Origin of the sequence: Simiduia agarivorans SA1 = DSM 21679, from assembly GCF_000305785.2 — a bacterium.
GTDB lineage: Bacteria > Pseudomonadota > Gammaproteobacteria > Pseudomonadales > Cellvibrionaceae > Simiduia > Simiduia agarivorans.
The window spans coordinates 1847403-1904180 of record NC_018868.3; the positions used below are offsets into that span (position 1 = coordinate 1847403).

56 protein-coding genes and 1 pseudogene are annotated in these 56778 nt (G+C 56.4%); 26 read left to right on the plus strand and 31 right to left on the minus strand.

The features are described from left to right. The first annotated feature begins 72 nt into the window (after positions 1-72). Positions 73-435 (plus strand): HopJ type III effector protein, encoded by a 363-nt coding sequence (locus M5M_RS08155; RefSeq protein ID WP_015047017.1) that lies wholly within the window; start codon positions 73-75, stop codon positions 433-435. A gap of 38 nt (positions 436-473) precedes the next feature. Here M5M_RS08155 and M5M_RS08160 read toward each other — a convergent pair whose 3' ends face one another. Together M5M_RS08160 and dinB are read right to left on the minus strand one after the other, a co-directional pair. Beyond that, a complete protein-coding gene (locus M5M_RS08160) occupies positions 474-1277 on the minus strand; it encodes a hypothetical protein (RefSeq protein ID WP_015047018.1) in 804 nt (267 codons plus the stop codon). Positions 1278-1502: 225 nt separating this feature from the next. Next, positions 1503-2573 (minus strand): DNA polymerase IV, encoded by a 1071-nt coding sequence (gene dinB, locus M5M_RS08165; protein WP_016389303.1) that lies wholly within the window; start codon positions 2571-2573, stop codon positions 1503-1505. A 391-nt stretch (positions 2574-2964) separates the two neighbouring features. Here dinB and M5M_RS20140 point away from each other — a divergent pair, with 391 nt between their 5' ends. After that, entirely contained in the window at positions 2965-3579 is a 615-nt protein-coding gene (locus M5M_RS20140; RefSeq protein WP_016389305.1) for a hypothetical protein, read from the plus strand. A 254-nt stretch (positions 3580-3833) separates the two neighbouring features. Here the strand turns inward: M5M_RS20140 and M5M_RS08175 are convergent, their stop codons facing one another. Then, on the minus strand, positions 3834-4712 hold the full coding sequence (locus tag M5M_RS08175) for a LysR family transcriptional regulator (protein ID WP_015047021.1): 879 nt from the start codon (positions 4710-4712) through the stop codon (positions 3834-3836). Between the two features lie 148 nt (positions 4713-4860). Here M5M_RS08175 and M5M_RS08180 point away from each other — a divergent pair, with 148 nt between their 5' ends. Both M5M_RS08180 and M5M_RS08185 read left to right on the plus strand, forming a co-directional pair. Next, complete coding sequence (locus tag M5M_RS08180; protein ID WP_015047022.1) at positions 4861-6051, plus strand: acyl-CoA dehydrogenase; 1191 nt, start codon at positions 4861-4863, stop codon at positions 6049-6051. 15 nt (positions 6052-6066) lie between these two features. Further along, complete coding sequence (locus M5M_RS08185; protein WP_015047023.1) at positions 6067-7251, plus strand: CaiB/BaiF CoA transferase family protein; 1185 nt, start codon at positions 6067-6069, stop codon at positions 7249-7251. A 7-nt stretch (positions 7252-7258) separates the two neighbouring features. Here the strand turns inward: M5M_RS08185 and M5M_RS19465 are convergent, their stop codons facing one another. Genes M5M_RS19465 through M5M_RS08205 form a run of 4 tightly spaced genes read right to left on the minus strand, consistent with a single transcriptional unit; the run spans position 7259 to position 12907 of the window. Continuing rightward, positions 7259-7885: a hypothetical protein gene (locus M5M_RS19465; RefSeq protein WP_015047024.1), complete on the minus strand. Its 627-nt coding sequence runs from the start codon at positions 7883-7885 to the stop codon at positions 7259-7261. Between the two features lie 44 nt (positions 7886-7929). Further along, positions 7930-8613 carry a flagellar brake protein gene (locus M5M_RS08195; protein ID WP_015047025.1) on the minus strand — a complete coding sequence of 228 codons (684 nt, stop codon included), beginning with the start codon at positions 8611-8613 and terminating at the stop codon, positions 7930-7932. Further along, a complete protein-coding gene (locus M5M_RS08200; RefSeq protein WP_015047026.1) occupies positions 8610-11786 on the minus strand; it encodes an efflux RND transporter permease subunit in 3177 nt (1058 codons plus the stop codon). Before M5M_RS08200 ends, M5M_RS08195 begins: the two co-directional genes overlap by 4 nt. Next, positions 11783-12907: an efflux RND transporter periplasmic adaptor subunit gene (locus M5M_RS08205; RefSeq protein ID WP_015047027.1), complete on the minus strand. Its 1125-nt coding sequence runs from the start codon at positions 12905-12907 to the stop codon at positions 11783-11785. Before M5M_RS08205 ends, M5M_RS08200 begins: the two co-directional genes overlap by 4 nt. A 197-nt stretch (positions 12908-13104) precedes the next feature. Between M5M_RS08205 and glpE the strand changes: the two genes are divergently transcribed. Together glpE and M5M_RS08215 are read left to right on the plus strand one after the other, a co-directional pair. Continuing rightward, entirely contained in the window at positions 13105-13437 is a 333-nt protein-coding gene (gene glpE, locus M5M_RS08210) for a thiosulfate sulfurtransferase GlpE (protein ID WP_015047028.1), read from the plus strand. Next, positions 13434-13778 (plus strand): ComEA family DNA-binding protein, encoded by a 345-nt coding sequence (locus tag M5M_RS08215; protein ID WP_015047029.1) that lies wholly within the window; start codon positions 13434-13436, stop codon positions 13776-13778. Before glpE ends, M5M_RS08215 begins: the two co-directional genes overlap by 4 nt. 65 nt (positions 13779-13843) lie before the next feature. Here M5M_RS08215 and M5M_RS08220 read toward each other — a convergent pair whose 3' ends face one another. Further along, on the minus strand, positions 13844-14542 hold the full coding sequence (locus M5M_RS08220) for a cyclic nucleotide-binding domain-containing protein (RefSeq protein WP_015047030.1): 699 nt from the start codon (positions 14540-14542) through the stop codon (positions 13844-13846). Positions 14543-14704: 162 nt separating this feature from the next. On the opposite strand from M5M_RS08220, the gene M5M_RS08225 reads away from it, so the two are divergent. Together M5M_RS08225 and M5M_RS08230 are read left to right on the plus strand one after the other, a co-directional pair. Next, the gene (locus M5M_RS08225) at positions 14705-15220 is read left to right on the plus strand and encodes a hypothetical protein (RefSeq protein ID WP_015047031.1); all 516 of its coding nucleotides are present in this window, start codon (positions 14705-14707) and stop codon (positions 15218-15220) included. Between the two features lie 171 nt (positions 15221-15391). Next, positions 15392-16591, plus strand: coding sequence for a TonB family protein (locus M5M_RS08230; RefSeq protein WP_015047032.1), 1200 nt, complete (start codon positions 15392-15394; stop codon positions 16589-16591). Positions 16592-16637: 46 nt separating this feature from the next. Here M5M_RS08230 and M5M_RS08235 read toward each other — a convergent pair whose 3' ends face one another. Beyond that, positions 16638-17186 (minus strand): hypothetical protein, encoded by a 549-nt coding sequence (locus tag M5M_RS08235; RefSeq protein WP_015047033.1) that lies wholly within the window; start codon positions 17184-17186, stop codon positions 16638-16640. 98 nt (positions 17187-17284) lie between these two features. Between M5M_RS08235 and M5M_RS08240 the strand changes: the two genes are divergently transcribed. The 3 genes from M5M_RS08240 to sthA are packed head-to-tail and all read left to right on the plus strand — an operon-like array spanning position 17285 to position 21001. Then, entirely contained in the window at positions 17285-18700 is a 1416-nt protein-coding gene (locus tag M5M_RS08240; protein WP_015047034.1) for a protein adenylyltransferase SelO, read from the plus strand. Positions 18701-18743: 43 nt separating this feature from the next. Continuing rightward, complete coding sequence (locus M5M_RS08245; protein WP_015047035.1) at positions 18744-19604, plus strand: HDOD domain-containing protein; 861 nt, start codon at positions 18744-18746, stop codon at positions 19602-19604. Continuing rightward, positions 19601-21001, plus strand: coding sequence for a Si-specific NAD(P)(+) transhydrogenase (gene sthA / locus M5M_RS08250; RefSeq protein WP_015047036.1), 1401 nt, complete (start codon positions 19601-19603; stop codon positions 20999-21001). Before M5M_RS08245 ends, sthA begins: the two co-directional genes overlap by 4 nt. On the opposite strand, the gene M5M_RS08255 is transcribed toward sthA, so the two are convergent. Further along, complete coding sequence (locus tag M5M_RS08255) at positions 20967-21641, minus strand: 50S ribosomal protein L11 methyltransferase (RefSeq protein ID WP_015047037.1); 675 nt, start codon at positions 21639-21641, stop codon at positions 20967-20969. The two genes, sthA and M5M_RS08255, sit on opposite strands and share 35 nt — an antisense overlap. A gap of 196 nt (positions 21642-21837) precedes the next feature. On the opposite strand from M5M_RS08255, the gene M5M_RS08260 reads away from it, so the two are divergent. After that, positions 21838-22158, plus strand: a complete 321-nt coding sequence (locus M5M_RS08260) for a hypothetical protein (RefSeq protein WP_015047038.1) — start codon at positions 21838-21840, stop codon at positions 22156-22158. An 80-nt stretch (positions 22159-22238) separates the two neighbouring features. Here the strand turns inward: M5M_RS08260 and M5M_RS08265 are convergent, their stop codons facing one another. The 6 genes from M5M_RS08265 to M5M_RS08290 form a co-directional block, all read right to left on the minus strand. Beyond that, the gene (locus M5M_RS08265; RefSeq protein WP_015047039.1) at positions 22239-23315 is read right to left on the minus strand and encodes an AI-2E family transporter; all 1077 of its coding nucleotides are present in this window, start codon (positions 23313-23315) and stop codon (positions 22239-22241) included. A gap of 14 nt (positions 23316-23329) precedes the next feature. Next, entirely contained in the window at positions 23330-23674 is a 345-nt protein-coding gene (locus M5M_RS08270) for a hypothetical protein (RefSeq protein WP_015047040.1), read from the minus strand. After that, entirely contained in the window at positions 23665-24414 is a 750-nt protein-coding gene (locus tag M5M_RS08275) for a TSUP family transporter (protein WP_029879405.1), read from the minus strand. The genes M5M_RS08270 and M5M_RS08275 overlap by 10 nt, the downstream gene beginning before the upstream one ends. Before the next feature lie 8 nt (positions 24415-24422). After that, positions 24423-25022, minus strand: coding sequence for a lysophospholipid acyltransferase family protein (locus tag M5M_RS08280; protein ID WP_015047042.1), 600 nt, complete (start codon positions 25020-25022; stop codon positions 24423-24425). A gap of 8 nt (positions 25023-25030) precedes the next feature. Further along, complete coding sequence (locus M5M_RS08285) at positions 25031-25621, minus strand: 1-acyl-sn-glycerol-3-phosphate acyltransferase (RefSeq protein WP_029879407.1); 591 nt, start codon at positions 25619-25621, stop codon at positions 25031-25033. Positions 25622-25695: 74 nt separating this feature from the next. Further along, entirely contained in the window at positions 25696-27003 is a 1308-nt protein-coding gene (locus M5M_RS08290) for a sigma-54 interaction domain-containing protein (RefSeq protein ID WP_016389306.1), read from the minus strand. Positions 27004-27181: 178 nt separating this feature from the next. Between M5M_RS08290 and M5M_RS08295 the strand changes: the two genes are divergently transcribed. Together M5M_RS08295 and M5M_RS08300 are read left to right on the plus strand one after the other, a co-directional pair. Then, a complete protein-coding gene (locus M5M_RS08295) occupies positions 27182-27691 on the plus strand; it encodes a Dps family protein (RefSeq protein ID WP_016389307.1) in 510 nt (169 codons plus the stop codon). Positions 27692-27699: 8 nt separating this feature from the next. After that, positions 27700-28704 carry an amidoligase family protein gene (locus M5M_RS08300; RefSeq protein ID WP_024330215.1) on the plus strand — a complete coding sequence of 335 codons (1005 nt, stop codon included), beginning with the start codon at positions 27700-27702 and terminating at the stop codon, positions 28702-28704. Positions 28705-28740: 36 nt separating this feature from the next. Here the strand turns inward: M5M_RS08300 and M5M_RS08305 are convergent, their stop codons facing one another. Beyond that, entirely contained in the window at positions 28741-30318 is a 1578-nt protein-coding gene (locus M5M_RS08305) for a peptide chain release factor 3 (protein WP_015047047.1), read from the minus strand. A 203-nt stretch (positions 30319-30521) separates the two neighbouring features. On the opposite strand from M5M_RS08305, the gene M5M_RS08310 reads away from it, so the two are divergent. Next, on the plus strand, positions 30522-32516 hold the full coding sequence (locus M5M_RS08310) for an alkyl/aryl-sulfatase (RefSeq protein ID WP_015047048.1): 1995 nt from the start codon (positions 30522-30524) through the stop codon (positions 32514-32516). Positions 32517-32525: 9 nt separating this feature from the next. Here the strand turns inward: M5M_RS08310 and M5M_RS08315 are convergent, their stop codons facing one another. Continuing rightward, the gene (locus M5M_RS08315; RefSeq protein WP_015047049.1) at positions 32526-33443 is read right to left on the minus strand and encodes a LysR family transcriptional regulator; all 918 of its coding nucleotides are present in this window, start codon (positions 33441-33443) and stop codon (positions 32526-32528) included. Positions 33444-33554: 111 nt separating this feature from the next. Here M5M_RS08315 and M5M_RS08320 point away from each other — a divergent pair, with 111 nt between their 5' ends. Continuing rightward, positions 33555-33890 (plus strand): DUF3302 domain-containing protein, encoded by a 336-nt coding sequence (locus M5M_RS08320; protein ID WP_015047050.1) that lies wholly within the window; start codon positions 33555-33557, stop codon positions 33888-33890. A gap of 2 nt (positions 33891-33892) precedes the next feature. Next, a complete protein-coding gene (locus M5M_RS08325; RefSeq protein ID WP_015047051.1) occupies positions 33893-34852 on the plus strand; it encodes an HlyD family secretion protein in 960 nt (319 codons plus the stop codon). A gap of 47 nt (positions 34853-34899) precedes the next feature. Here the strand turns inward: M5M_RS08325 and M5M_RS08330 are convergent, their stop codons facing one another. The 9 genes and pseudogenes from M5M_RS08330 to M5M_RS08360 form a co-directional block, all read right to left on the minus strand. After that, positions 34900-36051, minus strand: a complete 1152-nt coding sequence (locus M5M_RS08330) for a CaiB/BaiF CoA transferase family protein (protein ID WP_015047052.1) — start codon at positions 36049-36051, stop codon at positions 34900-34902. A 13-nt stretch (positions 36052-36064) separates the two neighbouring features. Continuing rightward, positions 36065-37489 carry a 3-hydroxyacyl-CoA dehydrogenase NAD-binding domain-containing protein gene (locus tag M5M_RS08335; protein WP_338057831.1) on the minus strand — a complete coding sequence of 475 codons (1425 nt, stop codon included), beginning with the start codon at positions 37487-37489 and terminating at the stop codon, positions 36065-36067. Between the two features lie 96 nt (positions 37490-37585). Next, a pseudogene (locus M5M_RS21030) lies at positions 37586-38062 on the minus strand (enoyl-CoA hydratase/isomerase family protein); the annotation flags it as partial. A 30-nt stretch (positions 38063-38092) separates the two neighbouring features. Next, the gene (locus M5M_RS20975) at positions 38093-38224 is read right to left on the minus strand and encodes a hypothetical protein (protein WP_015047054.1); all 132 of its coding nucleotides are present in this window, start codon (positions 38222-38224) and stop codon (positions 38093-38095) included. Between the two features lie 10 nt (positions 38225-38234). Beyond that, entirely contained in the window at positions 38235-39443 is a 1209-nt protein-coding gene (locus M5M_RS08340) for an acetyl-CoA C-acetyltransferase (RefSeq protein WP_015047055.1), read from the minus strand. A gap of 118 nt (positions 39444-39561) precedes the next feature. Continuing rightward, positions 39562-40746, minus strand: a complete 1185-nt coding sequence (locus M5M_RS08345) for an acetyl-CoA C-acyltransferase (protein WP_015047056.1) — start codon at positions 40744-40746, stop codon at positions 39562-39564. Then, entirely contained in the window at positions 40743-41672 is a 930-nt protein-coding gene (locus M5M_RS08350; protein WP_015047057.1) for an SDR family NAD(P)-dependent oxidoreductase, read from the minus strand. Before M5M_RS08350 ends, M5M_RS08345 begins: the two co-directional genes overlap by 4 nt. 40 nt (positions 41673-41712) lie before the next feature. Beyond that, positions 41713-42171 (minus strand): MaoC family dehydratase, encoded by a 459-nt coding sequence (locus tag M5M_RS08355; RefSeq protein WP_015047058.1) that lies wholly within the window; start codon positions 42169-42171, stop codon positions 41713-41715. After that, positions 42171-43970, minus strand: coding sequence for an acyl-CoA dehydrogenase (locus M5M_RS08360; protein ID WP_015047059.1), 1800 nt, complete (start codon positions 43968-43970; stop codon positions 42171-42173). Before M5M_RS08360 ends, M5M_RS08355 begins: the two co-directional genes overlap by 1 nt. A 74-nt stretch (positions 43971-44044) precedes the next feature. Between M5M_RS08360 and M5M_RS08365 the strand changes: the two genes are divergently transcribed. The 7 genes from M5M_RS08365 (at position 44045) to M5M_RS08395 (ending at position 50533) form a co-directional block, all read left to right on the plus strand. After that, the gene (locus tag M5M_RS08365; protein WP_015047060.1) at positions 44045-44899 is read left to right on the plus strand and encodes a helix-turn-helix domain-containing protein; all 855 of its coding nucleotides are present in this window, start codon (positions 44045-44047) and stop codon (positions 44897-44899) included. A gap of 102 nt (positions 44900-45001) precedes the next feature. Beyond that, a complete protein-coding gene (locus M5M_RS08370; protein WP_015047061.1) occupies positions 45002-45667 on the plus strand; it encodes a histidine phosphatase family protein in 666 nt (221 codons plus the stop codon). 10 nt (positions 45668-45677) lie between these two features. Beyond that, positions 45678-46889: an acyl-CoA dehydrogenase family protein gene (locus M5M_RS08375; protein WP_015047062.1), complete on the plus strand. Its 1212-nt coding sequence runs from the start codon at positions 45678-45680 to the stop codon at positions 46887-46889. A gap of 48 nt (positions 46890-46937) precedes the next feature. Continuing rightward, positions 46938-47975, plus strand: coding sequence for a phosphotransferase family protein (locus tag M5M_RS08380; RefSeq protein WP_015047063.1), 1038 nt, complete (start codon positions 46938-46940; stop codon positions 47973-47975). 3 nt (positions 47976-47978) lie between these two features. Beyond that, positions 47979-48947, plus strand: coding sequence for an NADPH:quinone oxidoreductase family protein (locus M5M_RS08385; protein WP_015047064.1), 969 nt, complete (start codon positions 47979-47981; stop codon positions 48945-48947). Positions 48948-48978: 31 nt separating this feature from the next. Beyond that, positions 48979-49746: an SDR family oxidoreductase gene (locus tag M5M_RS08390; RefSeq protein ID WP_015047065.1), complete on the plus strand. Its 768-nt coding sequence runs from the start codon at positions 48979-48981 to the stop codon at positions 49744-49746. Between the two features lie 10 nt (positions 49747-49756). After that, positions 49757-50533: an SDR family NAD(P)-dependent oxidoreductase gene (locus tag M5M_RS08395; RefSeq protein ID WP_015047066.1), complete on the plus strand. Its 777-nt coding sequence runs from the start codon at positions 49757-49759 to the stop codon at positions 50531-50533. Here M5M_RS08395 and M5M_RS08400 read toward each other — a convergent pair. Next, positions 50526-51884 (minus strand): MATE family efflux transporter, encoded by a 1359-nt coding sequence (locus tag M5M_RS08400; RefSeq protein WP_015047067.1) that lies wholly within the window; start codon positions 51882-51884, stop codon positions 50526-50528. The genes M5M_RS08395 and M5M_RS08400 overlap by 8 nt on opposite strands. 124 nt (positions 51885-52008) lie before the next feature. Here M5M_RS08400 and M5M_RS08405 point away from each other — a divergent pair, with 124 nt between their 5' ends. Both M5M_RS08405 and M5M_RS08410 read left to right on the plus strand, forming a co-directional pair. Further along, positions 52009-53289 carry an ATP-binding protein gene (locus tag M5M_RS08405; RefSeq protein WP_015047068.1) on the plus strand — a complete coding sequence of 427 codons (1281 nt, stop codon included), beginning with the start codon at positions 52009-52011 and terminating at the stop codon, positions 53287-53289. A gap of 5 nt (positions 53290-53294) precedes the next feature. Further along, a complete protein-coding gene (locus M5M_RS08410) occupies positions 53295-53810 on the plus strand; it encodes a response regulator transcription factor (protein ID WP_015047069.1) in 516 nt (171 codons plus the stop codon). A 3-nt stretch (positions 53811-53813) separates the two neighbouring features. Here M5M_RS08410 and rimI read toward each other — a convergent pair whose 3' ends face one another. From rimI to M5M_RS08425, 3 genes are read right to left on the minus strand one after another with little or no spacing between them, the layout of a single operon-like run. Continuing rightward, positions 53814-54275, minus strand: a complete 462-nt coding sequence (gene rimI / locus M5M_RS08415; RefSeq protein WP_015047070.1) for a ribosomal protein S18-alanine N-acetyltransferase — start codon at positions 54273-54275, stop codon at positions 53814-53816. Positions 54276-54286: 11 nt separating this feature from the next. Beyond that, positions 54287-55030: a hypothetical protein gene (locus M5M_RS08420; RefSeq protein WP_016389308.1), complete on the minus strand. Its 744-nt coding sequence runs from the start codon at positions 55028-55030 to the stop codon at positions 54287-54289. A 39-nt stretch (positions 55031-55069) separates the two neighbouring features. Continuing rightward, positions 55070-56617, minus strand: coding sequence for a 2-isopropylmalate synthase (locus M5M_RS08425; protein ID WP_015047072.1), 1548 nt, complete (start codon positions 56615-56617; stop codon positions 55070-55072). Positions 56618-56778: the final 161 nt, after the last annotated feature.

Consider the following 56778-nt stretch of genomic DNA (forward strand, 5'->3'; position numbering starts at 1 on the left):
TTTCCGGCAACCCGCCAGCGTCTACAACAGAGCTATCCCTAAACAGAGCTATCCCTAAACAGAGGTATCCCTATGCATCAGGAACCCTTCCTGCAAGCGCTCCGTCAAGCGCCCGAGGGCCAGACGTTTCAAGCCACTCAGGCATTCATTGACACTGCTTTCCATTACCGCCCAACCCGCTTCAGCAATGGCCCACTGGTCAATGAAGCGGGCAAAAATGAAGGCTCCTGCAAGATTTTTGCAATGGCCTTGTTATTGGGCCTGAGTGAATCAGAATGCCTGCAGTGTTTTGGTGATTACTACCGCATAGATGTACTGGACAATCCCCAGGCCAAAGACCACGCCAATATCCGACAATTCATCAAAACCGGCTACGCCGGGCTGCAGTTTGACGAGCCGGCTTTACGGCTGCGCAACAGCCCGGAATCACGCTGACTTCAACCCGTCATTGCACGCGCGTTGCAGCGTAAAACTCAGCGTCGGCGACGAATACTCTCTGCCACCTTGGTGCGGGCATCCAGTCGGGCCATCAGGGCCGCCATATCATCCGCTTCGGCAGCGACTTTGCGCTGTTTAGCGGCTTCACGGGCGGCTTTTTCCTCGGCGAGCGCGGCCTTGATCCGACGCTCTCTTGCAGCCGCCGACTCCACCTTGGCCTTGCCGCCGGAAGCCGGTTTCCGGCTGCTGGCTTTGGACGCAGAACGAACGCTTTTTGCGGGGCCCGAGGATTTCAGCTGGGATTTGCGTCGCGCTTCAATGCTGGCAATGAGTGCGCGCATATCGGCCGCATCTTCGGTGCTTTTGGTTTGCCGCAGAGCCACCGATGTGGTCGCCGGGTTTACCGGCACGGGATCGGGCGTCTGAAGTGGCTGTGGCTTCTGCTTCTGTTGCAGTTGTTGCTGCTCTTGCTGCTGACGCCGATCCTGCAACCAGCCATCCAAATCGTCATCCGCGTCTTCATCCGTGCCTTCCAGAAGGGATTTATCAATGGTGGCGGTGACTTCTTTGCGCTGAGTGACTGAGCGAATCAATTCTGCCTGTAATTCCTCCTGTGCTTCGCGACACAGGGCAGACAATTCGCGCGCATTGTCCGCATCAGCGTACTCCGCCACGTCAAAACCGTCCGCCCCCTCAGTCCTGAGCAAATCATAAAGCGGGCCCGGCACCCCCTCCTCGGCCTGAGTGAGCAACATTGCCCAATGAAAATCCAAATCCACGCGACAACTACCCACAAAGGCCCGTCCACTGGCCTTGTGTGTGGCGGAAAACACAATCACAGACTTACTACCTCAAGTACATCGGTTCTGAATAAGTGCCGGCAGGTTTCACCGGCGAAAGGCGCGGGATTATAGTGGCATGAATAAAAATCACCAGATTGACAGCTGCAGAGGACTAAGTTAACGAACGGTGCCAGACTACAGATCCACGATCGGGGGTCGGCGCGTTATGCCTGCGATCTACCTTCTATATATAGGCGCCAATATGATTTTTTCAGGGGCCCGTTAAAACAACGCCAATTGGGCGCCGGCGTCACCCTGTCGCGGTGCTAACTTTACCCCTATCCCCAAGAGCCGGACCGGAAGGTTGTGGCGATCCAGCGCCTCTGAAAACAGACTCTTATACAGGCACGCCCCAGGTTTAATACCCGCTCTGGCCAAGGTGGTTACAGAAAAGTCCGAAAATTTCACTTTGACAAAACAGCCAGAGATGAACAGGCCAGACTCGATTTTCTGCATTCGTTGATCAAGCTCAATAAGCAGGTCGGGCACCCGTTCAAGGCAGGCATCCCGACCGATCAGATCTGTTGCATAAGTGTGCTCGACGCTCATGCTCTTGCGGGTACGCGTCGCGGCGACAGGACGATGATCTATTCCCCGACACAAGGAGTACAGGCGCGAACCAAAGCTGCCAAAGTGGGAAACCAGCTCCATTTCACTCCGGGCCTGCAGATCCTTGCATTGATGAAGTCCCAACGACTGCATTTTGGCCGCGGTCACTCGCCCAACACCAAATATCTTGCTTACCGGCAATCCAGCGACAAACCCGGCCACCTGCGCCGGCTTGATGACACACAGGCCGTCAGGCTTATTCCAATCACTGGCAACTTTTGCCAGGAACTTGTTAGGTGCCACGCCGGCAGATACCGTGATTCCCACCGCAGCGCGTACCTCTTTTCTGATTGCCTCCGCTATCAAGGTGCCACTGCCAGACAACAGTCCGCTGTCGGATACGTCCAGATAGGCCTCATCCAATGACAATGGCTCAATGACCGACGCATAATGAGAAAAGATCTCATGCATATCCTTCGACGCCTGCTTATAGACTTGAAATCGATGAGGCATCAGCACCAGATGCGGGCAAAGTCGCAATGCCGTCGCAGTCGGCATTGCAGAATGGATACCAAAACGCCTCGCTTCATAGTTACAGGTTGAAATCACACCCCGGCCACTCGCGCTACCACCGACAGCAATAGCTTTACCCACCAATTCAGGGTGATCCCGCAACTCCAACGCCGCATAAAAACAATCGGCGTCGATATGAATAATTTTTCGGACTGAAGGCTTATCGCTCATACTGTAATTATATACAGGCCAAATGCCGTGCGCGAGATAAAAAAGTTTTGACCGGTGCTTTGCCAGCGCCCGAAAAGGGAATTCAATCCAACAAATAACGAAGACCAGAACGTTCGTTTTCCGGGTTTCTTTGGCCTGTTTCGGGAGCCATTTTGTCGATCCGAAATCGGGCGCTTTTTTTTAAAAAAAGCACCCGCAAAGCCAACCGACCCCTCAACTGAAGAAAAAAACATATTTTTTTCAAATAAATTGGTTTTTTTTCAACTTTTCAGCAGATTTTTTTTGTAATTTGCTTGAATTTTCACCACAATTGCTTAACGTATACACGCCGAACCTTTTTTTCTTAAACAGCTGGCATTTTTTTCACAAAAACAACCAAGGAAAATACACCATGGCTGCACGTAAAACCAAAGCTGCTAATCCAGTTGCAGAACTGGAAAAACAACTGGCAAAAGTCCAGGCCGACCTGTCCAAAGCTCGCGCCAAGCAGGAATCTGATGCTTCCAAGGAAATTGCTACCCTGAACAAGGCAGCCACCAAAGCTGCCGCCGACGCCAAAAAAGCGGCTGCTGCCCTCGCTTCTGCCAAGAAGAAGAAGAAATCTGCAGCCTCTGTTAAGGCTGTTGAGAAAGCTGCTGCTAAAGCCGCTGCTGCCAAAGCCGCTGCTGCTGATGCAAAAGCCGCTGTTACCGAAGCCAAGGCTGCTCTGAAAGCCATTAAGGCTGACAACAAGGTTGCCGCCCAGCTGGACAAGGCTTACGCCAAGCAGCAGGCTGTAATCGCCAAGAAGAAGAAGGCTGCAGAGAAGAAAGCCGCAGCCAAAGCCAAGGCCAAAGCCAAGAAAGACGCGGCCAAAGCCAAAGTAGCGGCCAAGAAAGCCGCCATCAAAGCCAAGGCTAAAGCCAAAGCTGACAAGGCCAAAGAGAAGGCCAAGGCCAAGAAAGCCGCCGCTAAAGCCAAAGCCGCCGCCAAAAAAAGCCGCTGCCAAGGAAAAAGCCAAAGCTAAGAAAGCCGCCGCCAAAGCCAAAGCAGCTGCCAAAAAAGCCGCTGCCAAGGAAAAAGCCAAAGCCAAGAAAGCCGCTGCCAAAGCCAAGAAAGCTTCCAAGCCTAAGGCCAAGAAAGCCGCCAAGCCAAAAGCTGCCAAGAAAGCCGCCAAGCCAAAAGCCGCTAAAAAAGCCGGTGCCAAGCGCGGTCGCAAGCCAAAGGCTAAGTAAGACCTGATAGTGCTATGAGAAACGGGCACTCAGGTGCCCGGTTTTTTTATTGTGTCGCGTTTCTCTCTACCAGAAAGTCCACAAATGCCTGGTTTGCCAGGGAAAGATACCTGTCTTTTCGCCATGCGATTCCCAATTCCAACGGTTTGGCACCACTGATCGGCACGCCTTTTAACGCAGGTTCCGCACTGGCCATCATTTCCAACGTCAACGCTACCCCCTGGCCCGCAGCAACATACTCCGTCATCAGACGCAATAAATTGGTTTCGAGTGCAATCCGCAGGGCAACACCCCGCTTTTGTGCCTCGGCTTCTAACCAATCTCGCAGAAAGTAGCCTTTGCCGTACACCACCAATGGTTGCGCTAATAAATCCTCCAATGCGACCCGTTTACGTGTAGCCAGAGGGTGCGAAGGCGACATGCAAGCCACCAGATTCTGGGCGATCAACTGACATCCGGCCAACTGCGAGGGCAATTCGCGCAGATTCACTACCGCCATATCGATATCGCCCGCCAACAACCGCGCTTGTGCTGCCCGAGTGCCTTCTCCGGACACCTCGAAATCGATCGCAGGATGGCGGGCACGGAATTCAGCAATCAAAGACGGTAAAAAGTAAGAGCCCACCATAGCCGACGTGCCCAGTCGCACCTTACCTCGTTTAAGCCCACCCAAATCCGACATTTCCAGGCGGGTTTGCTCGAACTGTGCAATCAGTTGACGCGCACGGGACAACAACACCTGCCCCTCCGCTGTCAGCGTTGATCGCCGCTCTGTGCGATCAAACAGCTGGACACCCAATGACTGTTCCAGCTTTCGGATTGACACACTGATAGCGGACTGCGCAATGTGAAGCTGGTTCGCTGCGCTGGTAAAACTGCCGGAGTCGGCCACAGCGATGAACACATGAAGTTGCCTGATATCCATGAACCAATCTCTTTAATGTATGACTGCCATACATATTATATATTTTTTATATGAAAATGCCTTTGCTACACTCTCCAGTCATGTAGCGGCCCATCTTGGCCGTATCCCAAAGACCTTTCGAAGCCGGACCTGAATCCTGAGGTGCATTATGAGCGCGCAAAACCACTGGGCGAAAAATTTTGACTGGGCCGATCCGTTCCTGATGGATCTGCAACTCACTGAAGAAGAACGCATGGTGCGCGACACCGCCCACCAGTACGCGCAAGATAAACTGCTGCCCCGCGTGCGCGACTCATTCCGTAATGAAACCACCGACCCCGCCATTTTCCGCGAGATGGGCGAACTGGGCTTGCTCGGCTCGCCTCTGCAGGGCTACGGCTGCCCGGGGGTGAGCTACGTGAGTTATGGTTTGATTGCACGCGAAGTCGAGCGCGTAGACTCCGGCTTCCGCTCCATGATGAGCGTACAGTCATCCTTGGTAATGTACCCGATCTACGCCTACGGCTCGGAAGCACAGAAAGAAAAGTACCTGCCAAAACTGGCAAGCGGCGAATGGATCGGGTGTTTCGGCCTGACAGAGCCCGACCACGGCTCGGATCCCGCCGGCATGGTGACACGGGCACGCAAAACCGACGGAGGTTATCGTCTGAGCGGTGCAAAAATGTGGATCACCAACTCGCCCATCGCCGATGTATTCGTGGTGTGGGCAAAAGATGACGAGCAGGTCATCCGCGGTTTTATTCTCGATAAAGGCATGAAAGGTCTGTCCGCGCCCAAAATCGAAGGCAAACTGGCGTTGCGTACATCGGTCACCGGTGAAATCGTAATGGACGATGTGTTTGTGCCAGAAGAAAACCTGTTGCCCGGCGTGACCGGCCTGAAAGGCCCGTTCGGTTGTCTGAACAGCGCTCGCCTGGGCATTTCATGGGGTGCACTGGGCGCAGCCGAAGCCTGCTGGCACTCTGCGCGCGACTACACACTGGAACGCAAACAGTTTGGCCGCCCGCTGGCTGCCAATCAGCTGATCCAGAAAAAACTGGCGATCATGCAAACCGATATCAGCCTGGCGCTGCAGGGCTGCCTGCGCGCCGCACAATTGAAAGACCAAGGCCAACTGGCGCCCGAGCTGATCTCCTTGCTGAAGCGCAACTCTTGTGTAAAAGCGTTGGAGATCGCCCGCGAAGCCCGCGACATGCACGGCGGCAACGGTATTTCCGATGAATACTGCGTCATGCGCCACATGGTCAACCTGGAAGTCGTCAACACCTACGAAGGCACCCAGGACGTTCATGCGCTGATTCTGGGCCGGTCTCAAACCGGCATCCAGGCCTTTTATTAATCGAAGCAATCGATGATGAACACGCCTTTACATGGTTTAAAGGTACTGGATATGTCCCGCATTCTGGCTGGCCCCTGGGCCGGTCAGTTGCTGGCAGATCTGGGGGCCGATGTGGTGAAAGTCGAACGTCCCGGTGCGGGTGATGACACCCGCCATTGGGGCCCACCCTACCTGAAAGACCGCAATGGCGAGGATACCGAAGACGCGGCTTACTTTATGGCCGCTAACCGGGGCAAGCGCTCGATCGCACTGGATATCACCCAACCGGACGATCAGAAAATCATCCATCAGCTGGCGCAAAAGGCCGATGTGATTCTGGAGAATTACAAAGTCGGCGGGCTCAAAAAATACGGCCTGGATTACGACGCGCTCAAGTCAGCCAACCCCCGGCTGGTGTATTGCTCAATCACGGGCTTTGGCCAAACCGGCCCTTACAGCCAGCGCGCGGGCTATGACTTCATGATCCAGGGTATGGGCGGACTCATGAGCATTACCGGCGAGCCCGACGGAATGCCGGGCGCAGGGCCTCAAAAAGTGGGCGTTGCGGTCACCGATTTGTTTACCGGCCTGTATGCCACTATTGCAATCCAAAGTGCACTGCTGGAGCGCGAACGCAGCGGTCAGGGGCAATACATTGATCTGGCGTTATTCGACGTGCAGGCGGCAGTGCTGGCGAATCAGGCCACCAACTACCTGGTGGGCGGCATCACGCCAAAACGCATGGGCAACGCACACCCGAATATCGTTCCCTACCAGGCGTTTGCCACCGCCGACGGCCACATGATCCTGGCAGTCGGCAACGATGGACAGTTCAAAAAATTCTGCCAGGCAGCCGGCAAACCCGAACTGGCAGACGACCCTCGTTACGCGACCAATCCGGCCCGCATCGCCCACCGGGAACACATTTGTGCCGAAGTCGCCGCACTGTTGGCCGCCAATACCACACAAGCCTGGTTAGACCTGCTGGAACCCCTGGGTGTCCCGTGCGGGCCAATCAATTCAGTCGATCAGGTGTTCAGTGACCCGCAAATACTGCACCGCGGCATGCGCGTTGAGCTGGAGCACCCTGTCACGGGCACAGTGACTTTACCCGGCAACCCGATTCATTTCGGCAGAAGCGATCTGAACCTGCGTCAGGCACCGCCCAAACTGGCAGAGCACCAGAGCGAGGTTATAACGGATTGGCTGAACGGCGATTAAACCCGTCTTACCGGCCCGGCTGATTGGCCGCCCTTGGAGCGATCCGGGTGGTGGCAGAGGCAATGTTTTCGCCGTCACAATAAGCGGTGTATTCCAGCGGTGCACCGGCAATATCAGTGGCGTCGAAATGTCGCTCAAAGTAGAAATGCGCGCCGGGGCTGCCATCGCGTTCAAACTCATCTATCCGGCTGGCGCGCCAGTTCTCAATGCTGTCCAGCCAGGACAGATCTTTCATATTAACCAGTTCTTCCTGCCAGCGGCTCAGGCAATGCTCATAAAACGGCCGCTCCAGAATGCTGGGGTCGTAGTCGACCTTGGCTTCCCCACTACTCACATCCAACGACGCCAGGGTCAGTCCATCGTATAACAACAGAAATGTACGGCTGTTTTCATCGCGACAGGTAATGCCGAACACAGGGTGCTCGGGCGTGCTTTTGGTCCGTGCGATTTCACCGCGAACCAGCGTAACACATCGATCGGTAGCCACTGCAGACTCGGCAACCGCTCGTAATGACGTCCAATGCAAGGCATAGCTTTTAGGCAGCCAGAGTCGATTGATATCCAGCTCAGACGCAAGCGTGAGCGGTGCACTCAGCAAAAAGCTAATTGAACATGCAAGAAGAGTTTTACGCATACCGCTCCAGCCCCTGATGAATAACCGGGCCGGACAGGCAGGGTTCAGGTACCGGAGCCGGCCATAATGGAATATACAAAAGCATAGAGCATCAACCGTTGCTTCTCCTCCATTTCGAGAAACTCCACGCCATACACGGCAGGATGACCGGATGCCATTTCCTGTGTGCTGCGCTCTACCCTCGCGCGCACCACCGCCTCGAGTGACAAAGTGCCGGAAAACTTCACCAGTTCAATCTGACTATTCAGCGTGATCACATCGCCCACTTCGGCGATGGGCGCAGTGAGCGCAACTCTCGCGCCAAGTACGCTGATATCGGAGTAGAGCCCATCCGCCGTAGCCGTTTGCAGCCCCTGGGTTACACTGGCCGACACCGGCAATTGCAGCTCGATGCGGGTAGCCCCGCGGATTTCCTTAAAACTCAGGCGGGCAGGATAGCTGAGGAAAATCAGCGCCTTCGGATGAGTGATAATCTGTTCAACCTGGCTGGCAAACGCCAGAATGCCATTGCCCGCCATGATTTTCACCAACAGCTTCTGCCCAGAGCGAATACTGGAGGCCTTGGCCGCTTTCGGTAAGGTCACCAACAGGTATTCACCGGGCACACAGCCCACCAACTTTGACGCAAATTTAAACGGCGAGCCGCCCGCACTGGCGCCTTCCAGCGCCAGCGGATACCCGAAAGGCAGCTGATACTGCTCAAATGTCTTACTTCCAGACTCACTCATTCACTGACGGTCACTTTGCGATTGGGGTCGATTTTATCCAACAATTTCAACGCCAGCACTTTCAAACGAGCAGGCAACAGCAGCATGGCTGGGGTCACCAATAGCGTCAGAATTGTTGAGAAGATTAGACCATAGACAATCGCGCTCGCCAACGGCACCCAGAAGCTGGCCACAACACCACCTACAACCACATCGCGCCCGATCAGGTCCACCGACATATTGGTTGCAATAGGCAACAACCCGAGAATGGTCGTGGCGGTGGTCAGAAATACCGGCCGTAGGCGCTGCGCACAGGCCATGACAATGGCGTCAATGGGCGCCAGATCCGGCTGTTTTTCCCGCAGGTGATTAAAGGTATCAATCAAAACAATATTGTTGTTCACCACGATCCCGGCAAGCGCGACTATCCCGACCCCGGTGAGAATAACACTGAAGGTGGATTGGGTTAGCAGCAAACCAAGCAAGACCCCGGCGGTCGACATGATTACCGCTGAAAGAATCAGGGCGGCCTGATAAAAACTGTTGAACTGGGTCACCAGAATAATAAACATGAGAAACAAGGCCAGCGAAAACGCTACGCTCAGGAACGCAAAGGATTTAGCCTGTTCTTCATTCGAGCCACGAAACACTGCCCTGACGCGGGGATCCAGCGGATGCTGTTCCAGCCAGGCCTGAATTTTTTTAACTTCAGTATCGACTACCTCACCCGGTTGCACATCGGCCTTGACCGTCATCACCTCGATGCCATTGTTGCGCTGCACCTTATCCACTTTGGGCTTGGCCACCGGGGTCACAAAGCTACTCATAGGCACAGGCCCGTTCAATGTCGCGATACGCAACGAATCCAATACCCCGACGCCTCGGGCATCCATCGGAAATCGCACGCGGATATCCACTTCGTCATCGGCATCGTCCGGGCGGTATTCACTGACTTTGACACCATTGGTCACCAGTGAGACTGCGTGCCCCACATCCACCATGCTCACACCCAACTGCGCAGCCACCGCGCGATCCACCTGCATTTCCCATTCGATGCCAGGCAGCGGACTTGTATCGACGATATCGCGCAGGGTTGGAAACTCGCGCTCCAGCGCATCGCGTAACCGCCGTGTCTCCCGCATCAGCACGTCACTGTGAATGGACTCCAATTGAATCTGGATCGGTTTGCCTTGCTGAGGCCCGCCCTCAAACGGATCGGCAGAGACTTTTATGCCGGCCATATCGGCGGTTTTTTCACGGATCTCGGCAAACACCGCATGGCTTGAGCGGCCCAACGTTGCCGGATCGTATAGTTCCACCAGCATGGTACCGATCTGGTCTTTGGAGGATTCGCGATTGCCACTCTGGCTGCTGGAGCCTCTGCCAGTTGCGGTATACACCACATACACACCATCCACCTGCAAAACCCGCTGCTCGACCTCCGAGACCAGTGCTTCCATTTCATAAACGGAGAAGTTGCCTTGTGCACGCACAGCAACGGTGCCGTATTTTTCCTCCGTTTCGGTGAAGAATTCCACGCCGGCGTTATAGGCACCGTAAGTCTGGAAAATGCCAAACAGTCCCATAAACGTCGCCAGAGCGACCAGTGCCGGCCAGCGCATAAGTTTTTTCAGTACCCGCGCATAGGCACCCGTAATACCGCCCAGCCGGGTCGGTTCTTCGGACTCCAGACTTTTAAGATAATTCTGCACTTCCAGTGACATGCGGGTACGCCCCATCAAAGACCCCAGCACCGGCGCAAAAAACAGTGCGTAGACCAGCGAGCCCACCAGAACAGCAAACACGGTCACGGGCAGATAGCGCATAAATTGCCCCGCCACACCAGGCCAGAACATAATCGGTAAAAACGCAGCCAATGTGGTTGCGGTAGACGCCACCACAGGCCAGAACATGCGCTTGACCGCAATTTCATAGGCCACCCTGCTGGTAAGCCCCTCTGCCATTTTCCGATCGGCAAACTCGGTGATCACAATGGCGCCGTCGATCAGCATGCCCAGTGCCAACAACATGCCGAACATCACCATGAAGTTGAACGAGAAACCCAACAGGCTGACGATGATCAACGCAAACAACAGCGAAAAAGGGATGCCAAAGCCCACCAACAAACCCGAGCGGAAGCCCAGCGCGGACACCACAATAATCATCACCAACGCCATGGCGGTGACGATATTACCTTCCATTTCGCTGACCATGCCGCGGGTGAAATCCGACTGATCGAGCACGTAGTTGATTTCTATGCCCGCCGGCAGTTCTGCACGCATGCCATCAACCAACGCCCTGACACCTTCGGCAACATCGGTGGAATTGGCAGAATTACGTTTTTCCACTTCAATGGTCATGGCGCGCTTGCCATTCACCGTGGTGAAACGGTCGGGGTCTTTAAACGTGCGCCGCACATCAGCAACATCACCCAGGGTAACAACCCCGGTATTCGTGAACTTAATGGGCAGGCTGAATACATCTTCCGCGGTTTCTATCAATCCGGGCACTTTGATGGCAAACCGCCCTTTGCCGGTATCCATTTCACCAGCTGGCACGAGACGGTTGTTATTGCCCACGGCATTGGCCAATTCTGAAGCGGTGATGCGGTAGTGTTCCAGCTTAGCCGGATCGACCACCACTTCGGCTACTTCTTCGCGCGCACCAACAAGATATGCACCCAAAACGCTGGGCATATTTTCGATGCGACGCTTAAGGGTTTGGGCCGACTGATACAGGGTCCGCTCCTGCACAGCATCGCCACCGAGCGTCACTACAATCGCCGGCATGGGTGTCGCGGAAATTTCTTTTACGATCGGTTCTTCTGCGGTGGGCGGCAATTCAGCTTTGGCGCGGTCCACGGCAACCCGGGTTTCACGCAGCGCCCGCTGCACATCTTCTTCGGCTTCAAATTTGACCAACAGATAGGATATGGATTCACGCGAGGTCGCAATGATTTCGTCCACGCCCTCAATGGTGCGCAACTCTTTTTCCAACGGCCTTACCAGCAGCCTGGCACCGTCTTCGGGCGAGATACCGTCTAAGTAGACCTGCACAAAAATAAACGGGACCGATACATTGGGATTGGCCTCCACCGTCATATTGCTGCGAGCAAAAATACCGGTGAGCAGAATCAGCACCAAAATGGAAAGCGTGGCGCGGGATCGGCTGACCGCTGACTTGAGCACGCTCATGGTTGAACCTCAGCGGTCTCGGCGGCCGTCTCCTGCTGCGTTTCCAGGACATAATCCACAGGGTGTCCCACTGCAACGTATTCCTGCCCCACGGTGATCAGGGTAACCGGATCCGGTAACCCTGAAACCCACACGCCGCGCGTGTTGTCACCCAGAATGGTGACCGGCATAAAGGCCACCCGTTCATCCGCATCAATAATTTTCACCCCCACGCTACCCTCATCACCCAGTGCCAGCAGGGCGGGCGAAATGGCGTGGGCAGGTTGCACCGGCAAATCGATAAACAGCTCACTGGTCAGACCGCCGCCAATCGCCTGTCCGGGGTTGGCCACAGCCACTTCCATCAAAAATGCACGGGTTTGTGGCTCCGCATCCCGGCTGACGTAGCGCACACTGCCGTCTACTTGCCGACCGTTCACCCGCCCGCTAGCGGTTTGCCCGGCCTTCAGTGCAAACACTTCGTTTTCTGCAACCTGCCCTGCCAACACCAGGGGATCAAGATCAATCACCGTGGCACACACGTCACCGCGTTGCATGAACGCGCCCAATTCCACCGGCCTGCGATTCACCACGCCATCAAAGGGCGCGCGCAATTGGGTATAGGCGAGCTCGAGCTGCTGACGCTTTAACGCCGAGCGCGCCTGACTGAGCGCCGCTTCGGCTGCTGCAATGGCAGATTGGCTCTGGTAGCCCTGGGACTTGAGTCGTTGAGATCCGTCAAAATCTATCTGGGCTTTACGCAGATTCACTTCGGCTTCCTGCACCTTTAAGGCGCGATCTTCTTCAGCCAGCTCACAGATCAGGTCGCCTTTGCGTACACTCGCGCCTTCGGCCACCGGCAGCGCCACAACCCGCCCGGAGGTTTCCGCACGCACATCCACCGCGCGATTGGGCTCGGTGCGAGCCCTGACACGCAATTGCCGTTGATAGGGCTCCGCCCGCACTATCGCTGCCCGCACCGATTCCCGAGCGGGTTCATTGACTGCGTCCGGCTCTGCGCGCGCGGGCTGTTCCCTTTCCGGCTTCAGTAACCCGGACAACATCCACAGCGATAAAACCGACGCAATAATGATGGCCAGACGATAATTCTTTTGCGCCCAGAGGCTTCGGATAGCATTCATAATCGATAACTTGTGCAGAGATGAAAGAACGACGGGCCAGTTTCACTATTTCGCTACAAAACATGCACTAAAAGCGCTATTTTGTGCACATCAGCCGCCAAAACCGGTTGTGGCGCATGATACACCGATCAGTTTACTTTTCCTACGCCCGCGAGGGCATTACGGATTGTCGATAGCCCCTGAACAGAGGACTTACCATGCCAGGACGTTACGCCCGCATTGACCCCCAGCAAGCGCACCAGTTGATGCAGGCGCCGGTGTGTATTGTGGACATCAGGGATCCGCAAAGCTTCCAAGCCGGCCATATCAGGGGCGCCACCCACCTGAGCAACGACAACCTGAGCGAATTTCTGTCACACCAGGCGCGCAATCAACCCGTATTGGTGTGCTGCTACCACGGCAACAGTAGTCAGGGGGCGGCTCAGTTTCTGGCCGAACAGGGCTTCGAGACGACCTATAGTCTCAACGGCGGCTTCAGCCAGTGGTCGATAGAATTCCCAGATCAATGTGCCCAAGGAGCATCAGAATGAGCATTTGGATTTTCATTGGCCTGCTTTTGGCCATAGGCTATTTGGTGTCGCGGCTCAGGTTCTTGCATCTGGCCCATGCCGATGACCTGAGAGACCTCAGAGCAGAAATTGCCAGTCTGCGTAGGCAATTGCAGCAAGCACCCACGGCGGTACCTGAAGCACCCCTGATCAATCTGAACACCGCTAACAAAACCACACTGCAACGGATACCCAAGGTAGGCGCCGCGTGTGCCAAACGGATCATGGACGCAAGGCCCATCGAATCCATGGATCAGTTGCAAGCCATCGAGGGGCTGACCGAAGAACAGCGCAACGCGCTGAGGACTATGGGGTGCATTTAACGGGCGCTTGTCCTGGGCCCATCAATACGCCCCCTTCAGTGCGACACCATTCAGTGCGACACCGTTCAGTGCGACACCTTTTCCACCAACTCGGGGCTGGGCGCGGAATTTGAGGCACTGTTTATCATCAGGGCACCGAACTCACGGTTCCACGCCAACAACAACAGTGCCAGATCACAAGCCTGATGGTGCAGCGCCTGCAGTTCTTCGCGCCCACCTTTTTGACCCACGTAAAGTTTGATACTGCGATGCTTTGAAGCCAACGGGCTATCGGGATAACGCATCCGGTAGACCTCCAGCTTCCATCGGAGGCTGTGCACACAATTTCGGTAGTAGCACAGCTTGGTGGCCAATTTGATCACACCAAAATTTTCCAGCTCGCCAAACGCCTTGAAGTCGGTTCCGAATGCTACGACCTGCTTGCAGTTGAAATCGGCAACCACGGTGGCCGACCGTTCCTGCCCCACCAGGGCGGCAATATCCCCGAATACTTCGCCAGGGGTTATATAGTTGATGACCTGCTTGTCTTCTTTGTTCGGCGCAAACACCGCCAATTGCCCTTTCAGCAAAAAGTACAACCAGGGATCCCGGTCGCCCTGGCGCATAACCACTTCACCGGGACGAAACTCAACAATGCGCGAATGCCGCAAAAGCACATTGAATTGCTCAGGGTCTTCCTGCTTCACCGCTTTATAAAAGGGAAGAGGCGCCAGAAGTGCCTCCAAAGCTTCTCGAGGGAAGCGACTGAGTGGCTTGATTTCCATATTTTCCCGGGAACTGCAGCTTTATATAACCGCTATTTATAGGTTTAGACCAAGCAGGTCTGTTAACAGGCACATTTTACCCAATGCGCCAACTATAGTTTAAGAATGGGTTAACAGTATTCAGAGGTCGTTCCCCCTTAACTCCAACCCCGTGGAGGCCCCATGCAACGACTGTACTATTTGGCGGACAATGCCGAAGCCGCCAGCCACATCACCAATGACTTATGTTTGCAGGGCCTGCCACCCGGCAACGTGCATCTGGTCGCGGAAAATGACGCCGAACTCGAACGCCGCCACCTGCCCACGGCCAATTTGCTGGAAACCACCGATTTGCTGCCGGCCGGAGAGAGCGGATTACTGCTGGGCCTGGCAGTCGGCAGCCTGGCATGCCTGCTGATGTGGGCCGGCGGCTGGCTGTCGGAGGCCGGGCCCCTTGCCTATATCGGGCTATTCATATTCTGCACCGGACTCGGCACCTGGCTGGGCGGCTTTGTCGGGCTGTCCCTGCGCCACTACAAATTGACTGGCTTTAAGGCCGCCCTCGACAGAGGGAAGGTCCTGGTTATGGTGGATACCGACTCACCCCGTATTGCCCGCATGATGAGCCACCACCCCGAGGCGCAGGCCGCGGGTAACGGCAGCACCTGGAACAACCCCCTGCACCCCCATCATCTTTAGATCCTCTGGTGCCGGGCCCCTACGCCCGGCCCTCTCTAAATCGCCTCTTGCAGTAAATACTGAAGCGGGTAGAGTAAGGCATTGGCATTAATGCCAGTGGCTTCTTGTAACTGGTAGCTATAAGAATCGATTCAAACCAATAGAGAGTGATTTGCCACCATGATTAAACGAATGGGACGCTTGGCAGCGGCGTTCATTGCCAGCTTTTTCGTTCTTGAAGCATACAGTGAGCCGCTTCTGAACGGTGTTGCCCCTTATAACAAGTTGGGGCAGGAGCAGTTTCTTGCAGCACTCTACCTGCCATCGACCACCAGTGACGTCACCAGTGCGCTGACGCCCGGCGGCGAGCGCCGGCTGGAGCTCCGCTTCACCGCCTCCGGCGTTTCTTCCCGGAGTCTGAACCGGGTCTGGATTGAAGGCATGGCCATCAATGTGGCCGGCGATACGTTGCAAAAGAATGCCGATGGCATGGTGGACTTTACCGGTATGGTCAAAACCCGCCTGCGCGAAGGCGACCGGCTCACCATCGATGACCTGCCCAACGAAGGTATCACCGTATCCTTCAATGGCGTCAAACTGGGCGATATCCGTCGGGCGCCCGATTTGTTTAACATGCTGTTGTCTACCTGGGTTGGCAGCGTGCCCCTGTCATCCGATTTCCGCAATCAGATCATGGCCGGTGGCAACATCGACGCCAATCTGTTGGCTCGCTACCAAACCACAGAGCCCAGCGCCGAGCGCATCGCCGCCGCCAAATCCATGAACGCGCCAAAACCTGCGCCAGCACCTGTGGCTGCGGCAACCGCCGCGGCTGCAACGGTGGTCGCAGCCGCACCCAAGCCGACCGTTTCAGCCCCCACCATCGAAGCCAAGCCCACGCCGCCTGCGCCCAAAGAGCAAGCGATCGAGAAGCCCAAGGTAGAAGCGCCCAAGCCGCAGGTTGCGGAAGCAGCAAAACCGGCGCCCAAACCCACTCAGGTGGCAAAAGCCTCGGCACCGCCAGTAAACAACGCATTTCTTGATGATGAAGAACTGGAAGAGGAAGAAGAGCCACTGCTGACCGCCGCGTCCCTGGTCAGCCGGCAGCTGTACTTCTCCAAGCTACTGCGCTGGACCTATAAAAATATCCGCTATCCCAAGCGCGCGCTGCAGCGCGGGCAGGAAGGCAGCGTGCGGATTGCGGTCATGATTGATCGCAACGGCAAGGTATTGGAAACCCAAACGCTGGAGGACTCCAGCCATTCACTGTTGAATACCGAAGCCTTGAAAGCGGTGGAACGGTCCGACCCGTTCCCACCGATGCCTGCCGATGTGTTGGGTGAGAAGTTCGAATTCACCTTACCCATCACCTTCGCAATTCCGAAGGAATAATTAAAAAAGGCCAGCAAATGCTGGCCTTTTTTTATGGCGTTTACTTTCACTTCAATTCGGCCAGCCGCGCCAGAATAACCCGCTGCACCCCGGCCTTGTCTAATGAGGACAGATCCGGAACCCTATCCAGATTAATGGCATTGAGGTGCAGGCAGGGCGTAGACGCATTCATTTCGCGCAAATCGCCTTTCATCAATACCGGTAGAAAAGGCTTTTCCGGCGGCCGCTGCTGATTAACCAAGCGCAACCCGACCTGCAACGGCACCAACCGGTGCTTGGTTTTGCCACTTTTGAAAGGGATGCTCAGTAACAACGGTTGCCCGGGGCCTTTACCTGGCACAATATGCAACCCAGTGGGAAACACTGCCGCCTCAGGCACATTATTGAACGTGTCGTGGTGAGCATACGGGTTGGGCAAAATGACTATTTTGCGGTTTTCTTCCCTGGGCACAAAGATATTGTAGTTGGTGTACAGCTGGTTGACCGAAAACGAGAACACACACAAGCGGTTTTCGAACCCCATCACAAACTCATGGGCGCGCTCGCGTTCGCTGAACTGGTCCAGATCCCAGACGAGATCCCTGTTTTCTTCCATGCTGCACTCCGATGTGGCGACTGAAGTCCACAATCAACTATGGCATTATGCCCGGCTCAAGGACCGCGCAAGCTCTCCGTCTTGACCTGAGTATAAAGATGATTACCCCAAAGTTCGACAACAGCTTTGCCCGGCTTGGCGCCGACTTCGGCACCCGGGTCTCACCCGCACCATTGCAGGGCGCGCAGCTGATTCACTGCAATCAGTCGTTGCTCGCCACTTTACAGATGGATGCCGAGCTCGCCCGCCAGCTGGTCGAGGGCCAGGACTTGCCCGACGACATCGAGCCCTTTGCCATGGTCTATGCAGGCCATCAGTTTGGGGGCTTCAGCCCACAGTTGGGCGACGGTCGCGGCCTGCTCCTGGGCGAATGGCGGGTGGGAGACCATCGCTATGATCTGCACCTGAAGGGTGCCGGTAAAACCCCCTATTCGCGGTTCGGCGATGGCCGCGCCGTGTTGCGCTCGAGTATCCGCGAGTATCTGGCGTCGGCGGCACTCAATGCTCTGGGCGTTCCCAGCAGCAGTGCACTGGCTATCGCCGCCAGCGATGAGCCTGTGCAGCGCGAGCAATTAGAAACCGGAGCCGGCCTGCTGCGCGTGAGTCAATGCCATATCCGCTTCGGGCATTTCGAATACTTTTTTTACCAACGCATGGAGCCACAGCTGGCGCAGCTGATTGATTACTGTGCCCGTCGCTATCTCGCGCTGGACGCAGACACCGCTCAGCAGGCACAAGCGTTGCTGGAAATGGCCACCCAAAACACCGCGCGGATGATTGCCCATTGGCAAGCCATCGGCTTCGCCCACGGCGTGATGAATACAGACAACATGTCGTTGATTGGCGAAACCTTTGATTTTGGTCCCTTCGCCTTTCTGGATCGGTTTGACCCCGGCCACATTTGTAATCACAGCGATGATCAGGGCCGTTACCGGTTTGACCGTCAGCCCAATATCGGGCTCTGGAATCTGAACGCGTTGGCGCATACCTTTTCCGCTCTGCTGCCAATGGATACCCTGCGCCGGATTCTGGCCGGGTACGAGCAGGAACTGAGCCAGCATTATCACCAGTTGATGATGGCGAAACTGGGGCTGACATCCGACCCGTCTGAGCAAAAGCATGCACTGCTGACAGATCTGCTGTCGTTGTTGGAGCAGGATCAGGTGGATTACACAACATTTTTTGCCAGACTGAGTCAGGACCCGCAGAGTGCCAGAGACCTGTGCATCGATCGGCCACGGGCTGACCAATGGATGGCGGACTACCAGCGCCTGTGCGACGCAAACGCGGACGATACAACCATTGCCGCCATGCGACAGATTAATCCATTACTGGTGCTGCGCAATCACCATGCACAAACGGTGATAGAGGCGGCCGAGGCTGGTGATTACAGCCTGCTGGCGGATCTGATGCAGGCGCTTCAGCAACCCTATGCACCAGCGCGACTCAAAGAACCCTGGGTCCAGCCACCACCTGCGCATTTGCGCGCCAAACCGATAAGCTGCTCAAGTTGATCTACACTTGGTTTGATCCCCTGCCAACCGGAATGCTCAAACCATGTCAGACCAAGCACTCTCCGATGCCGCCAATACCGTGGCCGGACAACTCCAGCACAAAATCGATCAGCGACAACTGGATGTCCCCATGCTGCCCGAGGTGGCCAGTAAGGTGGTCACGTTATCCCAGGACCCGGAGTCCGACGCCGCCAAACTGGCGCAACTGATACAGAGCGATCAGGCCCTGGCTGGCCACGTCATGCACATTGCCAACTCCGCTGCCTACACGCCCAACGCATCACTGGTGTCGTTGCAACAGGCCATCACCCGACTGGGCATGAACCTGATCAGCGATATCGCGTTAGCCGCATCCATCTCAGCCAAAATGTTCAAAGCCCCCGGCTATGAATCGCATATCAATTATATCTGGCGTCACGCATTGGCCACGGCTCTCTGGGGCAAGGAGATCGCCAGGGTATGCCGGCGCAATGTGGAAGCCACATTCCTGTGCGGCCTTTTGCACTCGATCGGCCGTCCGGTAACGATCCAGTGCCTGCTGGAACTGGCAAAAAAAAATGACACCGAACTGACCGAACAGGACATGCAACTACTGGAAGAAAAATACCACACGCCGGTGGGTATCGCCGTGGCTCAACGCTGGCAGATGCCACAGATTGTGTGTGAGTCAATCGAGTTTTTCCACGCCTATGAAAACGCGAATCTGGCGCGCGAACAAACCACCATGATCAACGGTGGTGCTGCATTTGCCACGCACCTGCTAAAACCGGAGGTCCTTGGTGCCGCGGCACTGGGCGAATTGCCGGTATTGGCAGACCTCAACTTGTACGATGATGAAATCGCCACGCTGATGGATAAGAAAGACGATATTAAAAGTACCATGGAGGCAATGCTGGGGCGATGAGCTACGACTTTGATCTGGTAGTGATAGGCAGCGGCCCGGCCGGGCAAAAAGCTGCAGTGCAAGGTGCCAAGGCCGGCAAAAAAGTTGCCATCGTTGAGCGCGACAAAGTGTTGGGCGGCGCCTGTGTTCACCGCGGCACAATTCCTAGTAAAACCCTGCGCGAAAATGCGCTACGGGTAAAAAATATGCGCGCCAATGCCGCGCTGGCCAATTTCCAGCTGGCGGAAGATACCGAAATGGTCACTCTGATCAATCGGCTCGATCAGGTGCTGCTGGCACACGACCAGTACATGCGCAAACAAATAGACCGCAATAACATCACCCGGATCCATGGCCGCGCTAAGTTTATCGATAGCCATACTCTGGAGATCGCCCGCGTCCGCGACGCCGATTACTGCATCAAGGCACAAAACATCATTATCGCTACCGGGTCTTTTCCGCGTAAGCCCGACAACATTGCCGTCGATCACGAATACATTTTCGACTCGGATTCCGTGCTGTCGATGCTGTACCTGCCGCGCAGCCTGACGGTACTCGGTGGCGGCGTAATCGCGAGCGAATATGCGTCGATTTTTCAGGCCCTTGGGGTCAAAGTCACCATGATCGACAAGTATCCACGCCCGTTGGGATTTCTGGATCAGGATCTGACCGACAAATTTGTCCACGCCTTCGAGTCGATGGGTGGCACCTGGTTGGGCGAGCACAATGTGGTCAGCGCCGAGTTTGACGGCTTGGCCGGGGTTATCACGCGTTGCGACAATGGCCTGGAGATCAAAAGTGAAAAACTTTTGTGCGCCGCAGGTCGCATCGCCAATGTGAAGGATCTGGCTATTGAAAACGCCGGTCTTAGCCTGAGCGACCGCGGCCTGATTCCGGTGGACAACAATCTCCGCACCAGTGTGGCAAACATTTTCGCCGCCGGCGACGTGATCGGTCCGCCCAGCCTGGCGTCGACGTCCATGGAACAGGGGCGCCGCGCAACCTGCAACGCCATTGGCATTATAATGGGCCGCATCGCGAGCACCATTCCGTCGGGTATTTATGCGATTCCCGAGTTATCCGCCGTCGGACTCACCGAACAACAGGCACGCGACAAGCACGGCGAAGTTATCGTCGGTAAAGCCAATTTCGAAGAAATTGCCCGCGGTCAGATCAGCGACATCCAGGACGGCATGTTGAAACTCATCTGCGCACCGGACGGTAAAGAACTGCTGGGCGTCAGTATTGTGGGAGAAGGTGCGACTGAACTCATTCACATCGGTCAAATGGCTTTACTGTCGCAGTCACCGGTAGATATTTTTGTGGAAAGTATTTTTAACTTTCCCACCCTGGCCGAGGCCTACCGGGTCGCCGCCTTGTCCGTCATCGGGCAACGCGAGCAGCGCGGTAAAGGTTAACCTGGTTAAAGCCCTCCCACTCCCCCATATCCGGAAAGGTGGTCGCCTGCTCGGTGGCCACCTTCACATAGCCGGGCTCTGAGAAGTCCTTTACCCGGGAATCCGCCACCCACACTTCATCCGCAAGAGTCGGTAATCTGGACAGCAACGGGCGATTATCCGGGTCGTACAAAATATCAGCGCCAAACAATACATCCACAGGCCCATGAATTGCCTCAAGAGCCGGCGCAATGCGTATTTGCGCGCCATTGGCGCCCGCGTTGGCTTGCGCTGCCACCAACGCCGCCGCATCCAGATCACAGGCAATGCTTTCACGCGCGCCCGCCAAAGCCGCCGCAATCGCCACCACGCCGGAGCCGCAACCCAGATCCAGTACCCGTTTGCCCGCGACCCAGTCGGGATTAGCCAGAATCCGACCGGCCAACACCTGACCGGAGGCCCAGCAAAAACTCCAATAGGGCGGCGCCGCCATGATCGCACTGACCACCTGATCATCAAAGCGCGTTCCAAAGGTCTCAGGATCTGCAAGCCACAGGCGAAGTAAGCGCTCACACGGAAGACGCTGCAGCCGCAGCTGACCACCCGGCACTGACGCTTGAAACAAAGCCAGAAGCTGGTCGGCGTGACCCAATGGTCCCATTTAGCGGCTCACCTGTACTGGTAAAAAAGGATAAAAACTGTACACTGATTAACCAGAAAGTATTAAAAAAGGAACTGGGTAACAGAAATCTGACGCCAGCGAGGGCATAGTAACCCCATGGAGTCGCGCAAGCGACTTCGGGACAAGGAGAAACGGGAAAGGATGCGCCAAAACAACCCCGTAGAGATCACAGAACATGAAGTACTTGCCCTGCTGTTTGCTTTTAGCCTGCCTGACCAGCCTCAAGTGCTGGGCCGGGGAAACTTTTTCCCAGGCCTTCTATAGCGGTGAAGACTCTGCCCTGACGGCCGCCACCACCGAAGCTATCCACTTCAATGCCTACGCCCGCCTGGCCAGCCAGGCCAGCGAAACCCACACGACTCAGGATCTGAAAGACGTGCTGGTCAAGGCGATTACCCCCTTGAATCTGGAACGCCCGGTGTACCAGCGCGGCTTCCAGTTGAACACGCTATCCACCGATGACGGGTTTGAACTACAGGCTGCCTATCGCTTCTGATCGGAACGACGGGCACTGGCAGTCAGTTAAATAACGCCTCGCATACGCAGGCATTCAGGTCCCGCCGGGCAGGTAAGGGATTACTCATCAGCCTTCGGCTCTTCAACCTTGTCCTCCAGCGCCTCAACAACGGGCGCTGAATCCCCCAATAGCACCCCCATCCAAGCCGTATTGTCATTGCTTTCCAGGGCTATCTTGACCGTAATGGTGAGCGGTACCGACAGTAACATGCCCACCGGGCCCAATACCCAGCCCCAGAACACCAACGACAAAAACACCACCAATGTGCTCAGGTTAAGCCCCTTACCCATGACGCGCGGCTCAATGACATTGCCGATCACCATGTTGATGGCAACAAAACCGATGGCGGTATAGACCGCTTCGGTCACGCCCAGCTGTACCAGCGCCAACAACACCGGAGGCACGGCGGCCAACAGCGAGCCCAGATTGGGGACAAAGTTGAGCAAAAAAGCCAGCGTGCCCCACAGCAGGGGGTAATCCACTCCGAGCGCCCACAACAAAGCGCTCACACAGGCACCCGTGGCCAGGCTCAACACGCTTTTGAGCGCCATGTAATGATTCACACTGGCCGTGAAACGGTTGATACCGGCAATCGCAGTTTGCAAATTGGCAGAAGATTTGGCGAGCCGATCGGCAAACCGCATTTCTTCGGTCAGAATAAAAATGACCGTGAGCAGTATCAGAAACGCATTGGTCATCAAGTTGCCCAATGACGACAAGGTGCTACCGGCCAATGCCAGTGCGGTACTGGGTTTGAAGCTGTCCTTCCAGAGCGCCACATCAATCACCAGCCCCTTGGCCTCAAGCCAATCGCGTGCGCCGGCGCTCATGGTTTGCAGACGGGCCTGATACTCGGGCAAATCGCCCTTAAAGGCCGTCAGTGAGCCACCCACCACAACGCCCAATAACACACCCATGGCGATAATCATGGCTATCACCACAATCACTGCCAGGCCGCTCGGCACGCCGCGCGCCTTCAGCCACAGGAGCGGTGGCGAACAAATGACCGCGATAAACAGCGACAACAGGAAAGGTACAAGCAATGGCTGCGCCTCGCGCATGCCCGCCACCACCACCACAAAGGCCGCCAATCCCAGCAAAAACAAAAGAATAGGATGTGATCGATGATCCGGCATGACGCGTCCCTGTATTAGCAATTCTGGTTCAGCGCATCCTGCAATTGTTCGCGCAGCAGCGCAAGTTTTTCACGCCCGGCCGAATCAAATAGATGACGCGAGCCATCGCCCAGTAAATGCTGTTCTTCGATGTCGATACAGCGCAACCGGAGATTTTCAAGCCAGGGGTCGTGTCGCAGCGGCACCGAAGTAAAGACCAGCCAGTCTTTGTGTTTCAGCTCGCCTTTGTGCAAGGCCTCAAACAACCGCAACACCTGCTCACGCCGGGGACGATAACTGGGTTGGCGCAACGACAGCAGCAACCAGACCACCCCACCCAGCACGACCACACTGAACAACAGGGTAATGATCAGAACCACAGGAGTTTCACCGCCAGAGCAAGGGTTACCAGTATGAGTACCGGCCGGATAAAGCCCGCACCGCGCGTTAACACCATGCCCGCGCCCAATCGCGCCCCCAGGGCTTGCGCCAGTGCCATCAATAACGCAACGCCCCACCACTGATAGCCGGCAAAGACAAACACCAACATGGAGGTGGTGTTAATGACCAGCACAAACGGTTTGGTATGGGTGGTTGCTGCGCGCAATCCAAAGCCACGTAAACGGGTAAACACGGCGGCAAATATGGAGCCCATGCCGGGACCGAAGAAGCCCCCGTAGAAACCCATCACCGGCGCGACCGCGCCATTAAATTGCGTTTGGGTCAGGAGCGCGGGGCGATCCTCATCGGCCAGATGACGGCTGAACATAAAATACAGCGCCAAGCCGATCAGGGCCCAGGGCAACAATACTTCCAGCTGCGCATTACCCACCTGTTGCACGCTCCATGTGCCAATCACGGAGGCGATAACGGCGAGCACCAAGCCCGGCAATAAAGGCCTCAGGGCCAAATGGCCCTGCCGGAAGAAATGCACGGTAGAGGTCAGTGTACCGAACACACTCTGGAATTTATTGACCGCCAGCGCGTTCAACGGGGGGATACCCACCCACAGTAATACCGGCAGAACGATCATGCCACCTGCGCCGGCGATGGAGGATACGAAGCCTGCGGTGAAGGCCGTCAGGAACAGGAGCAGCACTACCTCTGGCGTCCACTCCATGGAAAACCCTATTGCAGCGCCGGGCGCTTGCCGCGGAAGCTCTGGATAAATGCCTTCACCTTTGCCAAATCCGCCTGCAGATCTTCACCAGGGGTCAGCAAGTGCCCGAAGTGCAGGGTGCGGGAGGGAAAATCCATCCCCACAAGCATAACCGGCACGCCCGCCCCTTTGGCGATGCGCAGGAAGCCGGTCTTCCACTGATCTACTTTGGAGCGGGTGCCCTCCGGCATGATCCCCACCAATTGGGAGGAATTCTTGCGGAAGCTGTCCACCACCTGTTCCACCAGGCCTTGCGCCGCTCCGCGATTAACAGGAATACCACCCAACTTGTACCAGAGGCCGGTGAGCGGCCAGCGGAAAATACTGTGCTTGCCCAGCCAGGAGATTTTTACACCCAGCGCCAGTATCGCAAACATCGCCACCACAAAATCCCAATTGGACGTGTGCGGGCCACCGGCGACAACCAATTGGGTATTGGCAGGCAAATGCCCACTGCAACGCCAGCCCATCAGGCGCAACCCGCTACGACCGATCCAGCGCGTCAGCCGGTTGCCCAGGCGCGGCCAGCCTTCCGGCACGGTGGGCAGTAAAACATACGGTTCAGACATAAAGTCCCCTACTGCAATTGGGGTTGTGCGCCACGGTAGTGGCTATTGATGTGTTCCCTGATGGCAGCGGCGTCTGCTTCGTGATCGCCTGTGGTAGTCCAGATCCGGTCCACGATCATGGACTTGCTGGGAAAATCCCAGCAAATAGTCAGAATGGGCACACCGGCTTCGTGGGCAATACGGACAAAGCCGGTTTTGTATTGATCGACTTTTCTACGCGTGCCCTCTGGTGTAATCGCCATCCAGACGGCCTCGTGGGTGTTGTACCAATTGACGGTTTGCTCAACCACGCCCTGTGACGCGGACCGGTCCAACGGGATGCCGCCCCACCACTTGAACAGACCACTCAATGGCCAGATGAACGCTTCTTTTTTCATCATGTAGGACACTTTGATGCCCACCGCCATGATGATTGGCATTGCCACCACAAAGTCCCAGTTAGACGTATGCGGGGCCAGTGCGACCATCATTTTTTTCTCGTTGGGCAATTCGCCTTCCAGGCGCCAGCCAAGGATATGTAACAACCCCCGGCCGATACCGCGGGTGAATGCATTGCCCAAGGCGGGCACCTGGGGAGGAAGTTGAGGAACTACGGCCATTTTCGAATTATTTTTTGTCAGAAAGCCCGCCATTTTAATACTTTTGTTCCGGTCTGTCAGGCATCACTGCCCTGCTATTCGTATTTGGCCAGCTTGTTATACAGGGTTTTCACGCTGATACCCAACTGGCTGGCCGCCAGGGTTTTATTGCCACCGGCTGCCGCCAGGGTATTCATTATCGCCGCCCGCTCGAGGGTTGCGAGCGGAACGCCCGCAGGTACCTGGTCGGCGATATTGCCGGCTGACGCTCGCAGCATCAGATGCCGGGGCAGTATTTCATCGTCCGCCAGCAGGCAGGCACGGTTGATACAGTGCTTTAATTCACGCACATTGCCCGGCCAATCGTAGTGTTCAATGGCCTGCTTCGCTGCGTCTGACAAGGCAATCTGCCGCCCTTCACGACTGTTAGTGTAGGCCAGAAAATGCTCTGCCAGGCCAATCCTGTCGCCCGCCCGGGTCCGCAACGGCGGCACCTGCAAGGGCCACTGAGCCAGGCGGAAATAGAGGTCTTCACGAAACCGGCCCGCCGCCACTTCCTCTTCGGGCAACCGGTTGGTGGCGGAGATCACACGCACATCGGCTGTCAGGGGCTGCTCCCGGCCCAACGGGCGGAATTCACCGGTTTCCAGCACCCGCAGCAATTTCACCTGATGCTCCAGCGACATTTCGGCGACTTCATCCAGAAACAACGTGCCCCCGCGCGCCAATTCAAACACCCCCTTATGCCCCTTTACTGCGCCGGTAAAGGCGCCTCGCTCGTGCCCGAACAGCTCACTCTCCACCAACGCGTCTGGTAACGCACCACAATTGATTGCCACAAAGGGCGCCTCCGCCCGGTCCGACACCTGATGCAGGGTGCGCGCCACCAGCTCCTTGCCGACCCCGCTTTCACCCAGAACCATAACGCTTTGTTCCGTCGGCGCGACTTTGCGGATCTGCCGGTAAAGCTTGCGCATGGCCCCCGAGGAACCGGCCAGAGCGCCAAACTGATCGATTCCGCTGGTGCTTTTATGCTCACGGCTGTGCGCATCGGCTTCAAATTCGGCGGCTATTTCCGCCAGTAGCTGGCGCACATCGTCAATCGGATAGGGCGTCCTGAAGTGAAAGGCGCCCGCTTCAAGCCCCAGGCGGTCGAGCAGTTCATTGGGTGCGCCATCACTGAACAGCAACCACTCGCTGTCTTTCACTGCCGATGTGGCCAGCACAGACTGCCAGAATCCGGCGTCCACCGCGGGCGCGGCCAGAAGCACCAGCGCCCAGTCCGCACTGTCGAGCTGACCCAGAAAGCTGTCGGCATCCTGACAATAGTGAGCCGCAGGCAGATCGCCCAATTGGCTCAACAGATCCGGAGGTAAAAGGCACAGGGTTCGGGCTGGATTCACGGGACATCCTCATTGTCAGCAGCCATGTAATTATTACACGGGGTGTGAACGATTTACGGGATCAGCCCGGATTTTTCTCACCCTTTTCGCCTGTTTTACGACTTTTTTCAGCGTTTTTCAGTTGGCACCCTGTTTGCAAATACCCCTGTGACATTCATCAGTCATACAGGAGTACAGCATGACTACAGCAAACTTGCTTAAACCTCGCCCCAAAGAACAACCGATGGACAATGGTATTGAAGACCAACCGCGGGTTGAGCTCGCCAGAGCCATGAGCCGGGCGCTGGCAGACAGCTACATGCTGAGCCTCAAAACCCAGTATTGTCACTGGAACGTAGTAGGGCCGCTGTTTTACAGCCTGCACCAGCTCACCGAAGCGCAGTACCAGGACCTGTTCAGCGCCATCGATGACCTCGCGGAACGTATCCGCGCTCTGGGCGCCGTTGCCCCCGGCAGCCTGCAGGCGTTCAGTAAACTGTCCGATATTCAGGAGTTTATCGACCGGCCCAGCGCCGAGGATATGGTGCGGGAATTGGCGCAAGACCATGAAACCTGCGCCCGCCGGATGCGCCTGGTGGTCGATGCTGCCGACGCCGCCGGCGATGTGAAAACCGCCGACATACTGACCGAACGCATCGGCCAGCACGAGGAAAACGTATGGATGCTGCGCGCCATTCTGACCCATTGAGATCAGCCATGACAGCCAAGCAAACCAGTAAAAACCCCCTCTGCAAAATGCCACCGCGCACGCGCGACACCCAAGGCAATACCCGCTGTGTGGGGGTCGAAGTGGAAATGGGCGAACTCAGTCCGCTCTCCATTGCGCGCGTGCTCCAGCAAACCGTTGGCGGCGACATCACGCTGCAGCAAGGCCTGTGCTATGGGCTGGTAGACACTGATCTGGGTGACTTTTTCATTGAGCTGGACGCCAAGCCCATCCAGGACACCGTGAGCCGGCTGCGACGGTTGGAATTACCCGCGGTGATTGATGCCGACCCCGCCGGGCTCATCACCGACCTGGCCGAGCAGCTCGTGCCCTGGGAACTGGTGTCTCCGCCGCTGCCATTGGACCAGCTGGATGCGTTCAATAACTTGCTCGCCAAGCTGCGCGGTGCCGGCGCCAAAGGCACCCGCTACGCCTCGCGCTTCGCCTTCGGCCTGCACCTGAACCCCGATGTACCGGGGTTGGACGTGGATACCCTGCTACGGTATTTCCGCGCCTACCTCTGCCTGCACGACGGCATCTGCGCGCGCGAGGATATCGATTGGAGCCGGCGTCTGATGCCGCACATCCGGCATTTCAGCGATGCTTATATCGCCAAGGTCATCGAACCGGATTATGCGCCCACGTTGGACCAATTCATGGACGACTACCTGGAAGCCAACCCCACCCGAAACCGCAGCCTGGACCTGCTGCCACTGTTCGCCCACCTTGACCCGGACCGGGTCGCGCGCGGCGTGGACGATGAACGCGTAAAAGCGCGGCCGGCGTTTCATTTCCGGCTGCCCAACTGCGATATCGACAATCCGGCCTGGGGTTTACACACCCCCTGGCACGAATGGCTGGCGGTGGAATTTCTCGCGGAAGATGAGAAACGTCTGGAACAAATGTGTCTGGCTTATCGCCGTGAGCTGCAGCGCTTCGGCCACAGTCTGGACCAACGCTGGCAGCAGATTGCCCGCCAATCGCTGTTGCAGTAACCCGTTACCCTTGGCCTTGCCGGGCCCCGCGAGCGATTAATGCTCGCGCGTGGCCCGGAATTTTACCTCCGGATAGCGCTCTTCAGCCAAACTCAGATTAACCCGCGTAGGTGCCAGGTATGTGAGGTGGCCGCTGCCATCCAGTGCCAGGTTCTCATAACACTTGCGTTTGAACTCTTCGAATTTTTTCGCGTCCTTTGAGTCCACCCAGCGGGCCATGGCCACGTTGATAGGCTCGTAAATGGCATCCACTTTGTATTCATCTTTGAGGCGATAGGCCACCACCTCAAACTGCAGCACACCCACAGCACCCACGATGATGTCGTTATTGTGCTGAGGGAAAAACACCTGGGTTGAACCCTCTTCCGACAACTGTTGCAAGCCCTTTTGCAACTGCTTGGTTTTGAGCGGATCTTTCAGGCGGATACGGCGGAACAGTTCCGGCGCAAAGTTGGGAATGCCGGTGTATTTCAGCTCTTCGCCTTCGGTAAAGGTATCGCCAATCTGGATGGTGCCATGGTTGTGCAGGCCGATAATATCGCCCGATACGGCCTCAATCACCTGCTCGCGATCGCCCGCGAGAAACGTCACCGCGTCGGCAATTTTCACATCCTTGCCAATGCGCACGTGGCGCATTTTCATGCCCTTACTGTAGCTGCCGGAACACACGCGCATGAACGCAATGCGGTCGCGGTGCTTGGGGTCCATGTTGGCCTGAATTTTAAAAATAAAACCGGAAAAGGCGGTTTCTTTCGGCTCCACTGTGCGGGTTTCGGTGGCGCGCGCGCGCGGCTCGGGCGCGTATTCCACAAAGCCATCAAGCATTTCTTTCACGCCGAAATTCGACAGGGCGGTGCCGAAAAATACCGGCGTCAGCTTGCCGGCCAGATAGGCATCCAGATCGAATTCGTGGGTGGCACCGCGCACCAGTTCAATTTCATCGCGCACGTCGTCGGCATCATCGCCCAGCAATTCGCCGGCTTCGGCCGAATCCAGCCCTTTGATCTCACGGAAGTCATGCAGGGTATGGCCATGACCACCCTCATACACGGTGATGGTGTCGGTATAGAGGTTGTAGATGCCCTTGAACAGCTGACCGGAACCGATGGGCCAGTTGATGGGCGCAGCCGCGATGTCCAGCACCGATTCAATTTCGTCCATCACCTCGATAGGGTCGCGGATGTCGCGGTCGAGCTTGTTGATAAAGCTAAGGATCGGGGTGTCGCGCAGCCGGCACACGTTCATCAGTTTAATGGTGCGGTCTTCCACGCCCTTGGCGCCATCAATCACCATCAGGGCCGAATCCACCGCGGTCAGTACCCGATAGGTATCTTCCGAGAAATCTTCGTGACCGGGGGTATCCAGGAGGTTGACCATGCGGTCGTGATAGGGGAACTGCATCACCGACGAGGTCACCGAAATGCCCCGCTCTTGCTCCATGCTCATCCAGTCAGACCGGGCGTGCGGCCCGCGTTTGCCTTTGACCGAACCCGCCATCTGGATCAACTGGCCGAGCAACAACAGCTTTTCGGTCACGGTGGTCTTACCGGCATCCGGGTGGGAAATAATGGCAAAAGTGCGGCGCTTGGCCACGTCCGCCTGAAACTGGCTCATGGGGTTACTCTGACTGGTGATATCGAGAAATGGAAAAGCCGCGGATTATAGCCGGCCAGAGCCGGTAGCGTCACCCACCTTCCAGATAACACATTTACCCCGTAAATACATAAAACACACTTTGCTTGATTTATTAAATGTCCGGAGAGCCTTACTTTGGTCACATGACGAAATCACACCATGGCCCACTCAGGAGCATCACCATGAACAAGCAACTGATCACCCTCGCCATTGCTGCACTGGCCAGCCCCATTGCGGTTGCCAATGACTATGCCAGCGTTGACCAGTATCAGGGCAAGCCCGCCACCGACCACACTCGCAGCGCCAATAAGGCCCATGCAGAGCGACTGCCATGGCAGGATAAAACTGCCTTCGAGCAGGCAAACCGGGGCCGCATTGCCAGTTTTGAAGAGCACGCCGCTGGCGAAGTCCACAGTCGCTTCCGCTTTCTGGAAGCCGGCAAGATACCCGATACAGCCAACCCATCGATCTATCGCCAGGCCATGCTGAACTATGTGTCCAATGGATTATTTGAAGTGGTGGATGGGATCTACCAGATCCGCGGGTCGGATCTGTCCAACATGACCATCATCCGCACCAATAACGGCTACGTGTTGTATGACGTATTGCTGTCTGACGTAGCCGCTCGCGACAGCTGGGCCTTTGCCCGCAAACACCTGCCGAAAATCAACGGCGAGCACAAGATCACCGGCGTGATTTACTCGCACACACACGTAGACCACTTCGGCGGCTCACGCGGGGTGATCGACGAGCAATACCTGGCCGACAACCCCGACGTGGACATTTTCGCCCCCAAAGATTTTCTTAAAGAACTGGTGGACGAAAATCTCATTGGTGGTCCGGCCATGGGGCGGCGCGCCCAGTACCAATACGGCACCACGCTGGAAAATTCCGATGCAGGGATTGTGGACAATGCGTTAGGTAACGGCACCTCGCGCGGCCAGGTCACGCTGGTCCCGCCCACCCGCATCATTGAGCAACGCGAAGAGCTGATCACTATCGACGGCGTGGACTTCCTGTTTATCAATATGCCTGGCGCCGAAGCACCGGCCGAAATTGTGACCTGGCTGCCGCAATACAAAGCCCTGTGGACGGCCGAACTGACCTATCACGGCCAACACAATATTTACACTTTCCGGGGTGCCAAAGTGCGTGATTCATTGGCGTGGACAAAATACCTGACCGAACTGAAAGTGCGGTTTGCGGCCAAGGCCGATGTACTCTTTGCCGCACACTCGGCGCCGGTATGGGGCAGTGAAAACATTGCCGAATACATTACCTTGCAACGGGACAATTACGGCTTCATCCATAACCAGAGTATGCGTCTGGCGAACCAGGGAGTGACCATTCACGATGTGGGCCGGGAACTGGAGGCCATCGTGCCGCAATCCCAACTGAATACCTGGCACACCAATGGTTACCACGGTTCCTACAGCCACAATGCGCGCGCGGTGGTCAATATGTACCTGGGCTATCACGACATGAACCCGGTCAATACCAACCCGTTAAAAACACAGGACAAGGCCTGCGTCTACGTCGCCGCTGCAGGGGAGAAATCGCTGATGAAGGCAGGAAAAAAATATTTTGACAAAGGCAACTACCAGGCAGCAGCACAACTTTACAATGACGTTGTGCAATGCAAGCCCGCAAACCAAAAAGCCCGCCATGCACTGGCCGACAGTTTCGAACAAATGGGTTACCAATCCGAGACCATGGCCTGGCGCAACAGCTACCTGCAGGCGGCCGTTGAGCTGCGCACCAACACCATTGAGCCCTCAATCAAGGCGGCATCCAGTGACATTGTTGCCAATACGCCCACAGGCATGCTGCTTGATTTCCTGGCGGTACAACTCAATGGGCCGAAAGCCGAACAGGCTGGCCTTGCGATGAGTTTCAATATTGTGCACCCGGATCTGGATGAAATTTATTACGCTGAAGTGAGCAACGCTAATATGGCGAACATTCAGGTGGAAAAACCACAGCCGGCTGACGCGACACTGACCATCAACAAAAACGACCTGACGGCCATTTTACTGAAGCAGAAAACGCTGAAGTCGCTGGTGGCCAGCGGCAAGGCCACCATTGAAGGCAAGCAGGACTTCCTGCAACAATTGCTGCCACTGCTTGACGAGTTTGACGGTCAGTTCGAGATCATGCCTCTGGCAAAGACTCGCTGACAGCAAAGCTTAAAGCGGCCCAACAGATCGGGCCGCTTTTTTTATCTGCTCCCGCAACCAACGTTCAGCTGAATTTTCTTCCAGCCGGCGTGCATAGTGCATACGCACCGTCGCCTCAAGACTCACAAACGGGTTTTCATAAACAGCCAGCGCCAGAGCATCCTGATATTGCCGCGCCAGACGCTCGGGCACCAGACCAATCGCATCGCTGCGCGCCACCACCATTAGCATGCTCATTTCGCTGCTGCATTCACAATACACTTTGCGTGCCGGTAACGGGTCGGCAGAGAACCGGTCCGCAAAAGTGGCATGCGGGTAACGCACGTTAACCAGCACATGCAGTGCCTCGGCAAACTCGGCCTTAGTAAGCGAACCCTGAATGCGCGGATGAGCCCGCCGGGCCACACACACCAGACGGTCGGAAAACAACGGCTCCGACCTCATGTGCGCGCCATGGGCGCTGGCCACATCCAGCAGCAAATTCAATCGCCCGTGCTCTAATTCGCTCGCCACCGCCACCGGGTCTGTGGGCATATCCCGAAAAACGATACGGGCCGCGCTGCCGGTCAACTGTGCATCAAGCACCGGCTGCAATATGTGAATGACCGATTCAAAGGTACACACATAAAACTCGCGCGCACTGTGGCCGGGGTCAAACTCACCCAGATTACCCAACACCGCCGCCACCGAATCCAACGCGGGCTGGCTGTGCGCGTACAGCTGATCCGCCAAACGGGTGGCCACAATGCCACGCCCCTGCCGGCGGAACAGATCGCCGTCCACTTGCGTGCGCAGACGCGCGAGGGCATTGCTCACCGACGACTGGGTCAGCCCGCATTTCTCCGCCGCCAGTGTGACAGAACCGGTCTGGTACACCGCATTGAATACTCTCAGTAAATTGAGATCGAAAGGGGGTGGCGTAGTCACTCGAGCATCCTCATAACAATGTGCCTTTTCATTTTCATCCTGACTTACTGGTCAATCCGGATAACGTCATCGTATTATGCCCCTACCCCGGACACAAAATAAGGACATTATATGATCGACTATCTGGCGCCCATCCTGCTGATTTTTGTCAGCCTGGTGGTGTTTTACGGCATTATCGTGATTCACGATATCCCCTACGAAATTGCCAAACACCGCAATCACCCCCATCAGGATGCCATTCATGTGGCCGGCTGGGTCAGTTTGCTTACCCTGCACATCCTCTGGCCATTCTTATGGATCTGGGCCTCCCTGTACCGCGAGGACAGGGGCTGGGGTTTCAGCGATCATCAGTCGCCCAAGGCACACGTTGAACGCCTTGAAGCCCAGGTGGCCGCATTAACCGCACGCATTGAAACACTGGAAAAACAACGGGAGCAGGAGCAGTAATCATGGAAATGTTAATGTTGCTCACCTATGCAGGCCTGTGCATAGCGGTGTTCAAAATATTCAAACTGCCGCTGAACAAATGGACGGTACCCACAGCCGTACTGGGCGGGGTGGTGCTCATCTCTACCATTATGTTTGTGATGAACTACAACCACCCCTACTCCGAATACAGCCGCGAGTATTTTATTACCACACCGATCGTGCCCAACGTCAGCGGCCAGGTGCTGACGGTAGATGCCAAACCCAATCAGCCGCTAAAAGCCGGCGATTTGTTATTTACCATCGACCCAACACCGTTTGAGGCTAAGATAGAATCACTGCAGGCCCGTATCGAAGCGGCCAAAGAGGAATACGACCGGCAGAAAAATCTGTTTGCCCGCAAGGTCAGCAGTGCGCGCGATCTCGACCGTGCCGAGTCCCATTTTGAAGACCTGCAAGGTCAACTGCACAAGGCCGAGTTCGACCTGAAAAACACCCGCATCGTGGCGCCTACCGATGGCTTTGTCACCCAGAACTTCCTCCGCCCTGGCATGCGCGCCGTATCGGCGCCCTTACGGCCGCTGATGGTATTTGTGCACACCCAGGATGCGTACATGACGGCGTTTTTCCGACAAAATGCCATGCAACGTCTGGCGCGCGGCGGCGAAGCAGAAATTGCGCTGGACGGAATTCCCGGCAAAGTATTCCGTGCTGAAATCGTGCAGGTGAATCCGGTGATGCAGGAGGGTCAGCTACAGGCCAGCGGCAACCTGATGACCTACAATCCGCAACAGCCACCCGGCCGGATTGCCGTGGTGCTGAAAGTGACCGACCCGGATTTCGCGCCGTACGCCGATCAATTACCCCTGGGTGCCTTCGGGCAGGTGGCGGTGTATACCGAACACGCGCATCACTTTGCGGTAATCCGCAAAATCCTGCTGCGCATGGCGGCATGGATGAATTACATCTATCCCTTGCACTGAGCAAACCGAGAAAAACGCCGGCGCCCGCAATGGGTGCAGCTACTAGCTCAGGTTAAAATCCGATCCGCAAATAGCTGATCAATCGCGGCTTCGTCATAGCCAAGCGAAGCCATCAATGCGCGCGTATCTGCACCCTCCGAAGGCCTGCTACCACTGACATAAATCTGATGCCCTGAAAATTTTGGCGCAACGCCCGGCTGATTAATGCCGCCCGCCTCTACATAGGCACATCGCGCGTGATTGTGGGGATGGACCGCCGCCTCGGCCATATCCAGCACTGGCGTGACGCAGGCATCGGTACCCTCAAACGCCTGCGTCCATTCCGCCTGCGTCCGGCGCAAAAATATTTGTTTTAACTGGTGTTTATTGACTGCCCAATCCGCCGGCTGCTGCGATTGCAGTGACGGATCGTCAATCGCCAGAACCGCAAGAAACTGCTGATAAAACTGCGGCTCAATGGGCCCCACCGCCATGAATTTCCCGTCGGCAGTTTCGTAGGTATCGTAAAAGTGTGCGGCGCCATCCAACAAGTTGGCCGCTCGCTCCGGCTTCCAGAGCCCTAGTGCGTTAAAGCTGCTGAACAAGGACATCATGCTGGCCACGCCATCAGTAATGGCAGCGTCCACGACCTGGCCTTTACCGGTTTTTTGCGCGTCCAACAGCGCCGCTAACACACCCATTACCAGAAACAGACTGCCGCCGGCATAATCGCCCACCAGGTTGAGCGGCAGAGCCGGCTTTTGTTTGTCACCCATGGCTGCCAGTGCACCGGTTAAACCGATGTAATTGATATCGTGCCCGGCGGTGTGCGCCAGCGGCCCGGATTGTCCCCAGCCGGTCACCCGCCCGTACACAAGACCTGGGTTTACCTGCCAGCAATCGTCCGGCCCGCAGCCCAGTCTTTCGGCCACACCGGGGCGGAAACCTTCGATCAGGGCATCGCTGGTGGCCACCAGTTCAAACAACAATTTTCGCCCGGCCGGATTTTTGAGATCCAATGCGATGGAGCGTTTGCCGCGTGAATGCACATCGTGCGCTGAAGGCAAGCCGATACCGGTGGCTTTTGACGCACGCTCAACCACAATGACCTCGGCCCCCAGGTCCGCCAGCAACATGCCGGCATAGGGGCCGGGGCCAATGCCTTTCAATTCCAGAATCCGGATGCCGGCCAGCGGGCCGGCTTTCTTGTCAGTCATCATGTTGCATCATCATTCAGTTAAACGTTTCAGCCCGCTCGATTTTTTCCGAGACAATGGCTGGACACTTAAAACGCTCACCGTAGGCATCGGCCAACTCGGCGCAACGTGCGCGGAAACGTTCAAGACCATAGGTGTTAATGAATTGCACAAAGCCGCCCGTATGCACCGGCGCACCAATACCCATAATCGAACCGATATTGGCATCCGCCACCGAGCGCAGAACGCCCGACTCCAGGCATTTGAGTGTTTCAATCACCTGACGGAATAACAACCGGTCTTTGATGTCCTGTTCCGGCGTTGCATTCCCGCCATCAAAATACTTATCCAGCAAGCCAGGCCAAATGGTTTTGCCCTGATCGCCGTAATCAAAATAGCCGCCGTTATAGTGTTTGCCACCCCGGCCATGTTCCACCACCAAGGTCTTGATAATTTCGGCCATGGCGTCGTGCTCGCCCCACTGGTTTTCCACCCCCATGTCGGCCCAGGTCTGGTGAATTTTGCGGGTCAGTTCCAGACTGACTTCATCGTGCACAGTCAATGGCCCCACCGGCATACCCACCGCCTTGCCCAGGTTGTCTACCACCACGGGATGAATGCCCTCAACCACCATCCGGGCCGCTTCGTCCAGATAAGTGGAGAAGGTGCGGGAGGTGAAAAACGCCAGGGAGTCGTTGACCACAATGGGCGTTTTTTTAATTTGCCGGACAAAATCAAACGCCCGCGCGAGGGTTTCATCGCTGGTTTTTTTGCCGCAGATAATCTCAACCAAAGGCATCTTGTCCACCGGAGAAAAGAAGTGGATACCGATAAATTTTTCCGGGTGGGCGCTGGCTTCGGCTAACTGGGTAATGGGCAGACTGGAGGTATTGGAGCCCCAGAATCCATCATCTGACAGATACTGCTCGGTACCCAAGGTGATTTTGTTTTTGAGATCAATCTGCTCAAACACGGCTTCAATAATCAGATCGCAGCCGGCCAGGTCCTGGTCGCGCTCTGTTGGCTGAATGCGGGCAAGCAGGGCCTCGGCACCGGCCAGATCCAGCCGGCCGCGGGCCACTTGTTTTTCAACCAGCTTGGCGGAATAGGCTTTGCCTTTTTCTGCCGCCGCCATGGAAATATCTTTCAGCACCACGTCAATGCCCACCTTGGCGGCCACATAGGCGATGCCCTGGCCCATCATGCCGGCACCGAGCACACCCAGTTTCTTCACCGTGTGTGGTGCGATATTGTCCGGCCGGCTGGCACCGGCGTTGATTTTATTGAGCTGGAAGAAAAACGTGGTGATCATGTTTTTCGCTTCGGGCGTCATGACCAGTTCGGTAAAGGCCCGCCCTTCTTTGCGCAAAGCCGTATCAAAATCCAGCCTTGCCGCTTCCACCGCACAATCGAGAATTTTTTCCGGCGCCGGCAAAAGCCCACGGGTTTTCTGCGCCAACATCGCCGGAGCAATAGCTAACAATTGAGCCAGCTTGGGTGAGCCGGCTGAACCACCGGGTATTTTGTGGCCTTTGTGGTCCCAGGGTTGCAACGCAGCATCTGGGTTGTCGACTTGTGATGCTATCCAGGCTTTGGCCGCTGGCACCAGTTGGGATTGATCCGCCACGGTGGCGTGTATCAGACCCGCCGCCAATGCGCGTCCGGCATCTGCTTTTTTACCTTCCAGTAAATACGGCAAGGCCGCTTCAAGCCCCAGCAAATTGACCATACGGACAATGCCACCGCCACCGGGCAACAAGCCCAGAGACACTTCGGGCAAACCCAGCGATACCGCGGGCGAATCCACCGCAACGCGATAATTACAGGCCAGGCAGATTTCAAATCCGCCGCCGAGCGCCGCTCCATTGATGGCCGCCACCACCGGCACCGGCAATCGCTCCAGCGCACGCAGCTGGCTTTTGATTTTTTCCACCATGGCAAAGAATGCGGCTTCGTCACCGGGCTTGGCGGCCAATAATTCATTCAGATCGCCGCCGGCAAAAAACACTTTTTTGGCGCTGGTGATCACCACACACCGGTAAGCCCGTCTTCGGCCTGCAGTTTTTCAATAGTGGCCTGCATGGCATCGCGGTATTTCCGCGTTCATGGCATTGACGGGGCCAGTCATGTTCATGGTGACCGTCACGATACCCTGACTGTCTTTCTCGTATTCAAATACGTTATTTATGCTGCTCATGTCTGGCTCCTTACACCCGCTCGATAATGGTGGAAATACCCATACCGCCACCCACACACAATGAAATCATCGCGCGTTTGGCCTGGCGTCGCTCCAGCTCATCCACCATGGTGCTGATCAGCATGGCGCCGGTGGCGCCTAAGGGATGGCCCATGGCAATGGCACCGCCGTTGACGTTAGTGATTTCATGATCGAGATTAAGGTCTTTCATGTAGCGCAGTGCCACCGAGGCAAAGGCTTCGTTGATTTCCCATAGGTCAATATCGCCGTGGCTGAGACCCGCTTTTCGCAGAGCCTTTTCCGCCGCAGGGCCCGGGCCTGTGAGCATAATGATCGGATCGGTTGCGAGCACAGCGGTGGCGACAATGCGCGCGCGCGGTGTGAGCCCGAGATCCTTGCCGGCCTTTTCACTGCCAATGAGGACGGCGGCCGCACCATCCACTATGCCGGAGGAATTGCCTGGCGTGTGCACGTGATTCACGCGGGTGAGATGGTTGTACTTGCGCAGGATAATATCGTCGAAACCCAGGCCGCCCATCATTTCGAACGAAGCTTTGAGTTTGCCAAGAATCTCGAGAGTGGTATCGGGCTTGATGAATTCATCGCGTTCCAGAATCATCAGGCCGTTGGCATCGCGCACGGGAATCACCGAGCGATCGAAATAGCCATTGGCTTGCGCATGGGCTGCCCGCTTCTGGCTTTCCAGCGCGTAGCGATCCACATCCTCGCGGCTCCAGCCTTCCAGCGTGGCGATGGTGTCAGCACCGATGCCCTGCGGCACAAAACCAGTTTTCAGACTGAAGGCGGCATCACCACCCATGGCACCGCCATTGGAGCCCATGGGTACCCGCGACATGGATTCCACCCCGCCGGCCACCACCAAATCCTCCCAACCGGACGCAATCTTTTGCGCGGCAATATTCACCGCCTCCAGGCCCGAGGCGCAGAACCGATCCAGCTGCACGCCCGGCACCGATTCATCCCAGCCGGCGTTCTGGACGATCATTTTCGCCACATCCGAACCCTGCTCGCCCACCGGGGTGACGCAGCCCATGACCACATCGTCCACATAGGCGGTGTCCAGACTGTGACGCTCCGCCAGCGCCTGTAACAGGCCGGCGCCCAGATCGATAGGTTTGACTTCGTGCAGGCTGCCGTCTTTTTTACCTTTGGAGCGTGGCGTGCGAACAGCGTCGTAGATATAAGCGTGGTGGGGCATGGGGGCTACCTGGCAGATAGGAATGTGGCTCCAGTATAGCCCCCGGGGGTCAGCGCACTATGACCTGTGCGCTCAAAATCAATGACCTGATTTAATGCACTGATTTAATGGTCTGAATTTATTGCAGTACTTCGAATAATCCCGCCGCACCCATGCCGCCGCCCACGCACATGGTCACCACCACATAGCGTACACCCCGACGGCGACCTTCCAGCAACGCGTGCATCACCATGCGCGCGCCGCTCATGCCGTAGGGATGGCCGATGGAAATCGCGCCGCCGTTGACGTTCAGACGATCCATGGGAATCGCCAGTCGCTGTGCACAATAAAGCACTTGTACCGCGAAGGCTTCGTTCAGTTCCCACAGGCCGATGTCGGCCATGGTGAGCCCGGCCCGTTGCAATAACTTGGGCACCGCAAACACCGGGCCAATGCCCATCTCGTCAGGCGCACAGCCTGCCACCGCCATGCCACGATACACACCCAACGGTTTGAGCCCGCGCTCCTCCGCCAGCGTGCGATCCATCAGTACCAACGCTGCAGCGCCGTCCGACAATTGCGAGGCATTACCGGCGGTGATGCTGCCGCCCTCGCGCACGGCGTTCAGAGACGCCAGCGATTCGATCGTGGTGCCGGGCCGGTTGCCTTCGTCTTGCGTCAAGCTGACAGCCTGCTCCGACACGGCGCCGGTGGTTTTATCCTGCACCAGTTTGGTGGCGTTGACCGGTACGATTTCATCGGCAAACTTGCCCGCGGCCTGCGCCTCAGCGGTGCGTGCCTGGGACATAACGGCATATTCATCCTGCGCTGCACGGCTGATGTTGTAGCGCTTGGCCACCACCTCGGCAGTATCGAGCATGGGCATGTAGAGATCCGGTGTATGCTGCAAAACCAGCGCATCTTCTGTCCGATGGCTGTTCATGTGCTGATTCTGCACCAATGAAATCGACTCGGTGCCGCCCGCCAAAACCACCGGCACATGATCGAGCACAATTTGCTTCGCTGCCGTCGCCACTGCCATCAAACCCGATGCACACTGACGATCAAGTGTCATACCCGCAACCGAAACCGGCAGGCCAGCCGCCATGGCCACCTGCCGACCCAGGTTGGTGCCCTGGCTGCCCTGCTGCAAAGCCGCGCCCCAAACGCAATCATCAATTTCTTCCGGCGCAATACCCGCACGCTCAACCGCAGCCTGCACGGCCACTGCCGACAAACTGGGCGAGGTCAGATTGTTGAACGCACCCCGGTAGGCTTTGCCGATGGGCGTACGCGCCACCGACACGATCACGGCTTCTTTCATGCGTTGCCACTCCCTTTCGATTGCAGGTAGTTAAACGCCTTGACCAGGAATTTTTCCGATTGTTTCATGCCCGACGCCAGTTCAGACTGCTCAGCAGTATTATTGATCGCATCCCAGTTTTCCAACACGGCTTCGGGCGTTTGCTGCTCGGGTGCCAGGAAAATGCCATCGGTTTCAAACAGGCGCGCGCTGGCAAAGCCGCCGGCACCGGCGCACAGAATCATTTTGGTGGGTGCCTGTTCGGTACACAACACCAGCGCACCGGCAGTGACCGATTCCGGCTTCAGCATGTCCAGCACTTCCGCCGGCATCAGATCTTCCGTCATGCGGGTAGCGGCGGTGGGCGCCAGCGCATTGACACGGATATTGTATTTGTCGCCTTCCAGCACCAGCGTATTCATAAAACCCACTTGCGCCATTTTCGCCGCGCCATAGTTGGTTTGCCCGAAATTACCGTAAAGGCCCGAAGACGAGGTGGTCATGACGATGCGACCATATTGCTGTTCGCGCATGATTTCCCACACCGCCTTGGTGCAATTCACTGCGCCCATCACATGCACATCCATCACCAGACGGAAGTCATCGAGATCCATTTTGGCAAAGCTTTTATCGCGCAGGATGCCCGCGTTATTGATCAGGATATCCACCCGGCCCCAGCGCGCCATGGTCTGCGCCACCATGTCCTGCACCTGCTCCATGTTGGTGACATTGGCGCCGTGGGCCAATGCTTCACCACCCGCCGCTTCGATTTCTGCCACTACGGCCTTGGCCGCATCGGACGACGCACCCGAGCCATCGCGCGCGCCACCCAGATCATTGACCACCACTTTGGCACCGCGGGCGGCGAGTGCCAATGCATGCGAACGCCCCAAACCGTTGCCGGCGCCTGTTACGATGGCCACGCGGCCGGAAAAATCAATGCTCATGTCGCTTACCTTTTATCTTTCAATGAGGTTTATCTTTCAATTATTTTACGATTTGCATGCCCAGCCACTGGGCAATCAGTGCGGGCTTTGCTTCGCCTTCGATTTCCAGCGTGACTTCGCTTTTCAGTAAATACTGACCCGGGGATTTTTCTTCAATACTGAGAATTTTTGCCACCGCGCGGATCCGGCTGCCCACGCGCACCGGATTGATAAAACGCACTTTATCCAGTCCGTAATTCACGCCCATCTGACAACCGTCGATCAACACACCATACTGTTCGGAAAAGTGCGACAGCAGCGACAAACTCAGGAAACCATGGGCGATAGTACCACCGAAGGGAGTGGCCTTTGCGCGCGCTGGGTCAATATGAATGAATTGATGGTCATGGGTGCAATCAGCAAACTGATTGACCTGCTCCTGAGTGATGGTGAGCCAATCCGTCGCCGGCGCCTGGTAATTCTGGTAGTCGGCAATCTCTGTCCGGTTTATGGTTTTCATCAGAACCAGTTCTCCTGCATATCGAGTGTGGTGGTATCAATGGTATCGAGCAGTTCAGCCCACACCGCCGTTTGTGGTAGTTCATAGCGATAGAAAAACTGCAGCGCCTGTAATTTGCCGCGATAAAAATCCGCATCGTTTGCACTGTTATCCAGCGCGGCTTGCGCAACACAACCCTGCTTAAGCCACAACCAGGCCACCACCAGATGCCCCATCAGGTCGAGGAAGTAAGTGGCGTTGGCCAGCACCGCATCGATGGGTGTATCACCCATGGCGGTCAATAACCGGGTAGCAGTTTGCTGTACTCTGGCGGCCAGTTGCTGCAATTGTCCGGCATAGGGCGCGAGCGAGGAAACACTGGCAGCGCTCGCCACTGTTGTGTCGATCTGAGCCAATAAGGCGCGAAAACCCGCCACCTTATTCATCGGCAGCTTGCGTGCCAGCAGGTCAATGGCTTGGACGCCGTAGGTGCCCTCATGAATCGCATTCAGGCGGTTGTCGCGGTAAAACATTTCCACCGGGTGTTCATTGATATAGCCATGGCCACCCAGCACCTGAATCGCCAGGCTGTTGGCGCGCGGGCCGTATTCCGATGGCCAGGATTTGATCACCGGCGTGAGAAAGTCCAACAGCGTGTGCGCATCCGCACGCGCCTGTTCGGTTTCGGCGGTGCGTTCGTCATCGGCCAACTGAGCGCCGTACAGGCACAACGCAAACGCACCCTCAGCGTACGCTTTCTGCGCCAGCAACATACGGCGCACATCTGCATGCTCGATGATATTTACCGGTTTTGACATCGGATCTTTACTCGATGGCAGTCGTCCTTGCGGCCGCTCTTTGGCGTAGGCCAGCGAATACTGATAGCCCGTCACTGCCGTGGTGGCCGCGGCAGTGCCCACCATAATCCGCGCTTCATTCATCATGTGAAACATGTAGCGGATGCCCTGATTTTCTTCGCCCACCAGATAGGCCACTGCCCCACCCTGTTCGCCGAAGCTGAGCGCACAAGAGGTTTGCCCGCGCCCACCCATTTTGTGGAACAGCCCGGCCAGGTGCACGTCATTGCGCTCGCCCAGACTGCCGTCTTCATTCACCAGAAATTTCGGCACGATGAACAAACTGACACCTTTGATGCCAGCAGGCGCCCCTTTCACCCGCGCCAACACCAGGTGTACGATGTTGTCGGTCAGCTCGTGGTCGCCACCGGAAATAAAAATTTTGTTGCCCGCCAATCGGTAGCTGCCGTCGGCTTCACGCCAGGCCCGGGTGGTGAGGTCGGCCATGCTGGACCCGGCGCCAGGCTCGGTCATGGCCATGGTGCCGGCCCAACGACCTTCACGCATGGGCGCCACCCAACGGGCAATCTGCTCGGGCGTGCCGTGTGCTTCAATCAGGTTGCAATTAGCGTTGGTCAGGCTGCAGTAACCTACCGCGGTAGAACCAGCTGCGCTGAGATAAGCGCCGGTGACGCTGGCCACCACCGCCGGCAACTGCATGCCACCGGTTTCATAATCCGCGGTCGGGCACGCCAGCCCCGCTTCGATAATAGCCTGCACGGCCGGCTTGATTTCCGCCAGCATCTGCACGCGGCCTTCTTCGAAGGTGGGCTGATGCTGATCCATGGTCTGGCGAATGGGCAGAAAATATTTTTCCGCCACTTTGCGGGCCGTTTCGATGGCCGCATCAAAGGTTTCACGGTTGTGATCGCGGTAGCGGGGGCGCTCGCACAAGGCTTCGGTGTCGAGCAGTTCGTACAACATAAACGCCAGATCGCGCTCGCTCAGAAGGGGGGCCTGCATGGGTATTCCTCTGCTTCATTCGTTTTCCCGATGTGGCATTATCGGGACTCTTGGATTCTGTAACAGGCTTTTTTATGTCCGGTCCGCGCGCAGCCAGCCCAGAGGCCAGTCACACCAACCAGACGTTTGGCCGCTTTTTGCGCTTCTGGCGCGAACTTCACGGGCTCAGTCAGGAACAGCTGGCCGAGCGCATCAACAGCTCGGCGCGCCACATCCGGCGCCTCGAAACCGGGGCAGGCCAGCCCAGCGCGGGTATGGTGGAAGACATTGCCAACACCCTGCAACTGGGTGCGCGCGACCGCAACCACCTGCGTATCGCCGCCGGCTTCCATGTACAGGAGGCGCCGGTGGATTTTCACAGTCCGGGCCTGCGCTGGTTGCGCAATGCCATGCGCCTGACCCTCAAGGCGCAGAACCCCTACCCTGGCCTGCTCATGGATCGCGCCGGCGACATCCTGATGGTAAACCGTGCCTGGGTTAATTTTCACCGGCAGCTGTTATCAGCCGAGGCGCTGGATCAGGTCACCAACCTGTTCAGTTTTCTGTTCAGCCATAGCCAGCTCATCAAAGACAGCGGCGCCGACACCATGGCCCTGATTCTGATGGCACTGAAACAAAACGCCCTGTTTTCCAATGCCGAAGGGGATATTGCCGCCTTCGAACACTACCTGCAATCGCCCGCCGCCCCGGCCGATTGGCAACGCCGGGCGGCAGCCCTGGAACCCATGGCCAGCTACCGCCTGCACCTGCCGTTCAACGGGCAAAGCCAGCGTTTTTACAGTGTCAGCCAGACCGTGGGCGCGCTGGGCCCGGCGGCCTTTCTGGCGGAACCCCGGCTGACGCTGACCACGCTCTATCCTGAAGATGCCAGCCTCGATTTGTCGGCCCTGATGACAGAACCACACAAACACCCGTTACTGGTGGATTAACATAAAAAATAAATATTAGTGATACATATAGATAAAATTAATTGATTTTGGTGATCATTCATTTCCCGCTAGACTGAACCCAGTCAGACAGGAAAGATCAGCATGCCTTCCACCATCACCATGGTCCGCCACGGCCAGGCATCTTTGGGTAGCGCCAACTACGACCAGCTGTCGCCGCTGGGCTATGAACAAAGCCGTTGGCTGGGCGAATATCTGGCAAAAGAAGGTCACCAATTCGATCAGGTGATCACCGGCGCCATGGCGCGCCACAAACAAACGGCCGACGCCCTGTTGGCCGGTGCTGGCCTGACATCGGACTGGCGGGAAGATGCGCGCTGGAACGAGTTTCACTTTGAACAGCTGGTGCGCCTCTATCTGGCACAAAACCCTGAGCTTGCGGATGAGACCCGCACCGACAAACGCCAGATGCTCAGGGCGCTGAAACTCAGCCTGCACGCCTGGGTACAGAACCAGCTGCCGGCCGAGCAGTTGAGCGAAACCTGGGCGCAGTTTGAAGCGCGCGTGGTCAGTGCCTTAGCCGAATTGCCCGGCGACAAAAATATTCTGATTGTGAGCTCCGGTGGCGCCCTGTCCATGGCCTTGTGCCACATCCTGAAAGCCGCACCGGAAACCATGATTTCACTGAACCTGCAGACGGCCAACACCGCCGTGCACCAATGCATTGCCACCCGCGACGGCTTACAGCTGACGCGCTTTAATCACCTGCCACACCTGGCAGATAAAGCTGAACACACCACTTTTTTCTGAAGGATCTGTCATGGAATTTGAATACAGCGAAAAAACCCGGGAATTACTCCAGCGCCTGACGGCCTTTATGGATGAGCACATTTATCCGAACGAAGAAAAAATGCACGAAGCGCTCGCCACCGATCGCTGGAGCACGCCGCCTTTGCTGGAAAGCCTGAAGCAAAAAGCCCGCGAACAAGGGCTGTGGAATCTGTTCTTGCCATTGGCCTATGGCGACTACTCGGGTGGCCTCACCAACCTGGAATACGCGCCGCTGGCAGAGCAGATGGGCAAGGTGCTGTGGGCACCCGAGGTATTCAACTGTGCAGCCCCTGATACCGGGAATATGGAAGTGCTGGCCAAATACGGCAACGAAGCGCAGAAAAAGCAATGGCTGGAGCCGCTGTTGGCGGGCAAAATCCGCTCCGCGTTTGCCATGACCGAACCCGACGTGGCCTCCAGCGATGCCACCAATATCGAAACCGCTATCGTGCGCGATGGCGATGACTATGTGATCAACGGCAAGAAATTTTACATTTCCGGCGCCTGCCGCAAACAGTGTGAAATTCTTATCGTGATGGGTAAAAGCAGCCCCGATAACCCCAATCGCTACACCCAGCAATCCATGATTCTGGTGCCCACCAACACCCCGGGCGTGAATATCACCCGCCCGATGAAAGTCTTTGGCTACGACGATGCACCGGAAGGCCATGCTGAAGTGATTTTCGACAATGTGCGCGTACCGGCCAGCAATCTGATTCTGGGCGAAGGTCGCGGCTTTGAAATTGCCCAGGGTCGCCTTGGCCCGGGCCGCATTCACCACTGCATGCGTTCAGTGGGCGCCGCTCAACGGGCACTGGAAGCCATGTGCCGTCGCGCCAACGAGCGCATTGTGTTCGGCCAGCCGATGATCAAACAGCAGTCTGTACGTGAAGACATCGCCCGCTCCGCCTGCGAAATCGAACAGGCGCGCTTGCTGTGCCTGAAAGCGGCGCAAAAAATGGACCGCGAGGGCAATAAATCAGCCCAGGACCTGATTGCCATGATCAAGATTGTAGCGCCCAATATGGCACTGGCGGTGATTGATCGCGCGATTCAGATTCACGGTGCGGCGGGCGTCAGCCAGGACACTTTCCTGGCGCATCAGTTTGCCGCCCAACGCACCTTGCGCCTGGCCGATGGCCCGGATCAGGTACACATGATGCAACTGGGTCGCAATCTCGCGAAGCAATTTGCACAATAAAGAACAACACAATTTACAGAACTATTCGCAGAACAAGAGAGCAAGCCCATGAGCCAAGTGGACGCACTGGACCTGGACACCCTTACGCCTTATCTGGAAGCCAATGTGCCGGGCCTGAAAGGGCCCCTGCAGGCAGAGAAATTCGCCGGCGGCCAATCCAACCCGACCTTTAAACTCACCAGTGCTACGGGCACTTACGTGCTGCGCCGGCAACCACCGGGCAAATTACTGAAATCGGCGCATGCGGTAGACCGGGAATTCCGGGTACTGCATGCACTCGCCAATTCCGATGTACCCGTGGCGCGCGTATTTCACCTGTGCGAAGACCCCGGCATTCTGGGTTCGCTGTTTTATGTGATGGAATACTGTGACGGCAACGTCTATTGGGGTGCCGCACTGCCGGAAGCGCGCGACAATGCACAGCGCGGCCGTATGTACCAGGAAATGAACCGGGTACTGGCGGCGCTGCACAGCGTGGACATTACTGCGGTAGGACTGGCCGACTACGGCAAGCCGGGTAATTATTTTTCCCGCCAATACGACCGCTGGCAAACCCAGTACCAGGCATCGGAACTGGAACCCATCGATGCCATGAACAAACTCATCGCGGCATTGCCAGGCTTGATGCCGGAAGACGATGGGCGCGTTTCACTGGTACACGGCGATTACAGGCTGGATAACCTCATGTGGTCGAAAGATAACGAGCGCATTATTGCCGTACTGGATTGGGAATTATCCACGCTGGGGCATCCGTTCGCGGACCTCGCCTACCAGTGCATGCAACTGCGCCTGCCCACCAGCCAATCGCGCACGGCCATGTCGGGCTTGCTGGGATTGGATGCAGCTTCGCTCGGCATTCCCACCGAAAAAGAATACGTCGCTGCCTACTGCGAGCGCATGAATTTGCCGGGCATCACTAACTGGCCCTTCTATGTGGCATTCAGCTTTTTCCGTCTGGCAGCCATCGTACAAGGTGTTGCCAAGCGCGCCAGCCAGGGCAATGCATCCAATAAACAAGCTGCCGCCGCCGGCCGCATGGTTGAACCCCTGGCCAGTCTCGGACTGGCCTGTCTGGAGGAACTCTGAACAATGAAAGCGATCGTCTGCAACGCCTTTGGCGAACCCCTCACGCTGGAGCAAAGGCCCGACCTGAAGGCCGGCCCCGGTCAGGTCGTGATCAACATTGAAGCCGCCGGGGTGAATTTTCCCGATGGTTTGCTGGTGGCCGGTTTGTATCAATTCAAACCGCCGCTGCCGTTTGTGCCGGGCACGGAAGTTGCCGGGACCATTGCCGAGGTGGGCGAAGGTGTTAAACACTTAACGCCGGGCCAGCGGGTGGTATCGGTGAATATGCTCGACGGCTACGCCTCGCAAATGCTTACCTACCCGAATCTGGTGATGCCACTACCCGATGGCATTCCCGTTGACGAGGCCGCCGGTTTGATTACCGCCCACGCGACCGCGCACCACGGGCTTAAACAGCGCGCCAACCTGAAAGCCGGCGAAACGCTACTGGTCACCGGTGCCGCTGGCGGTACCGGGCTTGCAGCAGTGCAAATCGGCAAGGCCATGGGCGCGCGCGTGATTGCCTGCTGCTCAACAACAGAAAAATTGGCATTGGCGCGCGAACACGGCGCCGATGAACTGATCAATTACACCGAAGAAAATCTCAAAGACGCCATCAAACGGCTGACCGACGGTAAAGGTGTGGATGTGGTGTACGACACAGTGGGCGGCGATAATTTCGAAATCTGCGCCCGCTCCATGGCATGGAATGGCCGGTTGTTGGTGGTCGGTTTTGCCAGCGGCGATATCCCGAAGCTAGCCGTGAATCTGACGCTGGTGAAAGGTTTCAGCGTAGTGGGCGTGTTCTGGGGCACCTTTACCCAGAAAGAACCCAAAGTCTTCGCCAGCAACATGGCAGAACTGTTTCAATGGTATCTCGAGGGCAAAGTGAAAGTGGTTATTCACGCGTCTTTGCCATTGGAGCAGGCCGAGCAGGCACTCAAAATTGTTGCCGATCGTCAGGTCATGGGCAAAGTGATTCTCAAGCCATAAGAAAATTCTTATTCAATCGTCCGGAATTATTATGAATAAAGATCTGTTTAATCTTGCCGGTAAAACGGCATTCGTGAGTGGTGCCAGCCGTGGCATCGGTGAATCCATTGCGCGCATTCTCGCCGCCTATGGTGCCCATGTGATTGTGTCCAGCCGCAAGGTAGACGACTGCCAGAAAGTCGCCGACAGCATTAACGCCGACGGCGGTTCTGCAGAAGCCTGGGCCTGTCACGTGGGTAACATGGATAGCATCAGCGAAACCTTTGCGTTCTTAAAAGATAAGCACAAAGGCAAACTGGATATTCTGGTTAACAACGGCGCGGCCAATCCGTATTTCGGTCATATTCTGGATACCGATCTGGGTGCCTTCCAGAAAACGGTGGACGTGAACATCCGCGGCTATTTTTTCATGTCGGTGGAAGCCGGCAAACTGATGCGCGAACAGGGTGGTGGCGTGATTGTAAACACAGCCTCCATCAACGCGCTCACGCCCGGCCCATTCCAGGGCATCTACTCCATCACCAAAGCCGCCGTGGTGAATATGACCAAAGCATTTGCGCGTGAATGTGCTGAGCACAACATCCGTTGCAATGCGCTGCTGCCCGGTTTCACCAAAACCAAGTTCGCCGGCGCGCTGTTTACCGACGATGGCATCTATCAACACGCAATCGCCAACATCCCGATGAAACGCCATGCCGAGCCCGACGAAATGGCCGGCGCGGTTCTGTATCTAGTGAGTGACGCCAGCTCTTACACTACCGGTCAGTGTCTGGTGGTAGATGGCGGCATGACAGCCTGAGGAAATAGCAATGGATAAACTACTGGATTTTACCGGCCAAGTGACTCTGATTACTGGTGCTGCTCAAGGCTTCGGCGCACTGCTCGCGCGTGCGCTGGGTGAACGAGGGGCCAAATTGGTGCTGGGCGACGTTAAAAAGGAGGCCCTGCAGGGCGTGGTGGCCGATCTGCAAAAAGACGGTATCGAAGCAATTGCCCTGGACTGCAACGTAGCCATCGAAGCCCAATGCAAGGCCATGGTGGATACGGCGATAGAACAATTTGGCCGTCTGGATATTGCGGTAAACAACGCAGGCATTGGCCAGCCACTGGAATTAACGGAAGATGTGGACGATGCGACTTTCGACGCCCAGTGGAAAGTGAATGTGATGGGCGTGCAGTACGGTATGCGACATCAGATCAAAGCCATGAAGCCCAAAGGCAGTGGCACCATTCTCAATGTGAGCTCCATGGCAGGATTGGGCGGTGCACCACGCCTGGCAGCCTATTCAGCCGCAAAACACGCCGTAATCGGTCTGAGCAAAACGGCAGCGGTAGAAACCGCGGCGCTGGGCATTCGCGTCAACGCCATTTGCCCGTTCTTCTCTCTGACACCATTGGTCACCAATTCGGCACTGGCTGCAGCTGGCTTGGATCAGGCTAAGGCTCAATTGAGCCGCGGCGCGCCCATGAAACGACTCGCGGAACCGGAAGAAATTGTGAACACCATGGTATTGTTGTTGTCTCCGGGCAACACCTATTTAACCGGCCAGGCCATCGCCGTGGACGGTGGTGTGTCTGCTATGTAGTGGCTGCCGTTGCGGTAGTGTGAAAACGCTGCCGCAACCACAGCCAGGCCACCAGACCGACCAAAAAATTGCAGCTGGCTGTAGCCACAAACAGACCGGTCAGCCCCCATAACCATTGCATCATCAATGCCAGCGGCAAGTAAAATCCCAGCACCCGCATAAACGAGATCGCCACACCGGGCATGGGTTGACCGATACCATTAAAGGCAGCATTCACCGACATTACCAAACCGTAGGCACCATAACTGAAAGGCACAATCAACAAATAGCTACGGGCCACATCAATCACTTCTTGTTGATCGGAAAACAGTCGAATAAGCAGCTCACCCGCGAGCCATAACACCAGCGCCAGAACAACGCCAAAGCCCAAGCAAAAGCGGGTCACGACGCGCAATGTTTCATCTAACCGCGCAAACTTTTGCGCGCCCAGATTCTGGCCACAGAATGGGCCCACGACGCCAGACAGTGCATAAAACACAATGAGTGCAATGGGCTCAATTCGCATGGCAATACCTAAACCTGCAACCGCCACCGTGCCATAACTGGCCACCAGATATACCACGACACCCGAGGCCATGGGGATGATGACGTTGTTGACCATCGCCGGCACACCCACGTGTAAAATGGCCCGCCAGGAGGCCCATACCTCGTCAAACCTTGCAAAGGGATTTACCAGCATACCCAGACGTTTGTGTAACACCCAAAGCACCACAACCAAACTCAACGCACGGGTAATCAAAGTGGCCAGGGCCGCACCTTCAAGTTCCAAACGCGGGAAACCGAACAAACCGAAGATTAATATGGGATCCAAAACCAGATTGAGAGCGGCTGCGGCGATCATCAGCGTGCCCTGAATACGTGCCAACCCCATCGCGCGTAAAGACGCCAGCCCCACCATTGGCACCATCAAACAGGGTGCGCTGAAATACCAGATCCACATATAGTCATGGATCAACGGCACCAGTTGGTCTTCTGCACCCAACAACTTGAACAACGGCTCAATAGTAAACCAACCGATACCGCACACCACCAGGGCAATAATGGTGGTCAACGACATAGCATCAGTGGCCATGCGTTGGGCAAGGTGGTGGTTATCGCTACCTATTGCGCGCGCCACGGTGGAGGATGTGCCGGCACCCAGACCAATGGCAATGCTGGTGAGCACCATGACCACGGGAAAGGTAAAGCTCATGGCCGCCAACGGCTCATGCCCCAGCATCGCCACAAAAAACGTATCCACAGCATTGAATGACATAGTCGCCAGCAAGCCCCAGACCATGGGCATGGCCATCTCCCGCAGGTGACCACTCACAGGGCCTTCGGTAAGCATGGGTTGCATACTGCGATTCATTCAGACGGGTTCCGGCAAAAGCGCAGAGTATACACCCTGCAGGCGCTGGACATGGCACCGATGGTCGGCTCTGTGCGGCAAATTGCCGCATGTGTCAGTTTGGCAGGCATCGTATAATCCCACCATGACTGACACCATCCACGATGACACTCTCCTCGCTCATCACCTGAAGAGCCTGCTGCTATTGCGCTGGCTGCTGCTGCTATTGCTGATTGCTGGCCTGGCCCTTGCGCACGAACAACTGCATTTGGTGCTGGAATACACAGTATTGCTGAGCCTTTTGCTCGGCTTTGCTGCCCTGAATCTGCTTACCCACTGGCGCCTGTGGCGCGGTCCACGTGTGCGGCACTGGGAACTGGTTGCCCAGCTGCTGGTGGATTTTCTGGGGATTTCACTTCTGCTGTATTTTGCCGGCGGCGCCACTAATCCTTTTGTCAGCTATTTGCTCATCCCATTGTGCATTGCGGCTGTTGCGCTGCCCGCAAGCGCCGTCATCAGCCTAACCGCCATTGCTATCGGTTGCTATGCATTGTTACTCACCAGCTATGTTCCAGCCGAAGCGATGGCGCCAGGCCACCACCACGGCCCCGACCCATCACTCCACACCTGGGGCATGGGTATTAACTTCTTTATCAGCGCATGCCTTGTAGCCGCATTTCTGAGCCGCATGGCAGGACAATTAAGAAAACAGGCAGACCTCTTACGGGCGCAACGTGAACAGGTGCTACATGCAGAACAAATTACCGGCATCGCCACTCTGGCCGCGGGCACAGCACACGAACTGGGCACCCCGCTTGGCACCATGAAGATTGCTGCCAGTGAACTCGCCAGCGCTGACTTACCACACGGACTGAATGCCGAGGCCGACGAAATTCTCAAACAGCTGGGGCACTGCCAGAGTCTGCTGATCCGATTAAGAGAAAAGGCGCAACAAAGCCTGGATGAAAAACAAAGCCATACACCGGTTGACCTGTGGCTGCAAAAACTCACTGATGAATGGCGATTACTCAACCCTCGCCACCAGTTAGACTTCAAACCCACGGATACCCACCTGGATAGCTACTGCCTGTCGGCCGACCCGACCCTGCAACAGTCATTGCACAATTTGCTGAATAACGCCGCCACACACAGCCACGCAGACATTGCACTGGACGCTTATTGCGAAGGCCCTTGGCTGATTCTGTGTATCCACGATTCCGGCAAAGGGGCTCCCGAATCCGTGCTGCGCAACTGGGGCAAACCGTTTAACAGCGGCAGCGACCAGGGCATGGGCCTGGGAATTTATCTTTCCAATGCGACACTGGAGCGCCACGGCGGTGAACTCAGGCTGGAGCCCAACGATAAAGGCAACTGCACCTGGGTGCGAATCCCCGTACAAACTATCAACTCGCTGTGCGGCAACTGAACACCATGCACTATCTGATTCTGGACGACGATATTCACTATGCTGAAACCCTGCAACGGGCGATGACACGGCGCCAACTGAATACGCAATTGTGCCACTCACTCATCGATCTGCCGCAATTGCTGGCAAACGAATTATTTGGCCGTGCCATTGTCGATCTGAAGTTGGGTGCCGACAACGGCCTGCAAGCCGTTGATCTTATCCGACAATCACAACCCCAGTGTGCCATTCTGATGCTCACCGGCTACGCCAGTATCGCGACCGCCGTGGAAGCCATGAAGCGGGGAGCCACCCATTATCTGCCGAAACCTGCAGACCTGCGGGAAATACTCGCCGCGTTTGATGATCAGGTGGCAGTTTTCGAAGATATTGAAACGCCGTCGGTCAACCGGCTTGAATGGGAGCACATACAACGGGTGCTGCATGAGAACGAGGGGAATATTTCCGCCACCGCCCGGGCGCTGAAAATGCATCGGCGAACTCTGCAGCGCAAGCTGGCCAAGAACCCGGTGGCGGAATAAGGCTCAGCGAAGGTGCCGGGCCATGATCAACGCGTTTTCCTTGCCCTTGGCGGTGGGGTAGTAATTGGGCCGTTCACCCACTTCCATGAAATCAAACCGCTCATACAAGCGGATAGCCCGCGCATTGCTGACACGGACTTCCAGGAATAAAGAATCCGCACGCTTCTCGGCCCAAGCCACCAGATCTTCCATCAGACAGGCGCCAACGCCGCGTTTACGCAACTTGGGATCAACCGCAATATCCAGAAGTTCGGCATCTCCGCCACCCGTGGAGGCGATGTAAAACCCAAGCAACCGGTCATCCTCCAGCCAGCCCACGCAGCGGTGATGCCCTGCCAGACTGTCTTCCATGCTGGTCCGCTTCCAGGGATGTGAATGTGCCACCGTCTCAATGGCCATGACCTTATCGATGTCCGTTGGCACGAGCAGCCGGAGTGGCGGCAGGGGTTTGATCTGAAGTTGCATAACCGGAGAATTTACTGACGCAGATGTTTAATGGCGGCCCATACGCTGGCTTTCAGTTCAGGCTGTATCAGCAGTGTATCCAGCGACGGCAGGCGCAGTGTGGGCAGACTGTCACCGCCGGGTAAGGTCAGCGCAGTACCCGCATCGTCCTGGCCGCACAAGGCCTGACTGATCTGCTCACCAAAGCAAAGCAGTGTAGAGGTCTGATCAGCGGGTCGCCGCGCCTGTAAAATGGGCAGAAAATAATCCTCGGCATTGCCGGCATGGGCGGCAGCCAGGCCCTCCAGTGGCCAACGGATGACTTCCGGTTTGCGGGTATCAGCAGGGCGGTTCAGTGCCACCAGGATATTGGCCAGCAGGCTGTTCACCGGTAAAGCCTGTTCGGGATGACGGTCTGCCAATATCAACAAATCGGCCACCTGCCAGAGGCTCACGTTCAGCGCCGGCGCAGCAGCAGTTTTGTGCTTAGGCGTGGCGGCAGGTTTTGGAACGGTTGGCTGGGCGGCTTTAGTAACCGCCCCCATGGTGTTAAGCAACTCACCCAACACCTCACCACTGGCCTTAGGGCTCTCTCCCGACGCGGCTGCAGTCGCAGGTGGCGAGGCAGGACTGGCGACATCGGCCTCAAGGGCGGCCGGCAAAAAGCTCAGATCCACGGGCGCGGCCTGCGGCGCCGCTGGCAATTGCAACCGGGGCATATAGGTCTGAATCCCCATTGCCTCCAGGTACTGCCGCCTCGCCCGCTCGTTTAACATTGACCCGCCAACCTTTTATTTGCCGCGGGCCCAGCCCGCTCAGACACCCTCGTGCTGTGGGTGCTCTTTGTGTTTACCTTCAGCCAGCAAGTTTAACGCATCCACATAGGCCTTCGCACTGGCAATCACAATATCGGTGTCCGCACCGGTACCATTAACGATGGTGCCATCGCGCTCCAGGCGCACGGTCACTTCACCCTGAGCCTCGGTGCCCTGAGTGATAGCGTTAACGGAATAGAGCTTCAGTGCGGCACCCGAGCGAGCCACCGACTCCAACGCTTTAAAGGTGGCATCAACGGCGCCACTGCCTTGGGCATTGGCGGTGATGGACTCGCCGTTCACTTGCAACGTGACCTGCGCATCTGGCACCAAGCCCGATTTGCACAGCACTTCCAACGCCTCGAAGTGAAAACGTTTGCCGTTCATGCTGTCCCGAACATCCGAAACGAGAGCCTGCAGGTCTTCATCAAAGATTTCGTGTTTTTTGTCGGCCAATGCTTTGAAGCGTGTGAACGCTTCATTCAAGGCCTCCTGTGATTCGAAGGTGATACCCAGCTCTTCAAACCGGGCTTTGACCGCCGCCCGGCCCGAGTGTTTACCCAACACAAGCTTGTTGGTGTTCCAACCCACATCCTCGGCACGCATGATTTCGTAGGTTTCCCGATGCTTGAGCACACCGTCCTGATGAATACCGGATTCATGGGCAAAGGCATTGGCACCGACAATGGCTTTGTTGGGTTGTACCGGGAAGCCGGTGACAGAGGCCACTAAACGGGAGGTAGGCACAATGTGGGTGGTATCGATCCGGGTATCGACCGGCATGATGTCCTTGCGGGTGCGGATCGCCATGACAATCTCTTCCAAGGAAGCGTTGCCTGCCCGCTCACCCAGGCCATTGATGGTACATTCCACCTGGCGTGCGCCATGGTTTACTGCACTCAGTGAATTCGCTACTGCGAGCCCCAGGTCGTTATGACAGTGGGCAGAGAAAATGGCTTTACTGGCGTTGGGCACGGCTTCTATTAACCGGCTGAACATGCGACCGAACTCTTCCGGCTCGCCATAGCCAACGGTATCGGGCAGGTTAATGGTGCGCGCACCGGCATTGATAACGGCCTCGATAATCCGGCACATAAAATCATGCTCGGAACGGCTGGCATCTTCGAGCGAAAACTCCACATCGGCGACTAAATTGCGGGCGCGCTTCACGGCATGCACCGCCCGCTCGATCACCTGATCTGGCTGCATTTGCAGCTTGTACTTCATGTGTATGGGCGAGGTGGCGATGAATGTATGAATCCGGCCAGACTCGGCGGGTTTCAAGGCTTCACCAGCCCGATCAATATCTGCATCTACGGCCCGAGCGAGAGAACAAATGGTGGATTCCCTGACTGCAGTGGCTACAGCTTTCACCGCCTCAAAGTCACCCGGACTGGCAATGGCGAAGCCCGCTTCAATCACATCCACCCGAAGCTTTTCCAGCATCTTCGCAATCCGGACTTTTTCTGACTGGGTCATAGACGCACCCGGGCTTTGTTCGCCATCACGCAAGGTGGTATCGAAAATGATCAACTGATCGCGGTTCATGATAGTTCCTGAAATGTTTTGTCTGGGGTAACGAAAAGAAATACGGTTCTGCGGGCGCAGAAATTACAGTCCTAGAAGTAGGCCTGTTAGCGGGGTAAGTCGTAGTTTTGAGGGAAAACGCATGGTGCGCACCAACATTGACGATTGGTGCATTTAAACAA

Excerpts from the sequence above, each read along its gene's own strand:
- M5M_RS08180 (WP_015047022.1), top strand. The coding sequence starts at position 4,861 with ATGAGCGCGCAAAACCACTGGGCGAAAAATTTTGACTGGGCCGATCCG.
- M5M_RS08235 (WP_015047033.1), bottom strand. The coding sequence starts at position 17,186 with ATGGAAGAAAACAGGGATCTCGTCTGGGATCTGGACCAGTTCAGCGAA.
- M5M_RS19465 (WP_015047024.1), bottom strand. The coding sequence starts at position 7,885 with ATGCGTAAAACTCTTCTTGCATGTTCAATTAGCTTTTTGCTGAGTGCA.
- M5M_RS20975 (WP_015047054.1), bottom strand. The coding sequence starts at position 38,224 with ATGAGCAGCATAAATAACGTATTTGAATACGAGAAAGACAGTCAGGGT.
- M5M_RS08370 (WP_015047061.1), top strand. The coding sequence starts at position 45,002 with ATGCCTTCCACCATCACCATGGTCCGCCACGGCCAGGCATCTTTGGGT.
- M5M_RS08220 (WP_015047030.1), bottom strand. The coding sequence starts at position 14,542 with ATGGAAATCAAGCCACTCAGTCGCTTCCCTCGAGAAGCTTTGGAGGCA.
- M5M_RS08205 (WP_015047027.1), bottom strand. The coding sequence starts at position 12,907 with ATGAATGCTATCCGAAGCCTCTGGGCGCAAAAGAATTATCGTCTGGCC.
- M5M_RS08155 (WP_015047017.1), top strand. The coding sequence starts at position 73 with ATGCATCAGGAACCCTTCCTGCAAGCGCTCCGTCAAGCGCCCGAGGGC.
- M5M_RS08365 (WP_015047060.1), top strand. The coding sequence starts at position 44,045 with ATGTCCGGTCCGCGCGCAGCCAGCCCAGAGGCCAGTCACACCAACCAG.
- M5M_RS08225 (WP_015047031.1), top strand. The coding sequence starts at position 14,705 with ATGCAACGACTGTACTATTTGGCGGACAATGCCGAAGCCGCCAGCCAC.
- M5M_RS08245 (WP_015047035.1), top strand. The coding sequence starts at position 18,744 with ATGTCAGACCAAGCACTCTCCGATGCCGCCAATACCGTGGCCGGACAA.
- M5M_RS08385 (WP_015047064.1), top strand. The coding sequence starts at position 47,979 with ATGAAAGCGATCGTCTGCAACGCCTTTGGCGAACCCCTCACGCTGGAG.
- M5M_RS08400 (WP_015047067.1), bottom strand. The coding sequence starts at position 51,884 with ATGAATCGCAGTATGCAACCCATGCTTACCGAAGGCCCTGTGAGTGGT.
- M5M_RS08410 (WP_015047069.1), top strand. The coding sequence starts at position 53,295 with ATGCACTATCTGATTCTGGACGACGATATTCACTATGCTGAAACCCTG.
- M5M_RS08390 (WP_015047065.1), top strand. The coding sequence starts at position 48,979 with ATGAATAAAGATCTGTTTAATCTTGCCGGTAAAACGGCATTCGTGAGT.
- glpE (WP_015047028.1), top strand. The coding sequence starts at position 13,105 with ATGCCAGGACGTTACGCCCGCATTGACCCCCAGCAAGCGCACCAGTTG.
- M5M_RS08380 (WP_015047063.1), top strand. The coding sequence starts at position 46,938 with ATGAGCCAAGTGGACGCACTGGACCTGGACACCCTTACGCCTTATCTG.
- M5M_RS08425 (WP_015047072.1), bottom strand. The coding sequence starts at position 56,617 with ATGAACCGCGATCAGTTGATCATTTTCGATACCACCTTGCGTGATGGC.
- dinB (WP_016389303.1), bottom strand. The coding sequence starts at position 2,573 with ATGAGCGATAAGCCTTCAGTCCGAAAAATTATTCATATCGACGCCGAT.
- M5M_RS08285 (WP_029879407.1), bottom strand. The coding sequence starts at position 25,621 with ATGGCCGTAGTTCCTCAACTTCCTCCCCAGGTGCCCGCCTTGGGCAAT.
- sthA (WP_015047036.1), top strand. The coding sequence starts at position 19,601 with ATGAGCTACGACTTTGATCTGGTAGTGATAGGCAGCGGCCCGGCCGGG.
- M5M_RS08395 (WP_015047066.1), top strand. The coding sequence starts at position 49,757 with ATGGATAAACTACTGGATTTTACCGGCCAAGTGACTCTGATTACTGGT.
- M5M_RS08295 (WP_016389307.1), top strand. The coding sequence starts at position 27,182 with ATGACTACAGCAAACTTGCTTAAACCTCGCCCCAAAGAACAACCGATG.
- M5M_RS08305 (WP_015047047.1), bottom strand. The coding sequence starts at position 30,318 with ATGAGCCAGTTTCAGGCGGACGTGGCCAAGCGCCGCACTTTTGCCATT.
- M5M_RS08175 (WP_015047021.1), bottom strand. The coding sequence starts at position 4,712 with ATGGATATCAGGCAACTTCATGTGTTCATCGCTGTGGCCGACTCCGGC.
- M5M_RS08360 (WP_015047059.1), bottom strand. The coding sequence starts at position 43,970 with ATGCAGGCCCCCCTTCTGAGCGAGCGCGATCTGGCGTTTATGTTGTAC.
- M5M_RS08340 (WP_015047055.1), bottom strand. The coding sequence starts at position 39,443 with ATGCCCCACCACGCTTATATCTACGACGCTGTTCGCACGCCACGCTCC.
- M5M_RS08215 (WP_015047029.1), top strand. The coding sequence starts at position 13,434 with ATGAGCATTTGGATTTTCATTGGCCTGCTTTTGGCCATAGGCTATTTG.
- M5M_RS08330 (WP_015047052.1), bottom strand. The coding sequence starts at position 36,051 with ATGATGACTGACAAGAAAGCCGGCCCGCTGGCCGGCATCCGGATTCTG.
- M5M_RS08260 (WP_015047038.1), top strand. The coding sequence starts at position 21,838 with ATGAAGTACTTGCCCTGCTGTTTGCTTTTAGCCTGCCTGACCAGCCTC.
- M5M_RS08350 (WP_015047057.1), bottom strand. The coding sequence starts at position 41,672 with ATGAGCATTGATTTTTCCGGCCGCGTGGCCATCGTAACAGGCGCCGGC.
- M5M_RS08420 (WP_016389308.1), bottom strand. The coding sequence starts at position 55,030 with ATGTTAAACGAGCGGGCGAGGCGGCAGTACCTGGAGGCAATGGGGATT.
- M5M_RS08355 (WP_015047058.1), bottom strand. The coding sequence starts at position 42,171 with ATGAAAACCATAAACCGGACAGAGATTGCCGACTACCAGAATTACCAG.
- M5M_RS08375 (WP_015047062.1), top strand. The coding sequence starts at position 45,678 with ATGGAATTTGAATACAGCGAAAAAACCCGGGAATTACTCCAGCGCCTG.
- M5M_RS08280 (WP_015047042.1), bottom strand. The coding sequence starts at position 25,022 with ATGTCTGAACCGTATGTTTTACTGCCCACCGTGCCGGAAGGCTGGCCG.
- M5M_RS08255 (WP_015047037.1), bottom strand. The coding sequence starts at position 21,641 with ATGGGACCATTGGGTCACGCCGACCAGCTTCTGGCTTTGTTTCAAGCG.
- M5M_RS08230 (WP_015047032.1), top strand. The coding sequence starts at position 15,392 with ATGGGACGCTTGGCAGCGGCGTTCATTGCCAGCTTTTTCGTTCTTGAA.
- rimI (WP_015047070.1), bottom strand. The coding sequence starts at position 54,275 with ATGCAACTTCAGATCAAACCCCTGCCGCCACTCCGGCTGCTCGTGCCA.
- M5M_RS08275 (WP_029879405.1), bottom strand. The coding sequence starts at position 24,414 with ATGGAGTGGACGCCAGAGGTAGTGCTGCTCCTGTTCCTGACGGCCTTC.
- M5M_RS08300 (WP_024330215.1), top strand. The coding sequence starts at position 27,700 with ATGACAGCCAAGCAAACCAGTAAAAACCCCCTCTGCAAAATGCCACCG.
- M5M_RS08310 (WP_015047048.1), top strand. The coding sequence starts at position 30,522 with ATGAACAAGCAACTGATCACCCTCGCCATTGCTGCACTGGCCAGCCCC.
- M5M_RS08335 (WP_338057831.1), bottom strand. The coding sequence starts at position 37,489 with ATGTTGGCGCAGAAAACCCGTGGGCTTTTGCCGGCGCCGGAAAAAATT.
- M5M_RS08320 (WP_015047050.1), top strand. The coding sequence starts at position 33,555 with ATGATCGACTATCTGGCGCCCATCCTGCTGATTTTTGTCAGCCTGGTG.
- M5M_RS08345 (WP_015047056.1), bottom strand. The coding sequence starts at position 40,746 with ATGAAAGAAGCCGTGATCGTGTCGGTGGCGCGTACGCCCATCGGCAAA.
- M5M_RS08265 (WP_015047039.1), bottom strand. The coding sequence starts at position 23,315 with ATGCCGGATCATCGATCACATCCTATTCTTTTGTTTTTGCTGGGATTG.
- M5M_RS08405 (WP_015047068.1), top strand. The coding sequence starts at position 52,009 with ATGACTGACACCATCCACGATGACACTCTCCTCGCTCATCACCTGAAG.
- M5M_RS08185 (WP_015047023.1), top strand. The coding sequence starts at position 6,067 with ATGAACACGCCTTTACATGGTTTAAAGGTACTGGATATGTCCCGCATT.
- M5M_RS08200 (WP_015047026.1), bottom strand. The coding sequence starts at position 11,786 with ATGAGCGTGCTCAAGTCAGCGGTCAGCCGATCCCGCGCCACGCTTTCC.
- M5M_RS08240 (WP_015047034.1), top strand. The coding sequence starts at position 17,285 with ATGATTACCCCAAAGTTCGACAACAGCTTTGCCCGGCTTGGCGCCGAC.
- M5M_RS20140 (WP_016389305.1), top strand. The coding sequence starts at position 2,965 with ATGGCTGCACGTAAAACCAAAGCTGCTAATCCAGTTGCAGAACTGGAA.
- M5M_RS08195 (WP_015047025.1), bottom strand. The coding sequence starts at position 8,613 with ATGAGTGAGTCTGGAAGTAAGACATTTGAGCAGTATCAGCTGCCTTTC.
- M5M_RS08325 (WP_015047051.1), top strand. The coding sequence starts at position 33,893 with ATGGAAATGTTAATGTTGCTCACCTATGCAGGCCTGTGCATAGCGGTG.